Genomic DNA, 57,671 nt, shown 5'->3' on the forward strand with positions numbered 1-57,671 from the left:
CGGCCATCTCTATTATACGATTGGAGATTCTTTTGTTACATCCCTTAAAGGTTTATTTTCACACAGGCATAGCCTGTGGTTTTAAAAGCATTAATAAAAAAGCTTACATAAATGTAAGCTTTAGATATGTCCAAAGAACTTCTCAGCCTTTTCTAGATAAGGCTCTTGTTCTTCTGTTAAATCATACTCTTCTACAATAGCATCTACTGGGCAAACGTTAACGCAAGCTCCGCAGTCTATGCAAACATCGGGATCGATGTAAAATTGATCTTGTCCTTCTTGAATACAATCAACTGGGCAGACGGTGGCACATTCGCCAGCTTTTTCCGTTTCACAAGGACTCAAAATAACATATGCCATTGCAAACTCCCCCTTCTATCTCGACCTTTATCTAACAAGACTAATAATAGTCTTCTTATCTATTATGCTAGAAAAAGCTTATTTTTAAAAGTACGCACTTAAAAGTTCGCTAGTATCTATAAGATACTAAAGGCATAACAATTTGAAAAACTCCTACCTTTCTTCCAGACAAAATTGAAGCTATAATGAAACAGAAACAAATATTTGGGAGGCACACATGCATATAGACAAATTAAAATACTTTATCGATTTAGTTAATTGTAAAAATTTCACTGAAACTGCTAAGCTGAATTTTGTTTCGCAGACTACCATTAGCCAACAAATTGCTTCCTTGGAAAGCACCTATAACATGAAGTTAATTGATCGAGATAAAAAACCAATCGAGCCCACACCTGCTGGATGGTTATTTTATAACGAGGCGATAATACTTTGGAAGCAGTATAAACATTTATCAGAAAAAATGATAGATTTTCAAGCAAACCACAGTCAATTACTCTCTGTTGCTTATGCTACACTCACTGATATCCAAAGCTTATTACCTTTTATACCTTCGTTTAAACAAGCGCACCCAACAATAAAATTAGATTTTCAAAAAATATCACTTAAAGATATATCAACCTATTTACATAAAGGGATCTATGATATCGCAATAGCCGTAGATTCAGAATTTAAAGCGACGGAAGAGATTGATACCTTTACACTTTATCAAGGGAAATATAGTGCAGCTGTAAGTAAACACCATCCTTTGTTCAATCATCAAACAATAACGAAAGAGGCATTATACCAACATCCCCTAGTGATGTTAGATTCAAACGAGATCGGTAATTCTTATCAATTAATGATTGAACACGCACTAAAAGATGGCTATCAACCAAAAATAAAACAGGCTGTTACAGATGTTGAATCAGAATTAGTTCAAATTGTGACAGAGAATTTAATTGGTTTTTTTCCAGATAATTATCAATTAAATTACTCAGAGGAAGAAATTCGCTTAATTCCACTAGAGGATTCATATCATACTTTTACCATTGAAATGGGTTATGTAAAGCACAATTCAAATCCTGCTTTACAAACGTTCTTACACAATATACACGATTGGTTTTCTCAATAAGCCATTCGGTATTCCTATTAGACTTTGTTCAGCATTTCACTTATTATTAGATTATAAAATCATTCACAAGGAGTGCTAATAATCATGGGAAAATTATTATTAACTGGTGTTGATGGAAATTTAGGAAATCAAGCCGCTGCCTACTTATTACAAATCGCGGATAAAGATGAATTGATTTTTTGTGGCTATAACCCTACTGTTCTAGCTACTTATGCTGAACAAGGAATTGAGACACATGAAACAAACTTTAATACAAAAGAAGGCTTAGTAGAGGCTTTTTCAGGTGCTGATAAACTTGCTTTAATCTCCATGCCCTTTGTTGGGGAAAAGCGTCAACAAGCACACAGAAATGTTATTGATGCAGCAAAAGAAGCTGGTGTACAACAAATTATTTACACTTCTATAGTAAATGCTGGTGATGAATCAAATCCAAGCGTTGAAAAAATAGATCATATTTATACAGAAAAATATATTAAAAGTGTTGGCTTAGACTATATCTTCTTACGTAATTCGCAATATGCGGAAGCAATGATTACCAACTACTTTACTTTCGCTAAAAGTGATGGCGTGTTAAAAAATAGCCAAGGCGATGGTAAAATGGCTTATATTTCTCGTAAAGACTGTGCAAAAGCCGTTGCTTATGCACTTAAATCAACTGACTATCATCAAGCTACGTTAAATATCAACGGACAAGAACTAATGACAATTACTGATTTTGTTCGCATCGGTAATGAAGTAACAGGTAACAATGTTACTTATCAAGAAATCACCGATGAAGAAAATTACCAAATTTTCGATGCTATGGGTGTACCACGTACAACCAATGGTAAATTCAAAAAAGATTCCGAAGCACCTTACTCTTCTGATGGCATGGTAACCTTTGCTCAAGCCATTCGTTTAGGTAAAATGGATGACTTTACAGATGATTTTCAGCAACTAACTGGCCAGGAACCATTAACTGTTCGCTATATGTTTGAACATAACGATGCGTTTCAAGTAGGCGAACGACATTCAAAAGATAGCTAAATAACTAATTACATTAGGAAGCGAATTCATATTGAAATCTTAGACTATTTCACAGATGGATTCGCTTATTTATTTTTACTATCACCTCTTCTTTTAAATCGCTCCATCCATTCTAAATTTGTTTACATGTCATGACCGAATTAGAGAGTGGATAGAACCATTTGGGATTCTTGGGCGTTTAATATTTTTGGGATTATCCATTTTTCAAGTTGTCATTACGGGTATCCCAAGAAACGTTACAACTGTTGTAGGTGTCATGTTATTTGCTATTGCTTCAGGTTCTTTTTTAAATATACCGTAATATAATAATATGAGCTTAATCAAAACAAAAATAGTAGCGAATAAGTAGAACAATTCAACTTATTCGCTACTATTTTATTATTAACTTATTTTGAAGACTCGCGCATTAGCTCATACTTACGAAAAGAAGTATGGTAGGTGATATGTTCTCTCGTAAACTTAGTTGGTGAGTCTAACCCTGCAACAGCCGCCAAATCAAACAATCCTTGTCGTAAGGTTACTAAATAGTTACATGTACGATATTTTTTCTCCTCTATAACTAGTCCTTGTTGTAGTTCAGGATCAGTAGTTGCTACGCCAACTGGACACGTATTTTTATGACAAACTTGCGACATAATGCATCCTACACTTAGCATAAATCCACGAGCAATGTTAATTAAATCCGCTCCTAACGACAAAGCCATCGCGATTTTATCAGGAGTTAACAATTTACCTGAAGCGATAATTTTTGTTTCAGAACGTATTCCGTACTTTTTCAAATAATCATCGACTAAAGGAATAGCAGCAAACGCAGGTAAGCCTACGGAGTACGCAAGTTCATAATAAGAAGCACCGGTTCCTCCTTCACTACCATCAACTGTAATAAAATCGGGCACAATGTTTGTTTCAGCTATTGCTGCAATTAGTTTCTCCACTTGTGCTTCACTACCAACGACAATTTTCAAGCCCACAGGTTTTCCACCCGTCTCTCGTAAATCTTGTAAAAATTGCAATAGTGCTTGTGGTGATGCAATGCCAGGAAATCGATTCGGACTGTTAATTGCTTCACCAGCTTTCACTTTGCGAATTTCAGCAATTTCTTCGGTAACTTTGCTCCCATCCACATGACCACCACGTGTTTTTGCACCTTGTCCAAGCTTTAGTTCAAACGCCTTCACTTGGTCCATATTACTATGTTTTTTAAATTCTTCCCATGAAAAATCACCGTCTTCTGTTCTCACACCAAAAAGACCTGGACTGATCTGCATAATTAAATCAACATTTCCTTTTAAATGGTAAGGAGAAACACTACCTTCTCCAGTGTTCATCCAAGTGCCACCAGCCATTCCTAATCCCTCTGATAGTGCTGTGATAGCATGGTCACCAAGCGAACCAAAGCTCATGCCTGATTGTCCAATCAAACCTTTTAATCGAAAGGGTTGCTTCGCAGTAGATGCGCCGAGAACCACATAATCATCTTCATGTAAATAAGCTGGATCTAATTGTTGTTCGATTCGATGCTCATCACGCTTAAAAAGATTTTCTTTATCAATTGTGTATTCATATGTTTTTATTTTTGGTTCTTGTACAATCTTCATCTCTTCCTTTTTCATCGGAAACATATCATTTACAAGATACCAACCGTCTTTTTCAAAATTTCTTTCTGCACCATACCCCATCATCCTAGAATTATATTTACCAGCTTTGTAGACAAATTCAAACTCTTTTCGGTTAAATGGCTTCCCTTCTCGATCATTATTAAATAGGTATTGTCTTAACTCTGGACCCATCTTTTCTAATATATATCTAAACTTACCTAATATCGGATAATTTTGTAGTACAGCATGTTCTTTTTGGTTGCTATCATGTATATAAAGTCGAATAATCATGGCTATCGGTACCAAAACGATGATCCCCAATAAAACACTTATTACCCATTCCATCCGTTCTTCTCCTCCTATTTCTTTCATTCACTCATATGTTACAAAGACTTATCAAACTAGAAAGCTAGTGATAAGTCTTTGGTGGTGAGAATTGATTAAAACATTCTTTTTAGTACTGTTTTTAATGAAGGCATATCCCATTCAGTATCTCTCTCAATCAATTTTTTCAATAAATATTTTGAATAGCCCATCGCTTGTCCCCATTCAATTTTACCTGGTAAGGGCGCTCTATCTTCTATTTCTACATCAATAATGGTTGGTTTTTCTATTTTACTTGCGCTTTCTAGAGCTTCCGATAAAGTATCTTCATTTGTTACATGGAAACCGATACCGCCACAAGCTTCTGCAAATTTAGCAAAATCAAAGCCTTGTAATGCTGTTCCATATGAAATATTACCAATTTGTTCTTGTTCATATTTAATCATACCTAATTTGCTATTGTTTAAAATAATAACAGTAATCGGTAAGTTGTATTTTACGGCTGTTAGGAAATCTTGCATCACCATGGCAAATCCGCCATCACCACATATCGCAACAACTTGTTTTTCTGGTTGTTTTAATTTAGAAGCAATTGCCCCTGGCAATCCACAGCCCATCGTTGCAAGCCAACTAGATATAACAAGTTGCTGATTGGTCATCTTAAAGAAACGAGCAGTCCAAGTGGAGACATTACCAACATCTACAGATAAGATAGCATCATCTTCTACATAATCTTGTAATGTATGAATCACTTGAGGACCTTGCATTGGTTTATTTTCTCGTGGCTGGACAATATCATCTAAATGATTCCACCAGCTTTTCATATTTTCTTGGCAGGCTCTTAGAAAGACTCTATCTTCTTTTTCACTTATATGCTTATTGAACCATTGTAAAACTTCTACAGAAGATGCCACTAACCCAATATCAACAGGATAACGTTTTCCAATTTGAGCAGAGTCAATATCAATTTGAATTGCTTTCACATCGTCTGGTAAAAAATCGCGATAAGGAAAAGAAGTTCCAACCATAATAAGTAGATCTGTTTCCTCCATTGCTTCAAAAGCAGGTTTGGTACCAATTTGACCTAGATTACCTAAATTTAATGGATGTTCATCTGGGATAACTCCTTTTCCTCTTAAAGAAACAATAATGGGAGCTGCAATGTTCTCACCAAATTGGATCAATTCGTCTCTTGTCCCCATCGCTCCTTTTCCAGCTAAGATAAGCGGTTTGTTTGCTCTTTTTATTTCATTCGCTGCTTTTTGCAGATCTTCTTTATCAGCACGTAACGCTGGTTTTTTAAATGTAGAAGAACGTAGTTGAGGGTGTTCGACATTTTCTTTAAACACATCATCAGGAACACTTAACACTGCTACGCCATTATAAGTATAGGCGTCTTTAAATGCTTGCTCTAACAAGGGACGCATTTGTTTTCCAGAGGTTACTCTTCGATGAAACACGGATACATCATCAAACATTCTTTCTAAATTTACTTCTTGAAAATTATCGGTTCCTACTAAATCATGGCTTATTTGTCCTGTAATCACAACGAGTGGAGCTCCGTCTGCTTTTGCATCATACATACCGTTTAACAGATGAATTGCACCAGGACCACCAATGGATAAACATACACCGACTTTATTGGTTAACTTTGCTTCAGCTGAGGCTGCAAGCGAAGCTACTTCTTCATGACGAACTTGAATGAATGAGATTTCTTCCTGATGATTGCGAAATGCCTCAACTAAATTATTGACTGAATCACCAGGATACCCGTAAATATGCGATACATCCCAATCTTTCATAATCTCGATAACTGCTTCAGCTGCTTTCATCGTTCCATCTCCTTTTTAATTAAAACTCTCTATATGCAATACCCATCTAAAAAGGAGTAAAACATAAGTAAAGCTTTAATTAGAAGAGGTTTGTTAAGCAAAAATAGTGGTAAACAAAAAAAAAAGCTATTATGAGGTGATGAAATATGTTAACTACGATTGCATGGATTGCGTTAGTGATTGGGATTATCTGTTCCATTGTAATACTCATTGATGTCGTCCAACATCCACAACAAATGGCAATTATGAATGTCGTTTGGCCGGTTAACGGCTGGTTTTTTGGACCAATAGCCATATGGACATATTACAAATGGGGTAGAAAAACTGCGAAAAATTTACAAATCGATAAACAAAAAGGAGAAATGGGCCACGGTTTCGTATCTACCAGTCATTGTGCATCAGGATGTACTTTAGGTGATATCGTGGGGGTACCCATAGTTGCCATAACTGGACTGACGATTGTAGGATCAACCCTTTTTGCACACTATTTTGTTGAATTCGTCTTGGCTTACGTGTTTGGTATCCTTTTTCAATTCCTTGCAATCTATCCAATGAATAAAAAACAAGGGATTAGGAATGCAATTAAATCTGCCATTAAAGCAGACACTATTTCATTAATTGCGTTTGAAATTGGTATGTTTGGCTGGATGGCACTTGTTCACTATGTATTTTTTACTCAGCCACCAGCTCCTTCACAGATAACCTATTGGTTTATGATGCAGATTGCTATGATCTTAGGTTTTCTAACTAGCTTTCCTGCGAATAAGCTATTAGTTAGAAAAGGGATTAAACATGCAATGTAATTATTTCTAAAAAATCACCTCTCATCCACTAGAGAGGTGATTTTGTGTAAAGCATAATAATTTCAATATTTAATGAAGTATCTTACATTCCTACACTCATTTTAATATAGTTTCTTCCAGAATGTGTATGCTTATATTCTACAAAAACAGGTGTTTTTTGCTCCAAATTATGTCGTTCTAAATATTCAAATAGCTCCCAATATTTCACCTGAGATTGTTGCGTGAAATCTTCTGTTACTCTAGTCATTACCATTGGATTTATCAAGAAATAACTTTGAAAAAAGACTTGCTCCTCTGAAATTGTCTCAAATTTGTTTTCCATAATCGGTAAGAAGAGTTGAATAACCATCTCTTCTTCATTAGTCGGATCACTTAGAATAGCAAAAAAAATTGCACCTGTAGGGTGATAATTATGCTTTTCTAAAATTGCCATAAAATCTTGTATAGCGAGTTCTATATCTTCGGGATGAAAATGATAGTATTTTGACGCAACATTGCGATAGGCAATTTGATGTCCAGCCATCATGTTACATCACCTTCATTTTGAATAGGTATGTATAAATCTATGATAATATCCCGATATACCTCTAAAATTACGCAATAGAAGGTATCTTCTAGTGTGATGCTATGCTCGTTTGCATAAGTACGTAATGTTTTCTCCGCTTCATAAAAATCTAGCGTTTGATCCGCCTGACGCATGACCAATGCTTTACTTACAGTAAAATCTTGTTCAAACTGAAGGTCCGCATTGCTATCATCAATCGTTACTGCTCCATTGATCGGCATATAATAGTGGAATTCCCCAAATTTTGGTTCGTCTGATTCGGGTGAAAGCGAGAAAAATATTGGCCCATTCTGGTAAATTCCTTCTGTTAATTGAATATCTTCTAATAAAAATATTCCATCCTGCCAATTCGCTTTTGGCTGAACTGTTTGATAGACTAATAAATGATCAAACTGCATACCTCTCCGTTCTATCTTCAATTTTCCTACCTCATTTCATAATAAGTTTTCATTTAATATTTATTCCATAATAATATTTCCGTCTTCATCACGTACTGGTTTTAAGCGGCCATTTTGTTCGTAATTAAAGCTATCGAAGCGAATTTTGCAATATTGTAATACAAGCTGTTCCGGAAGTACAAAAAGCTTGGTATAAAAAAGCCCGATCATCAATATAGCCATAATGATAGTTTCTGCTGAGGCAAAATCAAATGTTCTTATTAAATATTGAATGATAAAGACAATTCCGATACCTGCTGGAATTGCAATTGGAAGAAGTGATTTTCCTTTAAATTTTCTTCGCTGGTAGTCCTTTTTTGCTCCTTTTCTATACTTTCCATTCTTTAATAAAATGTAGAATCGAATAAATGTAATAATGAAGACAATAAATCCAATGGCTAACGTAATATACGTAAATGTTATCATATCTTCTGAATTTCCATTTATATTTGCACCAATAGCAAGTAAAGCTACAATATAAAAAGAAATACCTCCTAAGTTTTGAGATTTTATAGTGTTTAAAAAATACTGGGTTTTTTGGTACCGCATATAAATAGGACGTATTGCAAAAATAATAGATATAATTGCGATCATAACCGATACAATTAGATGAACTTTAAAAATTATGTTTTTAAATGGATAAGTTGCATATTGACCTCCGTAATATTCTATAAACAAGAGAAGTGCTTAAAAAAATATAAAAAGGATAACGACAGCACCCAAAGTTTTTGGCGCTTGTCGTCCAGATTCAAATGGACTTCGCAAAGCTAAAAAATCTTGCTCAGATAACTTCTGTAACACATATTTTCTCCTTTCATTTAATGAAACCAATCTTTAACGTGATCCATTATAGATTTCTTATTTTCTCCTTTTCCACACTTTTTGGTTAAAACGTAATTTACTCCTATACCAGCAGCAGCACCTATCATTGTTCCAACTCCAGGAATTGGAATAGCTGCTGTAAAGGCTGCTGTTAATCCCCCCTGCACTGCTCCTGAGACCACAGTATCAACAGTGGTGTCAAGGGCTGCTCGTTCATGGGCTTCATATCCACTAAGTCCGTCATTGTGTGCATCTCCCAAGTTTGAACCATAGTTTATCCCAACCCCTAATACACCGAGTCCTTTTGCTGAACTTTTTAGTACTGTTGGATTCTTGAATAAAGTAGCTGGATTTACATCTGCCACACTACCTTTCACTCCATTGTAAGCACCTTTAGCAAATGATTTGCCGACATGCTTCACATCAATCTCATCTCGAAAATACTGTAACTCTGGATGGATTTCTTTAACCTTAGCTCCTACATTCGTCCACTTATTCCCATCAGCAGCTTTTAATATCGTTTGGTTATTTTGGGCTCGGATAAGGTCAGTTTCGCTCCACGCGGAATTATTCTTAGGTAATCGGTGGTTAAAATCGCTTTGTGCACGAAAATCCGGTTCCACTCCTAACGCTTCTAACGCTCCTTTATTTGCTGTAATCCGATAAAATGGTTTACCAGTTTGATAGTTTTGATGCTCTACCGTTTTTAAAATATTCCCATTGGATGTAGCTTTACCAATCTTTGCTCCTGTGTAAAAGGATCTAGTTTGGGCCAAGCCATGTAAGGTAATACCAATAGACGTAGACTGTTCGTTGATAAACTTAGTTAGCGCAAGTTCCCCTTCATTGGTATATTTACTTTTTTCCGATAATAGTGATTTGATCTTAGATAACAGATCATCCATTTGATTAATTCGGTCCGTTCCTATCGAGGTGAACTCCGTTAAATCACGATTGACCTTATCAATGTCCTTCAAAGTTGTTTCCTTGTCGTCCACGACCGGAGAGAAATTAGGTTTAGAAGCATTGCTAATATCACTAACGGAATCAATAATTTTATTGATCTTTGTCGAATGGTCAGTCAGATCTTGATAGTCTTCTTGTATGACTTCTTTTTTATCTTTGAGATAATTTTCTTTTATAATTGTCTGTTCATCACCATCTACATTGGATAAGAAATTATTTACATGCGTATCTACATTATCCAACAAATTATGCAAGAGCTCTTCAAATTGAGTTAACATCTTTAAGTGAAAATCACGAAAGGTTTCTTTAGCATTGTTTGCTGCTTTCCCTTCAAATGAATCCATCATAAGTATTTGATCAATAGCCGCTTTTACATTTTCTATTTGATCTTTCAAATGATGATAATAAGCATAATATTCATCTGAAAAATCGATTACTTCAGATAAATCGACTCGTTGGCCCATTTTGAATACCCACTCCTTGCCAATTTTATTTCAACAGCTGCGGTGCAAACGTGTTGGAATATTGATTGGACAACCTTATATCGGTTGTTTCCATCTGATCTCCTGTTTCCGATAAAGTAACGATATCAGCTTCTAAAATCACTTTATATTTTTCCAGTAATGCTATCGCATCAACTATCTGCTCTACATCTTTAGTAAATGGTCTGATGTTTGTTTTGCTAAAAGAATGAATGTTTTTCTTAGTTTGAATATTTGAAACCGATGTTTTCAGTTTATTCACATTTGATTGGAAGACATTTGTATTTATTGAAACCTGTTTAACCAATTAATTCGCCTCCTTTTTTGCATTTGCAATTTGGACATTTAAATAATACACTTTTCGGTTCAAACTACTTATTTTTGATAAATATGATTCTCGCTCAGACTCCTATTGACGAATATCCTCTTGTATATTCTCTCTCGCTTCTTCAATATCTCTTACGTATGAATCAATACTATCTTTATAATGGTCATATTTATCTTCAAACTTATTCTTATTTTCACCTCTCCATTGAGTAGTGTTTATAGATAGATTCTTAATTGACGACTTTAAATTTCTAATATCGGATAAAGTTGATGACAACTGTTGCAAAGCCTTTTTTAAGCGAGCAATTTTTTCTTCTAAATTTGATACAGAACCTCTGTACGAACTAATTTGATTGAATACGCTTTGTTTTTGGTAACGTAAAGAACTTAAAGAACTCATAAAACTCCTCCTATCTGGGAACTTTAATTTTTATGTGATCATGCTCTCTAGCAACATAAGCTTCAAATGCTTGCGGATAAGTTTCTTTTCTTATGAATGGTTGGCTAAAGATATCCTGATCACCTAATCTCATACTGATTAAGCCAACACTTGATAACTTCCGAACTGTTTTGGACACTTTTTCAAAACTAGTAGCGATGTAACTCGAATCACCACATACCACAAAATGAATGTCAAACTTTGGTCCTTCTCCAAATAATATCGAAACTTCATCTTCTAGTAAGTTACTTTTACTTACAAAGTCTTTTAAATCTTTTATTAATATCATCCATTTTGTTCCATTATGATCTCCCTTTTCCCGATGAGAAATTTCTGCAAGAATATTTTTCTTAGCTAATAGTATCTCTTCGTCACTAGCAATATAAGCATTCATACCGGAAGTAATTGCTTCAAATTGTCGATCAGCTGTATCTATCATCATTTTTTGTTAATTTTCACTTAATGAGCGCATTGGTCATTTTATCTAGTCCATCTTTACGATCACTTACTACTGTTAAAAATCCATCTCTTTTTGGATCAAAGCCTATTGGACTTACAGACTCAAAATCTAAACCTAGTGGTAGATGGTTAGCTTCAATTAACTTTTTCGTTTTGCGCTTTTGAGTGAAAACAGTAAATTCAACAACACCTTCTGGCATCATTGGAATTTCTTCTGGTACATCTCCATCCCAATGATTCTCCATATCCTTAGCAAGTTTTTGTATATTTTCAATGATTTCTAAACTATCTTCACCATCTGCGGGAAGTGTCGTTTGAAATAGTGCTGGATTTTCTAGTTTTATAATACCGCGACCAGGTAATTCTTCAATTTCCAGATCAGTTTTGCCCATAATATTACGTATTTCTACATCATCAAATACATAAAGTGCTACTTGGCTCTTTATGTTTGAAAGTAATGGCATTCTTATTGAGCTTTGTCTACCTGCACTAATAGATAAATGAATTCCGACACTTGCACCTTCTCTAGCGATTTGAGTAATTAGCTTGTTAAAGTTATCACCAAAGTCTGCATCTTTAACCGAATCATAATTATCAATCGCAATCAAGATACTTGGTATAGTCTCACCACTAGCTCGCTCATACATTGACATATCAGCTACACCATATTGACTTAATTTCTTTTTACGCTCCACAATTAAATTCGTCATTAAGCGAATCCATTTCTCTACTTTTTCTACTTCATCGATAAGAATAGTATCAGCAACATGTGGCAATTGTTTCAAAGGTAAAAGTCCATTAGTACCGAAATCTAGCAAATATAGATTTAAATTGGTAGGATTATGCTGAACTGCTAAATTGATTAACAGTGATTGTAAAAACGTAGACTTTCCATATCCAGGACTAGAGAAAACAGCAATGTGTCCATCTTTGTTTAGGTCAAGATAGAGTGGTCCCTTTTTTGTAATTCTGGTTGATCTAGCATACCAATAGTTACTTCTAACGCTTTTTTAGATTCATTCCATGATTCCTTAAAATCAACTTGATTTAAGTCGCTAGGATAGATTTTCTCTGGTAAAGGCGGAAGCCACGGTCTTGGTAGAGCTTTTACTTGATGCACTTCAGTATAGTCATGAAGATAGTCAATGACTGCATCTAATTCTGTCGGTACACTACCTATTTTTTCTTTTCTGTCTAATCCGCTTAAATCTTGAGTTAAAACATTATACTGTCCTAAATCATTTATAGCATAAATTGTCGTATCAACATATTCTGGATCCTCTTTATCTGGAACATAATCAGCTCCACTCCATGCACTTTGAAATAACTCGTAAATTTCATTATTACCAACTTGAAGATAAGCTCTTCCAGGCAAGGTTATGTCTGCCGCATCTAGTGTCTTTAATACCTCATTTGAATCACTAGCATTTTGAACCTTTAAAGCTAATTTGAATTTTGAATTAGACCAAATTTGGTCATCTACTACACCACTTGGCTTTTGCGTTGCTAATATCAAGTGAATACCTAAGGATCTTCCAATTCGAGCTGTTGAAACAAGTTCGTTCATAAAGTCCGGTTGTTCAGCTTTTAATTCAGCAAAGTCATCTGAAATCAAAAATAAATGTGGCATAGGTTCACTTGCTTTCCCCTGCTTATACAGCTTCTGATATTGATTAATGTGATTTACATCATGCTCACCAAATAACCTTTGACGCTTTTGTAATTCAGCCTTAATTGAAGCTAGCGCCCGCAACGATTGTGCTCGCTCCAGATTTGTTATGGTACCTAGTAAATGCGGGAGGTTTTTAAATAGATTTGCCATTCCTCCCCCTTTATAATCGATCAATAAAAAAGCTATTTCATGCGGATGAAAATTAACTGCTAGAGACAATATATAGGATTGAATAATCTCAGATTTTCCAGAACCTGTTGTCCCAGCAACTAAACCATGTGGGCCGTGAGCTTTTTCATGCAAATTAAGATAGACCATATCATCTATACCACGAACCCCCAAAGGAACAGCCATTGTTTTATAAGTTTCATTCATTAACCAACGTTTTGATATGTCTAATTCTTCAACTGTTTCCACGCCATACATTTCTAGAAAAGTAACACTTTCAGGAATTGAATTTTTTAAACTTTGTAAATGATTTAAAGGAGCTAAACCTCTAGACACTTTTTCTTTACTAAAATATGCAGGAAAATGATCAGGTACAAAGTATTTATTCACCAATTCTCCTTTTTCCAACATAATATTTCCTGTTTTGGAATCACGAATATCTATTACTGTAGAAATATGCTCTGGTAAAGATTGCATAACTTCTTGAACAAATATAAGTGAAACGCCTAATTCACTAGGATCTTCATTAAAGAACTCCATGATAATATGATCTAGTATTAATTGTTCATGCGTAATAAAAATTATGTAGTGCGGCATAAAGTATGTTTTTTCATTTTTATTTGATTTTTCATTAAGTAACTGTTTTCTTTCTTTTAAAACTTGATATACCGAATGAAGTACTTGATCTCTTGATCGCTCATGATATACAAAGCCACGTACATTTAAGTCTTGCAATTTTGAATGTGGTAACCAACGTAACCAATCCCATTCATTTTTTTCGTACTCCGGAAAAATGGTGATAAATTGAATATCGTGGTAACTATGAAACATAGAAAGCTGAATTGCTAATAACTGTAATTGTTCAATCAGTAAATTTCTTTGTCCAATATAACCTACCGGCCCATTGGTTAATGTCGTTACAATTGGTACATCAGAAATTCCTTCAAATTGGTCACGTAAATTTCGAGCTCCTTCAGTCAGCTCATCTTTATCTTGCGTAAACTCTTCTTCTTTGAATTCAATAAAAAAGTTAGTTTTCACATCACCTATTCCAGCTCGGAAATGAAGGAAATCATGTTGATACATTGTTTTCTCATAAATTCGTGCATTCAAATCTAAAACCATTTCTTGAATTGTGTCTACATCCGGATAGTGATACAACAATGCATGTCGTTGCTCTTCTGTTGCTTGATATAATTCTTTTGTTTTTCGATTTAAGTAAGATTGATAGATTTCTTCTCGATATTTCATATCTACTTTATATTGTTTTAAATTTTTAATGTATGAAGTAACTGCAAATGTAATAGTTGTGAAAGTCATTGCCATCATTACAATAATATAAATACCTCTAGGTTGGATTAAAGAAATGATAATAAGTGCTGCAACCATAACAAGTGGTGGTACAATGGTTCGCGCCAACCGTTCACTTGGTTTGTTTGGTTTATTAGAGGGCTTAGCAATTGTCTTTTTGTCTTTTGGCTCACGATATACAATTCGCGGAGAACGATGATAGTCTGGATAGTTGGCACTGAACTTTTCAACTTGATTAGTGATAGAGACCAACTCAGATCTTAAGTTTCGATAAGATGGAAATACCTCTATTTCTTCATTACGAATAATGATTTTCACCCCATCAAAAAAAGCTGATCTCCTTCTTTAACAAACCCGCTTTTCTTTATACTAGAAGCATTTAAAAAAACTTTGCCATTATGAACTTCTAATGAAAACCCATTTGATTCCCTTAGAAGAAAGACTACAGCGTCTATTTTTTCTATTTCAATATCATCGTAATGATAGGGACTGATAATAACAGATGACTTATTCGCTGTATCTAACACATAAGATATATCTGAATCACATAAATAAAATATTATTTCCTTTCCATCTGATAAAGAAATGTGTAATTCCTTTTTGAGTAATTCATTTTCTATATAACAGTCTGAACCATCCCAAGCTACAGAAAATGATTGTTCAAGAGTTGGAAATGTAATATGATCTTTCAAACGACTACCTATTGTAAAATTTTTTATACTCTCTGCAGGTAATTCGGTTTTGTGTAAATGTTCTCCATCAGTCACGATTATTGTTTTGTTAGTCATTAAATTCTTCCTCTCTAACCAAATCCAGTTCATTACTTTTATAGTGCTTTATCATTCTTCACTGTTATTTCGCAGTTCACCATCTTCTTCCAAATTGTACTCCTCAGTATATGTTTGTAATTCAGCTTCTAAATCAGCTACTCGATCTTGTCTCTCAGTCCCGCTTAATTCGGGGTTACTATTTGTTTGTTCAATCTGTTTTATAAGTCCGTACATAATTAATTGTGGATCATCTAAATATTTTGCTGTATCCATAGCTTCATCTAATTTATTTCTGCCATTATACATCCAATAGAGTACATATTGTTCTTCTACATCTGGACTCATCGAATCCATAATTACACTTTTGTCTTGTTCAGATAAATCTTCTTTTGCAAGATAAGCATTAGCTAAAATATACTGAGTCTCATGTGATAAATTCTCTGCTTCCTCGTCAGCCAAAGCCGTAATTACATTGTCAAAATCTGAAACTACAAACGCTTCATGAGATTCTTGTATATTTTCCAAATGTGGTAATGTTACAAATCTTGTGTAAATAAAAGGAAGTGACAGTAATACTAATAGAACACCAAATATATAGGATAAACGTTTATAAAGATTAAAATGTTTTATTGAAACTAATTTCATCGTTCGATCTGTTTTTAATTGTTCAGCATTATATAAAGTTTGTAGATAAGTAAAAAGCTCATCGATGGTTTCTAGTTTTTGTACTTGTTTTTCAAATTCTATATCTCTCGAACTTTCTAATCCTCCATTATATAGATAATCGAATGATTGTTTATCCGAAAGTAAAGCAATACTAAAACGTTGAAATAAGTTAATCTAGTAAGAATGACTAGATTCTTAACTTAATAATCGTAATACAAAGAACAAATTATTTTACGAACAAGGTCAAGCAAACTTACGCGTTAAAAATGAAAATAATGCAGTTATTGAGATTCTCATAAAAAAAACAGAACTTCTTAAATGTTGAAGTTCTGTTCTAGTAATACTTTATTTACTATATATAGAATCGATTTATAGGATTTTCTACTAAAAGTTAATTTTTCACTATTTCATTTAACTTAATAATAAATATAAACTACTACTGTTGTTGTAATATTACTGCCGGAATTGTTTTCACTCGAAGAATTTGTCCTTCTTCTAATTCAACTGAGAGTGTTTCACTTCCCCTCTCACCATCTGGATCAATAAGCTCATCATAGACTGGCAGGCTCTCTTGTTGGTCATAGATCACCACTTTGCCACTTCGCTCACCAGATGGGATCACTTCGTAATTGCCTGGTTCAATATCCGTTCCTACTACCCACATACCAGTACTTAATGTATTTGATAAGTTTCTTTCAGTTACCGGGGTAAATATGGCTGGATCAAGATCAGAAATTTCAATCGTGGCACCTTCAGTTAAATTGATTGTGACACTAGGAACTCCTAAATTTAATCCCTGATCTTCAATAATTTCAGAGACTGATCCACTATTAGAATTGTTCTCTACAAAAATGTTACCAGTTTGTTCAGCAGTGATTTCATAACGACCTGCTGACAAATCTTCTCCCACTGTATAGTTTCCGTCACTTAAGGTAATAACATTTTCTGTTACAGAATCTCCTGCATTACTACCATCACTAGCTGTATGATCATCAGCCTCAGCTTGTTTTTCTGGATTCTCTACTACTTTCTCATCTTCAGATGAATTTCTAATTGGTTCACTTTCTGATTGACACGCTACTAATACCATCACACTTAACATAGCAATAGTAGCCGACGTTAATGAGTTTATACTTATTTTACCCATTTTCTCCCTCCTGCAGTTTGTAATAACAACTTTTTAAAGTAACTGCTACATTATACCATCCATATGTAACACTGCAAAATTGCAAGGCTAGATGTTTATCGATGAAATAAACTAGACAAGTATAATCGAATAAACATTACTTATTTCTAGTATAAAACGTGATTCCCTGTGCTGTATCTTCAATGTATAAGTCATTCTTTTGAATAGATATCAGATAACAAAAATAAAAATCCCCTATACATCCCCCCGCATGCATAGCAAATAGGAAATACAAGAACGTCCCATTCACTCCGAATAAAAAAATAATAAAAAGCATGAAAGAGATGAGAACAAAAGGCATAATAATAATAGTAAAAAACTGCGATTTATTATACATAGAACCAGGGCTAGTCGCATAAGCCATTCCGCTTTTAAAACCAAATTTCACTTTCGCACTTGGCTTAAATAATTTAAAAAATAAACCGTGAATAAGCTCATGAATGACTAATGTAAATAGAAATACGATACAAAATAAACCAATGGCAATGAAATTGAATGAAAAATAAGCAATTGGAAATACAAGAGCACCAGCGATAAGTAACCCCAAGAATATAAGTAAACTGTAAACATTTAACCAGATTACTAGTTTTTGATTATTTAATAAGTCTATTTCTTTTATTAATTGATAATTCATAATTGCCTCCTTCATGGGTTTTGCCAAATTTAAGTTATACTTATTATATAGGGATGTAGCAGCTGGAACAACAAGTATTTACTGCAACAAAAAAATCACCTACAGATCACATTGTGTAGGTGATTTTTTTGGGACTGTTATTAAAGTTATTTGATTTTTAACGCAGCAACCTGCTCTTCTATCGCATCTTTACTTGAACTTCCTTGAGCTAAAGAAGCTGCGGTATAAGCGCCTTCAACAAATGCAGCATCAAATAACTTGATTCGTTTGTCACTCATCTCGATTGCCATTTCCAATGTCATTTTGGCACTTCCTAAATCATAAAAAGCAAATAATTCATCAGCTGGATTAGATGTAATCGCGTCATTTATCTTATCAAAACTCGAACCAATCTTATCGTCATCTGTACCTCCTGCATACGTAATCGGTACGTCAGACGCACTTTGTTTTAGCAATTGGTACACACCACGAGCAAGTTCAGGTACATGAGAAGCCAAAACAATTCCGATTTTAGTCATGTTCCAAAACCCCCTCTTCCATCATTGCTTCAAATAAGTAACCACTAGAAGCTGCACCAGGATCAATTGCTCCAATCGATCGATCGCCAACATATGAAGCACGTCCTTTTGTTGCTTTTAAGTCTTTCGTTGCATTTACCGCTTCATCAATAGCTTCTTTGCTCAGCGTCTGCTTATTTAAATGGTCGAGCACTGGAGCCCATAAATCAACCATCGTTTTCTCTCCAACCTCTGCTTTGCCACGCTTTTGAATGCCAGCAAGACCAGCTTCAACTAATGATTTAACTTCAATTTGATCTTCTTTAGCTTGTTTGGACATCTCTAGCAAAGCAGTACCATACAATGGACCAGATGCACCACCAATTTTACTTAATAACGCCATCGAAGCGGTTTTCAAGACTGCTTGAACGGAGGTTGGTTCGCTATCATCTAGTTTTTCTACCATAGCTTGTACACCACGAGCCATGTTATTACCGTGATCGCCATCTCCAATCGCACGATCTAGATCACTTAAATACGCTTTGTTCGTTTCAATTTTGTCTGCGAAATTCTTTAACCAGTTCACCGTATTTTCTACTGTTACCATTACATATTCACCTCCTAATTACCAGCCGACAACTTCGACTGGATGAGACCAGTACTCTAACCATTTATCATCTTTTATTTTAACTAATGTCATGGACACACCAGCCATATCAAGCGACGTCATCAGCGATCCCACTTTTTTAAATTTAATGGTAATTCCTTCTTGTTCTAATTTTTCTCGGACATCATTTATGAATAAATACTGCTCCATTAATGGTGTTGCACCAAGTCCATTTACAAGTAACCCAAAGCTTTCACCTTGTGCCCATTGATATTCTTTTTTTAACTGCGCAATTAGCTCATCGGCGATTGCCCGACTTGATTTCAACGATTCTCGACGGTAACCAGGTTCTCCATGAATACCAACACCGTATTCCATTTCATCTGAATCTAACGTGAAACCTGGCTTTCCGACTTCTGGAACAGTGGCAGGCGTAAGGGCTACACCAATCGTTTTAATTTGTTTGACTAATTCGTCACCTAATTGTTTTAACTCTGTTAAACTACTTCCTTGTTCAGCTGCTGCGCCTAACAACTTATGCATAATAATAGTACCAGCAACACCACGTCTTCCGTTCGTATGGGTGCTATCTTCTACGGCAATATCATCATCGACAATGACTTGTTTAACCGTAATATCTTCTGTTTCTGCTAACTCTGCTGCCATTTCAAAATTCATGACGTCACCTGAATAATTTTTGATAATTAACAGAACGCCTTCACCTTGATCAGCAGCCCTAATGCCTTCTAATACTTGATCGGGACTTGGAGAAGTAAAGACTTCGCCCGCAACTGCAGCTGTCAGCATGCCTTTACCAACAAATCCCGCGTGACTGGGTTCATGACCACTTCCTCCACCACTTACTAATCCTACTTTCCCTTTTTCTAACGATTTTTTCACAATCACTGTTGTATCTGGCACTCGCTTAATTAAGTCACTATTTGCATATGCAAAACCTTCTAGCATTTCATCTACTACATGTGACGGATTGTTAATGATCTTTTTCATACGTACCTCCTTGTTTGGTTAGGTATTTTTGCACATTTTTTACTTGAATTACCTAATACAAAACCACAGAAATAATAATATATTGTAAAAGTTTACTTTGTAATCGTATTCCCAATGACACGATAGATGAAACAACTTCCAAATAAAAATGTTCTCCACTTAGTAACTTGTGGGCTACCAATGTTGAAGAACAAGTTCTGAATCGTATTTAACTAATGGAATGAGTCCGCTTTTATATCTCACAGATATGATTTGGTATCTTTTTCTAATTTCTTAATCTTATTTAACATTGCCTCATGGCGTTTTTCTTCTCTAGTTTTTCCTTTATACTGTGTGATCTTAGACAATTGTTTTGACTTGATCGGTTTTTTATCTTCGTTATTTTTTTTTGTCATGCCAATACCTCTCCTCAATCATCTTCATTCTTTTAAATGGTTATCTACAAAGAAACGCAACTCCCCCATCATAGTAAGTTAGAACGAAAAAAGTATTAATTCACGAAAATAAATTCATTGCTTTTTGTCTCATGGTTTCTAAATCTTTCGCGTAGCGAGTTTTCGAAACCTTTGCAATGTGGGTAATAGGTGTTTTCTTTCGTTGTAAAATGTCAGATATGGGAGTTATCTTCTGTTGTAGTATATTCGAAATGGAAAGGTTTTGTTCGGAGTTAATGGTCGCCAAATGCTGATTTTTTAATATTCTCTTCACAAAATTCCTCCTTCTTTAAACGATTCGAAGTTTCATTTATTCACACACTCTCCATCATTTTACTCTGGAATAAGAAAAATTATTACTTGATTATTTTATGATTCTATCAATTTTGTGTTTCAAGGTAACAATATAAAAATGCAAGGTTAGTAATAAATAAAGCATCAATCTCATAAATACGTTGATAGATTTCTTCAATAAACAGGATGAAAATATAATCGTCTCCAACAAAAATAGGACATAAATGGGACATCCCTTTACCATGTTTTTCTTCACGATCTAAGGCAACAATTTCACCGCTCCATAGGTTGTCTATAACCACCTCTTCTGCATCAGAATCACCTTGAACATCTAGATTATCAAGCATACATAGCCAATCTAGTGTATGCGTTTGTTTAATTCGATGTATTGTATCTAAAAATTCATTCATTCGTTCATCTTCTGATTGATCAGCTACTGTTTCCACATTGTACAAATGAATACATAAACCAAAACCTTCTGCATAATAGTTTAAAAAGGCACCTAAACCTTCTAAGAAATCGTTGTGTTGCAATTCTATTTCAGACTTGATATATGGTGCAATTTGAATTAATTGCGAAAAGTAGTTTAATTTATCGCGTTGTTTTTCCTCTATGAAACTATTTTCTTGTATATATGTTTTTAGTGGATCATAGGCTTGGAACTCAGTCTTCCATATTTTCGTTATTGTTGGTGTAGAGAATACAAAAATATCAATAAATATCACGATTGCTACTAAAGCAAGTATAAGTCGCTAATCCGCGATTGTAAAAACTTTACATATCCATAAGCCCCCTAACAAAGATACAAACAAGAAATATAATGTTTTACGATATTGATAAAGGTTTTCATTAAAACGATTATCATCTTTATTACGGAAACTTCGAATACTTTCAATGTAAACAAATAAGATAAATAACCACAAAACACCAATTAAAATGGTAATGCCTACTGTCCCCTTGTCCATTTTTGTTCACGACCCTTCCTTTAGTCAGGATTATAGTCATCTTTTACAAAAATATCCTATTTAAGCTTATGCATAAACTCTTACATTCATACAATTTCTTCTATATTTTCTAGAATCTTTTACTAAAAAAATAACGATAGAAAGGACACGGTTAACAAAAATCAACCTCTCCCCTAGCATCGTTCGCTATAAATAATTGTTTAATTATTCCACTAACGGGGAAAAGTCTCATAAATTCTTAAAGAACTTGCTAAAATACGAGGAGGCAGAAGTAATGACAAATAATATTCAAAAGTGGCAATTAAATGATGGAAATTACATACCATCACTTGGCTTCGGAACGTATCAATTAAAAGGGAATGAAGGAGCAACTGCAATAGAAGCCGCGATTAATAGTGGCTACCGACTACTTGATTCTGCATACAACTATGAAAACGAAGGTGTGGTCGGGGAAGGAATACGCAGAAGTTCTGTGCCAAGAGAAGAATTGGTAGTTACTTCTAAATTACCTGGACGTTATCATCGCTACGAAGATGCTGTTAAAACGATTCAAGAGTCGTTATATCGTACAAACTTAAACTATTATGATATTTATCTAATTCATTGGCCAAACCCAAGTCAAGATCTTTATGTAGAGGCGTGGCAAGCGTTAATTGATGCAAAAAAATGGGGACTGATTCGCTCCATTGGGGTTTGTAACTTTTTACCTGAACATCTCAAACGATTAAAAGAGGAAACTGGGGTGGTACCAGCAATTAATCAGATTGAATTGCACCCTTTTTTTAATCAAGAAGAGCAACGAAAAGTCAATGATTCCTATAATATCATTACCCAAGCTTGGAGTCCGCTTTATCGAGCAAAAGACATTAGCGATAATCAAATCTTAAAAGGAATCGCTGATAAATATGACAAATCCGTTCCACAAGTTATCTTACGCTGGCATTATCAACTTGGTAATATCGCTATTCCAAAATCCGCAAACCCAAACCGCCAGTTAGAAAACAAAGCTATTTTTGATTTTAAGTTAGATGAATCAGATATGATGACTATCATTGGAACACATCATTTGCTCCACAACTCCTGCATCTCTACCTTTTTATTTCTTCCTTTCGTTAGTTTGAGGGCTATTTCAAGCCGTTGATATTGGTCTAATAACTCCATTAAGCCATTGACCAAAAAGTCGTTAGGGTCTTTTTTGTAAATGCAATAGTTTTAATGTCACAGTCATATTTCTTCAGCTCTCGTTGAATCAGTACCTTGACAATATCTGACCGCCATAATCGGCTTGTGTTCAGTACTACCACACAATCAATTGGGACAGACGAAAGGTGAGCCAACATCTCTTGTAAGCCCACCCTGTCAATTTCTAATGCTTCTTCATTTAGTTTAGCGCCACTAATTCCTTCATCTCTAAAAATATGTATTAACTTCAATCCATGCTCTTTACAATATGCTTTAATTTCATCTTCTTGATATTTCAAGCTATATCCATCTCTTGCTTGTCCTTTAGTTGAGACTCGTATATACTCAACAACATTCAACTTTTCGCTCTCCCATTACGAAAATTAAAATTTATGTAACGCTTTTAAACGAATAGCGAGTATTATACGACCGTCTCTTGTAAAAATACAACCCATAATTTATAAGCCAAAGAAGTAAAAGAAACACTCTTATACGTTACCCATTGTTATCGCCACGAGCTTTGTCATTGTCGTTAGTTTGTTAGCCAATCCATGTCATAACTACCCCTGCTGTGTAAAATGTCATCTCGCCTATTTCTCTTTCTTTTTCAGTCTGCCAGTATTAAAACGATACTCCTTGATGGTACAGCCATCATGAGCTTTCGATTTTCAATTAAATCATTTTCTTTTTGTCTATTTAACAGTAGTTGATTCAAATAAAGTAAAAAACCTTGAAAGGCAGTTTATAGCCAATCAAGGTCAATTAATTTTTACTTCTTCTACCAATTAAGCCTACTCCTCAATTAAATCTATATTCTTCTAATTTTTGATTATACATACAATATAAAACAATTGTCCATCCATTTTATGTTAAATGAAAAAAATGATTTTATATACCTATTTTACTTTTTATTTACAAGCTACTTTTGTTGCATAAAAAAGCTTCATTTCTATCAAGATAGGCGTGTGTAAATATGAAAAAATTACTATAATTAAATACTTTTCTTTCCAAAATTTTATTGTCAATATCCATTAATTCTATTAAACTACTAGAGAAATAATTTAAAAATGATTTTATTTTTCATGGAGGAGAAGACACATATGCTTACCTTTATCGATAACTTAACGCTGCTTCAAATCATACTTATATTTTTAGCTATCCTTGTAGTTAATTTAGGATTTATTTTTCTAGTTCGTATCCATATTGAAACACTCTATAAAAAAACAAATTCTATTGAACAAGCAATGGATCGCCTACGTGTACTAAGTCAGTATCTCTATATGGTCGTCATCGTTATCTCTAGTTTTAGTATCGCATTTCTTTTAATGATGAAACTCGTTGACGCATTAGGTGATTCTACTTTTACGTTTATTCTTAGTATTGTGTCCTCTTTCATCTTCCTTGGTGCTATGATTACTATTAATCAGCTCGTTATTGCTAAAACAGCTAAGAAAATTCGGGATACAGAGGCTACCATGAAAGAAGAAACAAGCGACACGATACGAGGACTTTTGTTTATTTTTGTTCCGATCACATTAGTATTAACGGTGATGCAACTTATTCCAGATAACTTTCTGAATGGTGCTGGTACTTTCATTTTTCCTATTATCATTATTGTGTTAATCCCACTTGCAACAGCACCGTTTACTGGAAAAATGTTAAAGGCAACCGCTATGCCAGAATCAGCTGTCAAACAAGAACTTGTACAGTTCTTAACATCATTAAATATCGAAAATGTACAACTATATGTCTGGCCTACCAAAAAGAAAAAAATGGCTAATGCACTTGTTACTGGTTTCACCAAAAAAAAACAAATCTATATAGCAGATTATATGTTGGAAAATATGACGATGGAAGAAGTAAAATCTGTTCTAGCACATGAAATCGGACATATTAAGAAAAGACACTTATGGAAAAGACTTGGTTTGCTTATTAGTATCTTTGTTCTTATTTCTGGTTTTGGCTATGGTATGGAATGGTATGAAACACATGTTGGCACCATATCGATCTGGTTAGGAGTCGCTATTATACTGGGGTTACTTCTGTTTGGTTTTGCTGTGGTTTTTCGTTATTTTTCACGTGTGCACGAAAGAGAAGCAGATGCTTACGTATTATATGTAAATATCGATTATCGTGATTATGCTGGGGCATTAATGAAGCTTGCTACATTAAATCATTCTTTGACAAAGATGAATAAGTTAGACGAATCGTTTCAAACACACCCAAGTATCGCTCGCCGCATACATTGGATTATCGAACAAGCAAATGGTTCGATTGAAGAAGTGCAAGCCTACCTTGAGTAGGGAATAATAAATGTCATAAAAGTATACTCTAAATACAAATGCATCTTATCAATTTCTATTTTAAAGGAACGAATTGGGTGTTTAAGAAGATTTCGTTCCTTTTATTTCTATACAAGAAGCGCTCCTAATTAATATTTATCTTTAGATTTAAAATGGATTGTCCGACTTGGCACTTGTTCATTATTATTAATCGCATGTTTCATAGATAGTTATAGTCTTGTTGTTCTGGATCCCATTTTTCTTGATGAACCTGCACGTGATAGACTGAAATATACTGCTATTATACCCTCCGCAGTTTAATTTACGATTGGCGTAGTGCTCTTAGACAGCTTCAGACTGATATACCCTTTTTGGAGAATTTCGTTTTTATTTCCTTGCTATCCTAATCTTTCACCGATTATCCAGATAGATTCTCCTTAAGAATTTCTTTCATTCGATTTAATTTTCGATAAATGACAGACCTGTGCACACCCAATTGGTTAGCTGCCTCTGTTGCATTATCATTACAAGCTGCTAAAACTTGTTTGATATACCTTCCTTCAGTAATAGCGGTAAAATCCTTTAAAGTTGAAAAATGACCTTGATTTTTTTTAATAAAGTAATCAAATGCAAACCAATCTGTTCCTATTTCGTCATTATATTGAACTGTATCTGTCTGTCCGGTTACTACTAGTCGCTCAATATAATTTTTTAATTCTCTAACATTTCCTGGCCAATTATGGTTGATAATTTGTTGAAAGTCTTCGGCACGCAAAACAAAGTTCTTGTTATACTTATTATTTAATTCTTCAATAAATGTTGAAATCAATCCTACTAGATCTGAACGTCTGCTTCGCAAAGGGGGAATATGAATGGGGATAACATTAATTCGATAAAATAAGTCTTCTCTAAACATCCCTTTTCTTACCATATTCCATAGATCTCTGTTTGAGGCAGCAATAATTCGACAATTTATTGGTAAACTTTTAACTCCACCAATTCTTCTTAATTCACTGCTCTCCATGACGTGTAAGAGTTTAGCTTGCATATCTAATGGAATTTCTGATATTTCATCTAAAAACAAAATACCATCGTTGGCTGCTTCAATCACCCCCATTTTGTTATCTGTGGCCCCAACAAAACTCCCTTTTTCATATCCAAACAATTCTAATTCGAATAAGGATGGAGAGATAGAAGCACAATTAATTGAAATAAAAGGACCGTCTTTTCTATTACTTTTTTTATGAATATATCTGGCAATCACCTCTTTTCCTGTACCAGATTCGCCATAAATAAATACCTTACTGTCAAATAATGCTATCTGATTACATACATTAATAATATTCTTCATCGCTAAACTTTCAGTAACAATTTCACCATTCTCTGTATCTATAACATCTTGATTGCGATCAGAGTTATGATGATTCAAATTATTTTTTGAAAATTTTTCTTTGTAATCAAAAGAGGTAGTAATCACAAGACGTACTTCACCATTTTCATACATGAGTGGAGTAGCAGTAGATAAGACGCTAAACCCTTTATTCGTATGAACGGTTCGACAGACTCTTTTTTTTGTTTTAATAGCTTCCATTGTTATAGAATCATCATAATAACCTAAACGAACCAAATCTTCCACGTTATGTGTTATTAACTCATCCAATCTCATCCCTACTGTTAGTGCAGTAAATTCATTTGATATTAAAATGTTACCTTTTGCGTCTGTAACAAATAACGCAGAAGGCATATCATGAATATTTTCTTGTATAGTTGGATTAGCAGGAGATTCAAATTTATTATCCATTATCATTCCTCCGTCTCAATTAACTTTGACTTAATCCTATCATACTAAAAACTTTTTTCCTCAAATAGTTATATTTAATTTAATTACAAATACACGAACTATAGACCATTAATGTATAACCTTTCGAAAGGAGAGATTAATTGAAGTCATTATAGTTCGTGTGTATATTGTATTCTCTATTTCCTATGCGCTAGTATAGGTTTTTATTCCTTTGTAGACAGATTCTATCTTCCATCAATAGTTTAATAAAGTAGCATATAGTTAGATTAATTCTTTTTCCACTAGCGATAAATGAGTCATCTGATCAAGGACTTCTTCTGCTTCCGTAAACATCGTCGTTATCATTTCCTCAACGGTGGTAATCTCATTACACATACCGCATATTTGCCCAGCCATTACTGAACCTTCTTCAATATTTCCATCAAATACTGCTTTCCTTAATGAACCTAATGAAAGTTTTTCTAATTCATCGCGAGATGCTTTTTGATTTTCTAATTCAAGATACGCTTGAATCATTTTATTCTTTATGCTGCGAACAGGTCCTCCAATACTACGTCCAGTAACTATTGTACTTGTGTCTGTAGCATCAACTACTGCTTGCTTAAAATTATCGTGTGTAGGACATTCTACTGTAGTCAAAAATCGTGTACCTACTTGTACCCCCTGAGCTCCAAGTGCATAAGCAGCTGCTATTCCTCTACCATTCGCAATACCGCCAGCTGCGATAACAGGAATAGAAACAGCATCTACTACTTGTGGGAGTAAAGACATAGTAGTTGTTTCACCAACATGACCTCCAGCTTCTGTTCCTTCTGCTACTACTGCTGTTGCGCCCAATGCTTCCATTTTCTTTGCAATTTTAACAGAGGGAACAACTGGAATAACCGCTATTTGATGTTTTTTTAAGGTTTCCATATACGGTGCTGGTGTACCAGCGCCAGTAGTAACTATTTTTACACCTTCTTCTATAATAACATCTACCAATTCTGAAATATTTTGCATCATTAACATTAAATTCACTGCAAAAGGCTTATCAGTGATTTCTTTAGTCTTTTGAATTTCTTCCCGTAATTGTTCTGCTGAAAATCCACCTGAAGCAATAATTCCTAATCCACCCGCATTAGAAACCGCTCCGACCAGTGGAGCTAACGCAATTTGCGCCATTGCCCCTTGAAAGATTGGGTATTTAATCCCTAACATTTTTGTGATTCTCATAAAAAGACCTCCTAAATTATTCAGAACCTTATACTGTTTGTGTTATCTCATTAGTTTTTTGTAGCTTATTTTCCATTGTTCTATAAATAAAAGTAATGAGTAATCCTACTAATGAAATGAAAAGAGCAATATAAAAAGCATTGGTAAAATTCCCATTGTTGACAGCTGCCACACTATTTGCGATTCTCGGCCCAAAGAATGCTGCGCCAGAATAGCCAATAAATACAACACCATAGTTTACTCCATAATATTTCATACCAAATTTTTCACCAACAATAGATGGAAAGATACCCATCGTTCCCCCAAAACATAATCCTATTCCAATAATAGCAACTGCAAAGCCTAGCACCGAATTGGAGAATGCAAGGACAAGCATCATTAATGCAATAACTAAGTAAATCACCATGAGGCAGTACGTTCTACCAATCCTATCCGATACCGCTCCCCAAAAAACACGGCCAATACAATTACTAAAGGAATATAAACTAACATAGAGCGCTGCTGTTGCTGCCGTTAATCCAAACATCGTTTGACCTATTACTGAAGCATTTGCAGTTACCATCATCCCTGATAATGCGCCAATTAAAAACATAGATGCAACAAGATAGAATAATGGCTTCTTAATCATCTCATGCCATGGTATATTGATAGCTTCTTTATTTTTCAAAGTAACTGGCGGGTTCCAACCATGTGGTGCATATCCAACTGGGCTTGGTTTTACTAAAATACCACAACCAAGGATAATAACTAAAAAGGCAATCCCTAATGTGACTAATGCTTGATTTACCCCAATGCTAGCAATTAATGCATTAGCGATTGGTGCAATAACAATTGTGCCACCCCCGTAACCAGCTGTTACAATTCCTGCTCCTAACCCTCTTTTATCTGGAAACAGCTTCACGGTATTTCCTATCGTAGAAGAGTAAACAATACCTTGACCAATTCCAGCAATTAGTCCATATGTGATGTATAGCATCCAAGGAGCAGTTGCTAAACCAGATAGAATAAAACCAACCCCAAACATGGATCCACCAATAAATATCGCAATTTTCGCACCGCCTCTATCAACTAATTTCCCACCCAAAATCATTGGTATTGGCGATATAGCTGCGTTTATTGTGAATGCCATCATAATTTCACCCATTGAAGCATTAAAAACATTCGTTAATGGTAAAGCAAAAATACTAAAAGCATACACAGCTCCAACACATAGATTAATAATGGTGGAAGCTATTAGAATTACCCATCGATTTATTTTCATCGTCATCCTCCTTTTGTTATTAAACTTTTTTTGTCATTCTTTTTTCTTTGCTTTTTACGATCCGTTTTAATTCTCCCCATTCTTCCATAAACATTTTCTCGTCCATTTGTTGTAAATCTGGGGAAATGACCGGATCAAAATCCATTTGATCTAATATATCTGTTTGCATATCAACACCGGGAGCGATTTCCGTTAATGTAAGCTTGCCATCTATTAACTCAAACACAGCACGCTCTGTTACGTATATAACGTGTTGATTAATTTGCGTTGCATAATTCCCACTAAAAGTAATTTGCTGGACATGTTTCAAAAATTTCTTCGCTTTTCCTTCTTGAAGAATTGTTAATTTCCCATCAGCTACTTTTACCTTTAACCCCCCGGCAGTAAAAGTTCCAGCAAAAACTAATTTCTTAGCAGCTTGAGATATATTAATAAAACCTCCACATCCAGCTACTTTGGTACCAAACTTACTAACATTAACATTACCAAATTCATCTGTTTGAGCTAATCCAAGAACAGATAAATCTATGCCTCCTCCATCATAAAAATCAAATTGAGCATCATGATCGACAATTGCCTCTGCATTATAAGCATGACCAAAATTTTTTAATCCGGCTGGAATACCACCGATAGAACCGGCTTCTGTTGTCAAAATTAGCTGATCGCTAACACCTTCTTCTGCTGCTACTGTTGATACATTAACTGGAATACCTACTCCTAAATTTAAAACAGTATCAGGCTCAAGCTCTGCTGCCGATCTTCTTGCTATTACTTTCCGTTCATCAAGTGGGAGCTTTTCTATTCCTTCTACTGGGACCTTTATGTGACCAGAAAAAGCTGGATGATAATAAGTATTTTCTGTTTGGTAATGATTTTCTGGTTTAGAAACAACTAGGTAATCCACTAAAATTCCAGGAACTTGAATATCTTTAGGTTTCAGAGATCCAGCTTTTGCAACCGATTCAACTTGTGCAATAACTATTCCACCAGAATTACGTACTGCTTGAGCAATAGGAAGAACTTCCATATGCAAGCCTTCTTTTTCAAGGGTAAGATTTCCTTTTTCATCTGCGACCGTACCTCTTATTAAACCAACTTGAATTGGAAATGATTTATAAAACAACCATTCTTCGTTTTCAATCTCAATGACTTTGACAATATCCTCTTTCGTCGACGGAGACATTTTACCGCCTTCTATACGTGGATCAACAAACGTTCCCATTCCTACCTTAGTAATTACTCCAGGACGTTTTGCTGCAATTTCTCGATATAGTTGCGTAATCACCCCTTGCGGGAGGTTATACGCTTCACATGCATCGTCTTGAATTAGTTTAGCCATACCAGGAGACGCGAGTGCAATACCTCCAATCCATCGTTTTACCAATCCTTTATGACCTAGATGACTCATTCCCTTATCTTTACGATTTCCTACAGCGCTTGCGTGCATTACTGTTAAGTTTTTGGGATGCCCTGTTTGTGTAAATCTTTCTTCGATGGAAATACCTAATTCCTCTGCCCAACAGGATAATCCAAAGCCACTAGCCGCTATCGTATCACCATCTTTAATTAATGATGCAGCTTTTTCAGCGGAAATAACTTTTGCCATATTAAACACCTCTGATTGTGATATAATTCACATTATTTTTCAAAAAATAAAGTTCACTGTTAACATGTGAAATTGTTCACTTAGACTATATCACTTATTTTTAATCCGTCAATACGCAAGATAACAGGCCATTAAATCTATATTTTATGTATCATTTTTGCGACAATAAACCCAAAAATCATCAACCTATCTTTACTAAAGATAACATCAACTATTTACGATTGTTTAAATGGCAATTACGATAGTGTATCTACAAAAAAAACGTGTTGCATCATTGCAATTCATGTAATCGATCTGTTTAATTCCTTTCTTATTTCACACCCATATACTTACATTTGATTAATAATAAAAGGATTCATTTTTATCATTTTGACTAATTTATTATTTTAGTTTTGGAAAATAAATTATAAATTTTTTTGTGCATTTACTATTCGCATTTTTAAGACACGAGGAGAGATATACGTTATAAAACCATTATTTTTTTGAGAAGCGCTATTATATTTGTTAGTATTTATTGTCCAGCAACACAATTCATGTAAACAAATAGGAATGGAAGGAGGATACTGAATAAAAAAGCGTACTGATTTATCGCATTATTACTTTTATAATTTAGCTATTGTTGTCATTAGTCTTGGACAAAATCATAATATTGTAGATCAAAATAGTACCAAAGCTTAAATAGAGAAATTAGAAAAATGGTTACGAATCGCTAAATTACTCTGATCTCTCAAGTTAGTTTTTCTAATCTGTAAGTCTCAAATATTGTTATAAACTCGTAAACGACTATCCGATTTCGCCAGATAGTCGTTTACATGAATATTCGCCCACATGAAATTTTGAAAAAGTATATAATCACAGAGAAGGATGTGCTATAACTTTTGCACTAGTATTCCCTTCTCTTCCAGCAATTCTTGATAAAATGGATCCTGTCCAATACAATACACACGATCACAATAGGTTACAATCTCTTCCATATCATGCGAAGTATAGATGACGATTTTTCCTTGTTTTTTTGCTAGATTATATAGATATGTTCCTATTTCTCTTCTTGATTTTAAGTCAATACCAACCGTTGGCTCATCTAATAAGAGAATAGCTGGATCATGTATCAGGCTAATCGCAATATTAAGTTTGCGTTTCATTCCGCCAGATAGAGATTTTGTTTTTGTTTTCCATTCATCTAACTTCATATCTTGGCACAACTGCCTTAGTTCCTGCTCAGATTTTTTCACCCAAGACAATTGTTCAAAGAAAACCATATTTTCTTTGACTGAAAAATCTTCCCATATGGCAATGTCTTGTGGAATGAATCCAATTTTCTTTCTTATCTCTCGGATATTTTTCTGATAGTTGAGATCCTGATAAGCAATACTGCCTGTTTCTGGCGCAGTTAGAGTAGCTAATAAATGCAGCAAAGTCGACTTACCTGCTCCGTTTTCACCAACGAGACCGACTACTTCTCCTTGTTCTACTTGAAAAGATACATCTTCTAATATTTGTTTCAAACCATAATGTTTAGCTAAACTATCTACCTTAAGCATGTTTTTCCCCCTTCCCCCAATACCATATAAAGAAAACAACCAATAAAATAATGCTCCAAACAGTCAAGCTATCACTTTTTACCAATTGTTGCATAGGACTAAAATAGCTAATCCACGCCCACTTATTTGGTAATCCATCAATTGGAATAATAGCCCCACCAATAACGGCCATGATTAATGTAAGTGGCAATACCGATACATAGTAGTAGAAGCTCGTTTGAAAGCACTGTGCAATTAAAAAAGCGCCTAAACAAATTGTGAATCTGAACACGATAATTGCTAATACCTGATTCCTGTCGATTGTTTGTCCTGTATACAAGGACAATAGACTCATATTTATCAAATCAGATAAAAGTAATAAGCCACCATATAACAAACCGTTACGAACTAGATACCCTTTAAAAGAAATTGGTAGCAAGGATAACCTCACTTTAATAGCAGACTGTTTCTCTTTTATTACCCAATCAAATAGAAAGAAAGTCGTTAAAAATGCAAATACTGACCAAATACCCCATACATTCCAAAGCGATAAAGCCTTGTTTTCTTGATGCTGTTTTGCTTGTTGATTAAACGAAAAATCAGTGTCCAACAATGCTTCTTCTTGTTTAATTTGATTACTTGTTGCTACAATTTCATTCCATGTCCAAGTTGGCTTTGTATTATAATGGGTTGCCATAGCATCAAGGGTATACGCGGCCCGGGAAGCACCAGCATCTTGCTGTACATAAGACGCAATAGCTTCTTTTACTGGCGTATATGCAATCGACATATCCGAAACATAAGCAGTAATTACTTTCTTTCGGTCATTTGTTTTAATCTTGTCCATATATCCTTGCTCAATCACAAACACACTGTCTAGTTCATGCTGTTCGAGTTCCGTTAAAGCTTGTTCTCTTTCCATTTGATGTACACGAATAAGTTCTGTATCATAAATGGCTTGTACCAGATCATTAGCCATTGTGGTATCGTCTTCCACAACTAGCCCAATTGGAATAACTGTTTCCTCTTGCCATTGGTTTGCGATCGTAACAACCATCAAAGTAGCGATAATCGGTAGCAATAACCAAATAATGAGACTTAACCATTGCTTTCGCCAATGCAACCATCTTGTGCTAAAAATCTGTTTCATCCCTTTGCACGCTCCTTCCACAAGGAACAACCAGTGAAAATGCCTAGACCAGCAAGCATTAGTAATAGTAGCGGCATGACATCAATAAATAACCTTCCCTTTAGGACAAGTTCTGTTAACCAATGAAAGGCTTCAGTGGAAAACACAATCGGAAGCATTGCCTTTATCTGTTCCGGAAAGTAAAGCGTGGGAATAAGCGCACCACTTAACAATAGCACAATACTTGTAACACTAATTTGGACTAGTAACGATACTTTTTTTGAAGTGAAAATAAGTTCAATCACTGCTAAAACAAGTAACAACAGTAGGCTATATAAACTGATTACTATTCCAGCCCGCAGATAATCACTAAAGTAAAATTCAATCTTTAATAGATTTATAAATGCAAATAAACTAATCAACCCAAGGACCAAACCATAAATGAAAACAAGTAGCATGCGCGATACCATTTGTTGAAATCTAGTAACGCCATATAACCGCATACGATTTTGGATGGCTACCCCATCTTCTTTTCCAATTAAAATATAAATAGACAGCATCCAAATCGTAATCAAAATAAACCAACCCGCAATTGAATAATACTGCACCGGTGAAGTGGTTGTCAGATTACTTATTTGCTCTTCTTGAATGATATTATCTTTAGAAAGGGTAAACAGCATAAACTGATTAAATTGGTTTAAAAGAATTTCCTGCCGTTCCGCTTCTTCCATTGGCAAAGATTTCGCGTATTGATTAATGGTTAAGATATTTGCTTGAGCTGAAGCTATGTAGCGCGTCATACTATTGAGTAGTTCCTTAATAATGTAACTTTTTACAGGTTGTTTTTGATTGCCCATAATCGGGATCTTTACGGGATCCCCTTGGTACAAATCAGTGGTGAAATTTTCAGGAAAGGTAACATAAGCACTTAATGTGCCCATATCCAATGCAGATTGTGCTTCTTCTGCTGTGTATTTTTTTATATGTATGTACGATCCTAGTAAAGATGCTTCATCAATCAGATCAACGAGCATCGTCGTTTCTTCTGATTCATCTAAGTCGACTAATCCAACTTCAATCGATTGTTGTTCATCCGGTAGAAGTAAAGATACGAGTATAAAAAAAATTAATCCAATAATAAGGATTGGAAATACCAAAAGAAGAGGAAGAGACTTCCACTTCTTTTGGATTTGTTTTTGATATTGTTTTAGAAAAAATACAATTCGGCTTAAATTAGCCATGTGAACCACTTCCAATCATTAAAAGCCGCCCATGTAAAATTTCATCATCCATTGCTGGAATTGTGGTGTAGCCTCTTGCATGAAATAGTTTTGCAGTTCTGTTTCACTCATAGATCCTAAATTAAGTATTTCTTTTGAACCTGCATCAAAATCGACGCTTTTAACTAATTTTGCTTCATTATTTAATTGCAATTCGAACATATCTTTGGTTATTCCTTCTGCTGAAACAGAGAAGTTATGCTGCGCATTCATTTGCTCTTTTTCATAAGTAGAATCACCAGTCCAGTTTAATCGAAAATTCTGCATACCGTCATTCATGCCAAACTGACGATCGAATTCTCTTGTACCATCATTCATTTGCTCTGTACCTGTATAGGAAAGTTCCATATCCCCAGCTGAGACAGTAATTTTGTCATCTGCTTGCTGATCTTTCCAAGAAAGGTCACCTTTAATCGCTAAGCTTTTCGCTTCTACACCATCATCAAAACCAAGTTGATAATTGAATGTTTGATTTTTATCTTCTAATTGTTGTGTACCAGTAACAGTGAAAGCCACTAGTTCTTCATCGGCCGGTGCCATTTCAATTGACATATCACGTTTAACAATTAAGTTATCTTTTGTCCATAACGTTGAAGTCAACCCGTTAGGAATTTGGAAATCACTCAAACCATCTTTCATTTCAGTAAGTGCTGTATCAAAATCTGTAAGCAATTGATCAACCTCAGAAGCATTATATGCGAACTGTTCTAAAGATGCTTGCTCTTCGATATATTCTTTTAACACGTCATCGTTTTGTGCTGTCGTGATGACTTTTTCAATAATTCCTTTTAATTGTTTTTCAGATAAATGCATCGTTAACTTTGTTGCTTTAACTGATGCACCATTCACTTCAACGGTTTCCTCTTCAGAAGTAAACGCACTTTTTGGTAATTCATCATAAATCATCTGTAGATAAGCTTCTCTAAAATGTTCGATATCCTCATCACTCATCACATTTTGATTAAAAAATTGATCAAATTCAATATCTTCTAATCCAGTTGTAGCGCTTGGGTCTAATGTAGTTAGAAGATTTCCTAATTCATCTTCCTTCACTTGCAATACTTTTTCAAGGAATGGTAATGACAACATCATCTCATCTTCAGATAAGTAAAACTTGATATCTTCTAATGATATACCTGCTGCACTCGCTTTCGCATCAACCATCATTTTTTTATTTTCTGGATCATAACTATTTACTAAAGTAACAGAAGCATTATTAATGATCTGTTGGAAGCCTGTCGAATCAAAACCAGATGGATCATTGTAATTTGCTGATAGTTCTACTGTTGTTTCACTTGGTTTTTCTTTTGTTTGCTCCATCCAATCAAGTTCGTCACCGTAACGTTCCTCAACTTCATCTTTCATAAAATTTAATGAGTTCATTTCAGCACTAAAATATGCTTGTTTGTCATTTTTTGTTAATAACATTGCCGCTGATACTCCAGCAGCAATTACAATTACTGCCACAGCCGCAATAATCCAGATAACCTTTTTTGAGATTTTTTTCTTTTCATTCTCCATTTTAAATCTTTTCCCCCTTTTTTTGATTCAACCTTACCTTTTATTGCTTATTCATTTTTTCTATAAATTAACTCACAATTCGTTAATTCGACATAAAAGGTGAATCTTAGACCTTTTATTTATACTATTGATTATATTTTGCGTCAAATGGATTTCGAGATAATATGGGATTTTTAGTATCTTTATTGTCAGAAACTAGGATTATTGTTCTAAGGAAAATGTTGGACTACTAATTTTTAGTTATTACGGGTAACGGATCTTTTCGTTTAAACATAAGCTGTTTCTTTATTTTGTGTTATTTTTTGGATTTTAATTACTGCCCTATAGTTCCATATTCTTATTTTTATAAATTTTTTTAAAACATGGACTACTATCCAAAAAAAAACGATTGACTTCTGGACAGCGGATGGGTATGATACGGTTATATCGACAATTTCATATTCCTAAAGGGGAGTAGCTTTAACAGTAAAGTCGTCATTGCAGAGTTATCATACTCTCGGCTTTTCTGGCGATAACACATTGTTAGCAAGACCTTTATCGATTAATTGGTAAAGGGAGAACTGCCTAATAAATTCAAAACCTTTGCCATTACGGTAAAGGTTTTTTTATGTTTTAAAATGATCTTTCTTACTCTATTCTATGAGATTACCTCGTTTAGATCTCGATTAAAGGAGGAAAACTACTTAATACGGTTTAATTATAATTTTTTTTAATAAAATTACTTATTTTGTTGATGACAACGAGTATTGGAGGAATTTTAATGACCTATATTTTATTAATTATTGGATTCGTTTTACTTATTAAAGGTGCCGACTTTTTTGTTGATGGAGCTTCTAAAATTGCAACTTCATTACGCGTATCACCGCTTTTAATAGGACTAACAATTGTGGCTTTCGGGACCAGTGCCCCAGAAGCAACAGTCAGTATTGTTGCTGCGTTGGAAGGAAGTGCTGGTGTAACTATTGGAAATATTGTCGGGAGTAACATATTCAACATTACATTAGTGGTTGGAATTGGTGCACTCATCTTACCGTTGAAAGTAGAAAGTGAGACCATTCGAAAAGAAATTCCTTTCACGCTATTAGCAGGGGTTGCCATGCTTATCCTGTTGAGTGATATAACCTTACAGGGATCAGCTAGTAACGTCATTACTCGAAGCGACGGGATTATTTTATTATTATTTTTTGCTATCTTTTTATATTATATATTCGAAGTTGCCCGGAATAGTCGTAATCAGTTAGAAACTGTACCACAAGACAAATCCTCTTGGGGGAAAAATATATTTTATACCATTGTCGGACTGGCTGCCATTGTCTTTGGTGGCGAACTAGTGGTTAGTAATGCTTCTAAAATAGCTATCTCATTTGGTATGAGTGAAACGTTGGTTGGTTTAACCATTGTTGCGGTCGGTACATCATTACCTGAACTGATTACTTCTATTACAGCTGCAATAAAAAAAGAAACAGATATTGCCTTAGGAAACATTGTAGGAAGTAATATTTTTAATTTATTTTTTGTGTTAGGGTTAACCTCGGTTATTTCCCCGCTGGCAGTTGAAAATAAAATATTTGTTGATGTCATCGTAATGAATATTTTAACGATTATATTACTAGTATTTTCGAGAACCAACTTTAAAATTGGACGATTAGAAGGAACTTTACTGACTGTGTCATACATTTTTTATATGGTGTTTATTATTTTGAGGAATTAACAAAAATCCTAATCCACGCTGCTAAAGTATTGGCTCGGATTAGGATTTTTCTATAGTAATAGACGTTTGCTAGCTTTGATTGTATAATATAGTAAATTCGAATATGAAAGGAGACATTAATGAAAACAAGAAATAAAACAAAGGAATTAATTATCTACGACTATCTAGTAAATCGTAAGCCATTATCTTCTGAAGAGACAACGAAATACGAAAGCTTAACAAAAGGGTACACTGGTGAAATAGCATTTGACAAACAAATAGAGCAACTAAAACAAAATCATCTTATCCTACGTGATCTGTGGTTATTCCATAACAAAAAAGCGTTTCAAATGGATACCGCCATTATCATGGATCATATATTTCATGTTTATGAAGTTAAGAATTATGTTGGTGAATACTATTATGAAAATGACAAGCTATACACACTTTCTGGAAAACAAATTGACGACCCATTATTACAATTAAAACGAACTGAATCATTGCTTCTCAATTACTTCGCCAATTAGGTTATCACATCCCCGTCTGTACACATCTCGTTTTTATCAATCCTGAATGCACCATTTTTCAAGCACCGAGAAACAAAGGGATTATCTTACCCACACAACTCAATCAATACTTTCATTCCTTTCAATCTACTAAATCATTAGATTCCACCCAATATCATTTAGCGGAAAAATTGAAGTCTATTCGTTTACAACAATCACCCTATGCGCAAACACCTGAATATCAGTACGATAAATTAAAGAAAGGAACCCCTTGCCCACAATGCGGAAATTTTTACACAAACGTGAAAGGAAAAATGTGCATCTGTGATACATGTGGTACACGCGAATCCGTAACCATAGCTATTTTACACAATGTAAAAGAATTTATGATCCTTTTTCCAAATCAGCGAATCACAACCGCTAAAATAATAGAATGGTGCTGTCTTCCTGTTGCTAAACATCGCTTTAAATACTGCCTACAAAAATACCTTTATACTAATGGAAAAAATAAAGGAGCTTACTACCTATCATTCAAAGATAATTACAATAATTAGAACAGATGACTTGTTTAATGCAGAAATCTCTTATGTGGTTACTTGAGATTTCTGCATTATATTTTTTTATTAAGAAAAGCTCAGATGACACTGCCTACGTTTTATGCTATATACCTTTTTATGGAACAAATCTCTTAGCTCGCTGCCTACGGTTTGTACTATATATCCTTTTATGGCATAAATCTCTTAGCTCGCTGTCTACGGTTTGTACTATATACCCTTTTATGGCATAAATCTCTTAGCTCGCTGTCTACGGTTTGCGCTATAAACCCTTTTATAGCATAAATCTCTTAGCTCGCTGTCTACGGTTTTTGCTATATATCCTTTTATAGCATAAATCTCTTAGGTTGCTGCATACGGTTTGTGCTATATATCCTTTTATGGCATAAATCTCTTAGCTCACTGTCTACGGTTTGTGCTATATATCCTTTTATGACATAAATCTCTTATCACGTTGCCTACGGTTTGTGCTATATATCCTTTTATGGCACAAATCTGTTAGCTCGCTGTTTACGGTTTTTGCTATATATCCTTTTATGACATAAATCTCTTAGCTCGCTGTCTACGGTTTTTGCTATATACCTTTTTATGGAACAAATCTGTTAGCTCGCTGCAAGCGGTTTGTGCTATATACCTTTTTATGGAACAAAACTGTTAGCTCGCTGCTAGCGGTTTGTGCTATATACCTTTTTATGGAACAAATCTGTTAGCTCGCTGCTAGCGGTTTTTGCTATATACCTTTTTATGGAACAAAACTGTTAGCTCGCTGCTAGCGGTTTGTGCTATATACCTTTTTATGGAACAAATCTGTTAGCTCGCTGCTAGCGGTTTTTGCTATATATCCTTTTATGACATAAATCTCTTATCACGTTGCCTACGGTTTGTGCTATATACCTTTTATGGCAAAAAACTATAGTAAATTTTAGAACTCATCAAGAAGAAAAGCTCCAATGATAAAAAATGATAGGAAGAAAAGCAATATTAAAGCTACACCAAAATATTTCAATAGACTCGTTTCTCGTTTGATTAATGCTATTATCATTGTGATGAAGGAAAGTAGAATGAGTATGCCACTGCTTTGTATTAATACGTTATAACTTGCGTTTGAATTAGTATTTTCTATCAAAATCATATACAGTGAAAAAAGAAGAAGTGCACAAAAGCTAATGATAAAAGTAATTTTAGAAAATATATTTTTCATGAAATCGTCCTTTCCATTTTATAGCAATATTAAATCATTAAATGTTTGATTTCAATAACAAAATGGAACAGCGTAATTCTATAATTATTCAAGTTTTAATCATCAAAAGTTACGAACCTATTAAAAATCCGAACAATTCAATAATTGTTCGGATTCCAGAAGATATTTTGTCGTTTAAATCACTCGCTGCGCCCAAAGAAATCGATTGTAGCTCCATGATCCCCAAATAGATAAGATTACTACGTCTTTCTTGGAATTTAAGTTTGAGATCCAATATCCATCTCCAATGTAGATGCCAACATGTGACACCTTGCCGTTATCACCAAAGAACATGAGATCACCTTTTTTCAATGCTACATTTCCATTTTTATCGTAAAAAGGAACGGGTGTACCAACCCACGAAGCTTGTTGCCAACTGACTCTTGGTAGCCAAATACCAAATTTTTCATAAATGTGTTTTGTCCAACTGGAACAATCTGCTACACGAGGACTTCTGGAATAATCTGCTCCTAATTGATAGGTTGTTACTTCCTCTAAACTAACAGCATAATCAATAATATCTTGTGCTAAATGATTACTCGTCCTAACATTGATTCGTTGACCGACATCAATCTTACTTGGATTAGCAATTTGTGGGTTTAGGCTTATTAAATCCCGATAATTCATTTGATGTTTTTGCGCTATTTTCCACATGGAGTCACCTGGCTTCACGTAGTATTCCGCTCCTACCATTTGCGGACTTAGCAATAACATAAAAACCGCTAGAATCATACAAACAATTTTTTTCATGATTTATTTTACCTCACTTTTATTATTCTTCACTAGCATTATTTAGATTAGTATTAGATATATAAGATTAAATATGTACCTTTGCTGATATACATAATGAAACTTTTCACATTTTTAATTCGTATAAAAAAACAGAGGAGCGTGAACTATAATGAAAAAAATCACCCTACTATTTGCTTTCATTTTTTCTATGTTTATTTTACCGATACAAGTTCTTGCTGTTGATTTTTCAATTGATAAAACAACAATTCATAGTTATTTACAAGAAAATGGAGATGTAAAGGTAACGGAACAATATACATATACATTCGACGGAGACTTTAATGGTATTACCCGGACGTTAATCCCAAAAGAAAACACTCAAATTACCAACTTTCAAGCTTTTGAAAGTAATCAAGCACTAAACGTAGAACAAGATGACAATCTTTATAAAATACATCGCAAGGGTTCAGACCAGAAAATTACGATTGATTTATCGTATACGATTAAAAACGGTGTTGAGGTGTATACCGATATGGCAGAGTTTTACTGGCCATTTTTTGATAGTAGTAATGAGGCAACTTATCATAGCATGGATATTTACATTCACCCACCTAAGCCAACTGAGCAAGTGCTAACCTTAGGTTACGATCAAGCGTATAAAACAAATACATCAGATCCAGATAGTGTCGTCCATTTTGCTATGGGTGAAGTCGAAAGTGGTACAAATGGAGATATTCGAGTGGCTTATGATGCAGTTTTATTCCCAAGTGTAACTGAAATAAATAATACAACCATACGTGATGATATTTTAGCTGATCAAACAAAACTAGAGGAACAGGCTCACGCCTATGAAAATAGACGAGCATTATTAAAAACCATAGCACCTTATGTGATTGCTGTATTTTTTATTTTCCTATCCGTGTTATTATTCAAAGCGTGGAGCAAAAGAAAACAAACGCAATGGGAAGCGCAACGCAGGTCGGCACTATCGCAAAGCTTAGCAAGTAATGAAATGAGTCTACCAGCAAATATCTATTACATGCATCCATCATCTCCAGGTGGAGAACTGATTTCCGCCTCCTTGCTAGATCTTGTGAGAAAAGGATATGTAGAACAAGCCGGGGAAAATGAATTCATTGTTGTAAATAAATCGACAGAACATCAGCATGAGCAATTACTAATCAATTGGTTATTTTATGAAATCGGTGAAAATGGTCACTTTACGTTGAAAGATATTGAAAGCTATATAGGGAATAAAGAGAACCATAGCGTATATCGTGAAGATTTTGATACTTGGTTTAAGGCTGTTCGAGCTGAAGTAAACAAAAAGCATTTAAGCGAAACGAAAAAAGGATTGCGTTGGACGGTAGGGGTAAGCAGTATCTTACTTATACCCTTCACAATCTCACTTGGAGTCCATTCCCTTTTCATGTGGATGTCTACTTCTATCATTCTAAACTTAGCACTACTTCTATTCGCTATTCTTTATCAACCCAAAACGGTTCAAGGGTTAAGAATAAAACAACAATGGCAAACATTTAGTAGTTCATACGACACAATCAGCTGGAAAGAGTGGAACAACTGGCTGAACGATGAACAAATGCAAGCCTTTATCTACTCGGTTGGTACCGGTAATAAACAATTGAAAAACAAAAGTGAAAGTCTTTTCAAAGGGCTATCCAGTTCAATGATGAATTATTCGGGTATACAGACGAATGAGGTACTGGTATTTATCTTGCTTTCGAATATGATGACAGAGGAATTTAACGAAGCAAACACAACTGTCTACGCGCATTCTACCGGTGGTGTTTCTGGCGGTGGATCAGGAGTTGGCGGTGGTGGTGGCGGTTCTGGGGCATTTTAATTACTAACTATCAAAAAGGTTTCGATCACAACTTGCTGATCGAAACCTTTTTGTAGTATTAAGTATGTTATTTTCATTAAGCCTCAACATCATAGCCTTGATCTTCTACAGCCTCTTTCATTGCTTCAAATGATACTCTTGCATCATCATAAGCAACATCTACTGTACCTGCATCTAAATTAACGTCGGCTGAAGTTACGCCCTCAAGATTGTTCAATGCGCCTTCTACAGCCGTTTTGCAATGACCACAAGACATACCTTGTACATTTAGTGTTTTTTCCATGATTTTTTCACCCCCTTTAAATAGTTGTGTTTATAATTTAGTGCGTTTTAAACGCAGTGAGTTAGAAACAACGCTCACAGAGCTTAATGCCATGGCTGCACCTGCGACCCATGGTGCCAGCAACCCTAAAGCTGCAACTGGAATTCCTGCCGTATTGTATCCAAAAGCCCAGAAAAGATTTTGACGAATATTTCTAATGGTTGCATGACTAATCGCAATTGCTTTTGGTAACAGTAATAATTCCCCGCCAAGAATCGTAACGTCTGCTGTTTCGATTGCAACATCTGTTCCAGTGCCAATGGCAATCCCAATGTCTGCGATAGCTAATGCTGGAGCATCATTGACTCCATCGCCGACCATTGCTACTTTCTTACCTTGCAGTTGAATCTCTTTGACCCGATCTGCTTTTTCTTCTGGTAACACTTGCGCAATCACTTGATCTATGCCAACTTGCTTGGCAATTGCTTGGGCAGTACGATCGTTGTCACCAGTTAGCATAATTACTGCTAAGCCTTGTGCTTGTAATTGCTGAATAGCTTGTGGAGCTGTCTCTTTAATCGTATCAGCCACAGCAACAATCCCTCGAAATACGCCATCAATAGCGATCAACATTGCTGTTTTACCTTCGATTTCATACGCCGCCAGTTGGTGTTCTGCTTCACCAACTTCGATATTACGCTCATTCATTAACTTTCGATTTCCTACAAAAATTTCCTTGCCATTAATCGTGGTCTCAATACCATGGCCAGGAATCGCATCAAATGCTTCTACTTCAAGAAAATTAACACCCTGCTCTGTTGCGTATGCTACAATTGCCTCTGCTAGTGGGTGCTCCGAACCTTTTTCGGCACTGGCAAGTAATTGTAACGCTTCTTGATCACCAGTAAAGTCGGTTACTTCCGGTTTCCCTTTGGTAATCGTACCTGTTTTATCAAGTACAATCGCTTCAAGTTGGTGCGTTTTTTCTAAATGCTCGCCACCTTTAAACAAGATGCCATTGGCTGCAGCTTTCCCGGTTCCAACCATAATGGAAGTTGGTGTGGCAAGCCCCAACGCACAAGGACAGGCAATTACTAAAACGGCGATCGATGCTACTAAAGCCGTTTCAAACTGGCCAGGTTGAACAAGCGTAATCCAAGTGATAAACGTTAAAACCGCGATCCCTACCACGATTGGCACAAAGTAACCTGAAATCACATCAGCCAACCGTTGGATCGGCGCTTTAGAGCCTTGCGCATCTTCTACAATTTTCACGATTGATGCTAAGGCAGTATCTTTCCCTACTTTGGTTGCTTCCATTTCAATGGAACCATTCTTATTAATGGTAGAACCGATTAACGTTGCATCTACTTCTTTTTCAACCGGAATCGATTCACCGGTAATCATTGATTCGTCTACCGACGTTCTTCCTTTCATCACTTTACCGTCTACCGGTATTTTTTCACCTGGTTTCACAATGAGGTGATCGCCAACGACAACATCTTCAACAGGGATCATGCTTTCGTCACCATTTCGGATAACACGTGCTTCTTTTGCTTGTAAATTTAATAAGGATGAAAGTGCATTCGTTGTTTGATTTTTCGCGCGTGCTTCTAAATATTTACCAAATAATATTAACGTAATTAAGACTGCACTCGTTTCAAAATATAAATGCGGGTCATATGAAGGATTACCTATTGTTTTGACAGCTTCATATAAACTGTAAAAATAAGCAGCACTTGTTCCTAAAGCCACGAGTACATCCATATTTGCACCACCATTACGGAGGTTTTTATACGCTCCTACATAAAATTGCCAACCAATGATAAATTGAACGGGTGTTGCCAATGCAAATTGGAACCATGGATTCATCAAAATAACTGGCATCGGTAATTGAAATAAATGGACAAACATCGTTAATAATAATGGTGCTGCTAATACAGCAGAAACAAGCAATTTCATTTTTTTGTTTCGCATTTCTTTCGCTTTATGCGTTTGTTTTTCTGTTGGTTCGACTTTTAATTTAGCATCATAGCCAATATCTTGAATCTTATCAATTAATCCTTTGGTATCAATGAGTTCTGGATTATATTCGACCGAGGCTGCTTCTGTTGTTAAATTAACGTTAGCTATTTTCACTCCAGCCTGTTTATTTAATACTTTTTCAATACGTGTGGAACAAGCAGCACAGGTCATGCCGAAGACATCTAACTCAGTTTTCTCCGTTAAAACGCCGTAACCAATGTTGACAATTTTTTTGGTAATACTCTCCACGGAAGCTTGGCTAGCATCATAATCAATCGTCGCTTTTTCAGTGGTTAAATTGACATGCGCTTCGACACCATCCATTTTATTTAATACCTTCTCTATCCGGCTCGAGCAGGCAGCACAAGTCATTCCTATAATACTAAGGGTCATATGGTTTCTCTCCGTCATGATCGTTCCTCCTTACTTAGAAAATTGTTTCAGTACGTTCATTAACTCTTCAATGGTTTCTTGGCCTTCACCTTTTTGAATGGCATCACTCACACAGTGTTTCATATGACGTTCTGTGACCGAGAAGCCAACATTTTTAAGCGCGGCCTGAATTGCACTGATTTGAACCAATATATCCATGCAGTAACGATCATCTTCAACCATTTTTTGAATGCCTCGCACTTGACCCTCTATCCTTTTTAAACGATTAATCACTTTATCTTTTTCTTCTTGTGTTCTAGGAGTACTTGGGTGATCATGTAAAAATTCATCCATGTCTATCACTTCCTTTTCTTTATAATTTTACTATACCCCCGTATAGTATATATGTCAATGAAATACCCTTGAATTAAAGTCAGTTTTATTTTTAGTCTGGATTATTACAAAAATGACATACACGACAAAGATAGTGGAAAAACAGCCATCAAAAAAACTAGATACCCTATCTTTCAAAGTATCCAGCTTTTATTAATTATATTCTATTATTGGTTTAAATAGCTCCACGCATACTGTGCATACAATTCAGCACCTGTCGAAAGCGCATCTTCGTCAATATTAAAACGACCATGATGATGTGGCCATCTTGTGTCTTTGTCCGGATTACCACTGCCAACTACTGCAAAACTACCTGGCACTTCACTAAGATAAAAACTAAAGTCTTCGGCTCCCATCGTTGGTTTTTCTTCATACAATACATCTTCCCCAAATGCTTGGGCAGCGACCTGTTGTACCAGTTTCGCAGTTTTTTCTTCGTTAATAACCGCTTTCGTACCATGAATGTAATCTACTGTTGCAGTTGCTCCGTACAATGCAGCGGTTTGTTCTGCATAATGTTTCAACTGTTGTTCAATAAAATCACGTGTCTCTGGATCAAAACAACGAACAGTTCCTTCCAGAACAGCATTTTCAGCAATAACATTAAAGCGTGTACCAACAGTCATTTTCCCAATGGTCAACACACCGGCAAGTTGTGGGTCGATCATTCTGGAAATCACAGGTTGGACGTTCATGACAAATGCAGAAGCTACAACGGAAGCATCAATGGAGGTATGTGGCATTGCTCCATGACCACCTTTTCCTTTAAACGTAACAGTAAATAGATCTGCTGCTGCAAATGTAGGTCCAGGTAAACAACTAACCTTTCCTGTTTCCATTTGTGACCAGATATGAATGCCAAATATATTATCTACACCTTGAACTGCTCCTTGTTGAACAAATGCTTTTGCGCCTTGTGCCACTTCTTCAGCCGGTTGAAATAGCAAGCGAACAGTGCCAGTCAAATCATCTTTTACTTTATTTAATGCTTTTGCTGCTATCATTAGCATCGATGTGTGTGCATCATGACCGCAAGCATGCATTTTTCCATCTTCTTGTGAAACATACGACAAACCTTTGTTTAACTCTTCTACAGAAAGAGCATCCATATCTCCACGAAGGGCAACGGTTTTTCCGGGTTTTCCTCCCTTAATTTCTGCGATCACACCAGTCGGTTCTGTTCGCCGATACGTAATGCCCAGTTGATCAAGATAGTTACAAACAAATTCGGTTGTATGCACTTCCTCCCAAGATAGCTCAGGTTCAGCATGAAGCTTTCGACGTAAGGTAATGAGTTCTTCGTTCGATGCCTGGATAACTTCCTTTATTTTTTGATTGAGCATGGATTATTTCGCCTCCGTTAATTGTTTAGCTGTTTCATAAAAAATTTCTACTGCATTTGCAATATGTGCTACATCTGACCACTCTTCTGGGCAATGACTTAAACCTGCCTTACTCGGGATAAATAACATACCTACATCGGTAACATCTGAAAAAACCATCGCATCATGACCTGCCCCACTATTAATCGAGCAAAATGTGATACCACAATTCTCACTTTGCTTTTTTAACTGGTTTCGAATTGTTTCACTAAGGGCTTTTGGCTGAATATATAATTTCTCTTCCACATCGATTTCTATTCCATTCCCTTGATGAGAATCTACGCATTGTAGCATTTGATTAATCACATGTCGCACATTTTCTTCTTCTCCCGAGCGAATATCTACGGTGAAAATGACTTTATCTGGAATAACATTTGAACCGTTTGGAAAAACATTTAACTGACCAGTTGTTAAAACAGTTCCATTTCCTTCTTTGATGGCAAAGTCAGGTAAGGTACTAACAATTTTAGCAGCGGTAATTAAAGCATCTGATCGTTTATCCATTGGCGTTGTTCCTGCATGACCAGCTTGACCTTTCACCGTTATTTCATATTGCGTAAGACCAACAATCGATTCGACGACACCAATTGGAATATTCTTTTCTTCCAAAATTGGTCCTTGCTCAATATGCAACTCTAAAAAAGCCTTCATTGTTTTGGGATCTCTCATTTTAGGAAGTGAGGGATCCAATCCGATGTCTTGCATTGCTTCTTTGGGGGAAATACCATCTTTATCTTGTAGCTGATAAAAGTCTCCCTCCCTTAATAATCCAGTGATTCCTCGCGATCCCATTAAACCACCCCCAAATCGGGAACCTTCTTCTTCTACTAATGCAACGATTTCCAATGGATAGGTTGGCTTGATGTTATGTTGCTGAAACAAATTGGCAACCTCAAGCGCAGCAACTACCCCTGCCGGCCCATCATAAGCACCACCATTTGGTACCGAATCAAAGTGTGATCCAATCAGGACACTAGGTGCATCTGGATTACTACCCTCCAATTTACCAAAAATATTACCAAAACCATCTTCTTTGACAGTAAGTCCCGCTGCTTGCATTTGTTCTTTTAGATAATTTCTTGTTTGTAAATCTTCTTTACTATAGGTGAGACGAGTTGTCCCGTTACCAGGTGTAGCAGTATAGGTTGCTATCATTTCAATATGTTGTTCAATTCTATTTTTAAGTTGGCTCATTCTTTATTCTCCTTTTTATAAGAACCCGACAAAGATGCCTGCTAAAATAACCGACACAATGGTAACGGTGATAAAACCGCCTACTAACATTGGCGGCAACATATGACTAGTTAAAACCGCTTTTTCCTCTTCATCATCAGTTAGTGACTTGATTACTTCATTTGTAATAATATAATCTGCCGGGAATCCGTATAACGCAGTTAAAGAAACAGCGAACGCTAAATGTTTACTAACTTTCAGGACTTTTCCTGCAATAAAAGAAAAGATATACATACCAATAATAGCAAGCACAATGCTACCCACCAACGGGAATAATAATTCCAGTAACATCGATGGTGTTGCTCGATTTAAGCCATCAAGTACAAATAGCATTAACGCTAAAATCGCAAGACCAAAGCCGTTTGCTTTTTGCAATACTTGCTTCTCAAGAAAACCAATACTAGTAGCAATGACACCAAATAATAGACAAAGTACAAATGGACTTATTTCTACAAGCGGTGCCAGTACTGTGGATACAAGATAGGCTAGATATGCCACAAAAGCGAGTTTAAAGAATTTAAAGAAATCCGTATTATATTTTTCAGGTAGCTTCCATTTCGACTGATTGGTTTTTGCTTCAGTCTTTTCAACTGTGCTATTCGCTTGCTTTGCTTGTAATTCTCCTTTTTGATAAAGTTTCAATAATCGTTGCCCTTCTTTTTTCAAAACAATTGAGGTAATCGGATAGCCAGCAAATCCTTGGATTACATAAATGACGATTCCCAATACAGCTAGTGATGATAATCCTGCTGCATTAGCAGCATCAGACATAAGTAAAGAAGACACAAGTCCTCCCACCAATGGTGGTGTAGCAACTACCATGGTTTTAAAACCAAATAAAAGTACACCAATTGACATTAATACCGTTACAACACCAACAATACCTGATAATGCTATAACGATGGTTTTCCACTGCGCTTTTAATTCTTTAAGTGATAGCAATGTACCCATGTTGGTAATCAACAAGTACATTAGCATCGTAGCAGTAGCAGATGGAATTCCCGCTAACGCCACAATATCCTGTGGAAAGAACGTCCAATATCCTAATAAAAATAAAACTGCACAAACAAAAATGGATGGTATCCATGCTTTGGTTCGAACAGCAACTGCATCTCCAATAAATAAAATAAGTGTAAGTAGTGCTAAAGCTAACATTTGCGACATATGCATCCCTCTTCTTTCTTTTGTTGTCTGTTGTTAAAATAAAAGAATATTTCAAATATAAAACATGTAAGCATAATAATACACATGTCGAATCAAGTCAATTGTTTTGTCTGAAAATTATGTTTGTTCTGTATTTTTTGTTCAATGTAAAATGACCTATATATCATAAATAATACTAATAGGTAATAGATAGGCTTGTTTACTTGATTTTTAACTAAAAAAAGAACCTGTGGAGTATTTCCGCAGGTTTCTTTAATAAGATTAGAATATCGCTCTTTTCAATTGTTTCATATAAAAATAACGAACAACCAAAAAGTAGATGATTTGAATGCAGGCAAAACTTCCTAAAACGTAGAAAGATTCTTTCAAAAGATTGTGGTTAAATAAATGAGACAAAGCTGTGAGTGCTACACCCCCATGGATGATGGCCACGACAATTGGCGCAAAAAATAATAAACTAATTTGACGATTAACTACTTTTTTTAATTCAAATTCTTTCAATCCAATTTTAGCAATGGAACGAAACTTCTGTTTTTCACCATTCATATCAGTAAACAATCGAAAATACAAAAAGCTACCTGCTGCAACAAAAAAGACAATTCCAATAAATAAACCAATGAATAAAATCGGACCATAAAACTTGTTAATCTCATACAGTTGATAATCTGGAACAAAAACTTTAGTAGGCACTTCTGTGTTTAACTTTTCTCCGACTGTTATTAATTGATTTTCCTGTCCCGCTTTAGCTTGCCATACTACATTTATATATGTGTTTTCTGGTTTGCCTAGCTGATCATAGCTATCATCATTTACTACATAATAACCATTTAATTCAGATATAGCCTCTGATTCAATTACTTTCTTTGGAGTAATCATGTCTCCATTGGTCAACTTAATGGTTGCTTCCATTAATTTTTCACCAGCATTTGTTTCTTGTCCTAATACTGCTGCATTTGCCTCAACTACAATAGCTTCATTTTCTGCAGGTGAAACTGTATTCTCGCCAATTAATCGCGCGATGTTATTGAACTCTGAAGCTCTTACAATTAAAACTTTTTCTTCCTCTTTTACCGGTTGAAAGTAGCTTAATCGAATGGATTCCATTTCGGTAGTTACATTTTCTTTAACTAAAGTGGCATTGATCCGCCTCATATCATCTTCTATTATTTCTTGACTGTCCTCTTTATTAGGAACATATTCAATTGAATACGGGTTAGCATCTGTTATATCTTTCATGAGTATTGATTGGAAACCATACAATGACCCAATTGCACTGAAAGCAACCGTTGAAATCATGGCCACCATAAAAAAAGTTCGTGCATTATCCTTTAGTCGAAAAGATAAATCAGATAATAGTAGCATATTGGTTTTTTTCCAAAAAATTGCTTTATTTCTTTTTACGCTTCTTATAAGAAACACACTAAGTTGCGTGAATAGCAAATACGTTCCAATTGTAACAACGATAATGACAGGAATCATAGCACTAACAACGACAATTCCTTTTACAATGAGTGCCGCTACATAACCACTAATCAGCAAAAGTGCCGCAACTATTGATAATAGAACAGAAGCTTTTGGCTCGTTCTTAGGCTGTTGATCTCCTTTTATCAAATCAACCAATTTATTTGTCCGCAGGAAAAATGAGACAAAGAACGAAATAAATAAAAACAAAAGAAGAAAACTAATTAGTGTAATCACGATTGCCTTTATTGGAAAATAAAAATCAAGCGATTCATCAATAATTAAAATGTTTTCTGCAATAAGTAGGATTGCTTTCGAGAATAACAATCCGAGTAAAATTCCACCTACTGTCGCAAAAAAACCAATTAAGATATTTTCTAAAAATACTATCAAGCGAACTTGCTTAGTTGAAGCACCAAGTGTCATTAATAAACCGAATTCTTTTTTTCGCGATTGTAAAAAAGCACTCATCGAATATAAAATAAAAAAGAACGAAAATACATAGATAATGCCGCCTGCTACTGTCATACCTAATAGCACGTTTTGATTAAGTGAGCCCTCTCCAAACGTCGGATGAAAAGCAAAATTACCGAAAGTAAAAAACACCATTACGGTAAACATACTGCTTAAAAAATAAGCAATATAGGTCCTTTTGTTACGCCACACATTTTTAAATGCGAACTGACGAAAAGTCATCACCTTCGCCTCCCATCAATGAGAGCATATCAATGATCTTTTGGAAAAAGGCTTGTCTACTCTCTCCACAATGGATTTCTGAATGTAACTTGCCATCTTGGATAAAAATAACCCGATCAGAATAGCTTGCTGCTTGTGGATCATGTGTTACCATTAGAAGACTCGTGTGCTCCTGCTTATTGATAGTAGATAGCAAGTTCATCACATCTTTGGAAGCCTTTGAATCCAAATTACCTGTAGGTTCATCTGCTAATAATAGCTTTGGTTGATGAATCATCGCTCTAGCAATGGCTACCCGCTGCATTTGCCCACCAGATATTTCGTATGTTCGTTTTTCCATAATAGCTTCGATACCAAGGACTTTAGCTATCTCATCCGCTTTCTGTTTCATATCCTTAACTTTCGTACCTTCCAATGTCAAAGGAAGGACAATGTTCTCTTCCACCGTTAAAGTATGCAACAAATTAAAGTCTTGAAAAACAAACCCCAATTTGTTTCGACGAAATTTAGCTAACGCATTTTTCTTCAAGTTATGTGGATTTTCCCCTTCAACTTCTACTTGCCCAGTAGTTGGCGCATCATTCGTCGAAATAATATTTAGTAGTGTTGTTTTTCCACTTCCTGACGGCCCCATAATGGCAACAAATTCACCTCTATCAATTTCTAGATTAATATCCGTAAGGGCACGATAAGCAATTTTCCCTTCGTATATCTTGCTTACCTTTGATAATCTAAGCATAACCATGCTCCTCTCAACTTTTATAGTAAAAGTATAGTCATAATCATTAAGTTCTACGATCGATTATGCTTTCATGAACCTTACAATGATGTAAGGTTTTGCGTTTCTGAGAAAATAATACGCATGGTTGTTCCTTTTCCAACTGTTGATTCCATTTCTAAGCGATGTTCAAGTCTTTGCGCCACTTCACTTACTAAATATAAACCCATCCCTGTTGATTCACGATATTTTCTGCCATTATCCCCTGTATAAAATTTCGTAAATATCCGCTTCTGATCACTAACAGGTATACCCGCACCAAAATCTTGCACTTCCAATACCGCTTCCTGTCCTCGCTGATAGATTGCAATGCTTAGTTGTTTGGTTTGCCCGGTGGAATATTTCACCGCATTGTGGACGAGTTGGGTTAAAATAAAAAACAACCACTTTTCATCTGTTTCTACTTTAACTTCTGATTTCACTTGTAATTGCGGATATACTTCATTACGGATATAAAAACGCTTATTATCATGGTTTACATCATGAACCAACTTAGAAAGTATCACTGGCTTTATCTGAAAGTCTTCGGTGATTGTGCGTAGTCTTGCCATATAAAGGACTGTATTCAAACCATTTTTTAATCGATCGGTTTCCTCACGAATACTTGATGATTCTGGTTCATCTAAGGTTTGCGCTGTTAATTCAATTACAGAGAGCGGTGTTTTCATCTGATGGACCCAACGATCCATAAATAACAAATGCTCCTCTTGCTGCTCTTCTGCTTGTTGGAGTTTTTCTTGGTAGAGACGATATTGTGAGCGCAGTAATTCTGACAGTGCTTCTGTTATTGGCACCTGATCAGTCGATTCAAGTGATTGCTCCAAGTTTTTCATTGGAGATTGCAATCGTTGATAATAGCTTCGTCTACTAAAATAGTGATAGATAAGATAGCCAGTAGTGCATACAATTCCCAAAAAAACAACATAAACCATAACGCTCATGGATCGATACCCATCAAGCCAAAATAGCACTGGGAATAAGAGACACTGAAAAAGCTGAAGAATGATAAATAGTAAATGTTCCCGCAGAAACAATCTCATGCGTTATCACCACTCCAAGTAATACGCAATCGATAACCTGCTCCTCTAACTGTTTCCACCGCCTCTTCGATTCCAATAGATTGAAATTTACTTCTCACACGCGTGATATTTACATTCAAGGTATTTTCATCGACATAGACTTGGTCATCCCATAGTTTTTCAAGTAGATCTTGCCTTCCTGCAACACGCGGATATCGCTCGAATAAGCTCTCGATGATGAATGTTTCATTTTTTGTTAAGGAAGTAGTTTGCGATTTGAACTGCAACTCTAACCGTTCGGGATATAGTTTTAATCCCTCTTGTATTAATACACGTTCTTCAAATTTTGTAGCATATTCGCCATATGCTCTACGAAACTGGCTTCTGATCTTAGCCATAACCACATCTGGATGAAACGGTTTTGTAATAAAATCATCTGCACCATTATCTAGCGCCATTACCTGATCCATTTCCCCTGTACGTGCTGAAATAAAAATCACTGGACAAATGGATTCCTTTCTAATTTGGCGACACCAATAATACCCGTCATAGCTTGGCAGATTTATATCAAGCAAGACGAGTGCTGGATTAGATTGACGAAAAGTGCACATTATTTGATCAAAGTCAGTAGCAATAACAACTTCATAATGGTACTTTTTTATGTATGAGCTTAAGTAATTAGCAATTTTAACATCGTCTTCCACAATCAATATTTTTTCCAATTTCGATTCTCCTAACTAGCGATTCATTACTGTTAGTTTATCATTACGTTGGCAATTTTTCCTATACGTATCAATTAAAAAGTAGGAGTTTCCTTCGCATTAAGGTTAACTCCTACTTCTTAAAAGACATTGAGTTTAGTAATTACGTAAACACACGCTCTCTCAGTTCGATAGACTCAAATGTATTTTCAGCAGCTACTTCATACATCAATTCAATCAGTCTTGCATGATGCGTGAAAAATATAACTTGGGTATAGTTCGATAAATCTAGTAATAGCTTCAAAGTTTCTTTCGAACGTTCATCATCAAAATGCACAAGGATATCATCGACAATAAATGGAATCGGCTCGTTCTCTGACACATATTTTTTAATACTTGCGATGCGAAGTGCCAAATACAACTGGTCAGTGGTCCCGTCACTCATTCCCGATATTCTTATCTTTTCATCGTTACGAATTCCCATCATTATCGGTTGATCTTTTTCATCAAAATCGACATCAATACCGTCAAAGGAATGCAAAGTCAATTGTCTAAAAAGTTCACTTGCTTGTTTCATAATTGGACTTTGATTTTGTTCACGATAATACTCTATCCCTTTTTGTAATATTAAGGAAGCTAGCTTATGATTGACATATTGATCGGTTAACTTGGCGATGTTAGCTAACACACTTTCCTTTTCTTCAGCAGCTTGCACCGCAGCATAGTTAGTTCCTTCAATCTTATCTTTATATTCTTGTTTCACTACACCATGTTTTTGTTCAAGCTCAGATCTTGTTTTATCTAACTCTTGTTTTTTTCTACTTATTTCAGCTAACTGGTGATCAATTTCATCATGATTAGCATTGTTTGCTTCTGCTAGGAGTTGCTCTAATGTTAAGCCATCTCCTATTTGTACAATTTCTTCTTCTTTTTGTGCCAGATCGACTTTTAGTGTTTGCTTTTGTTTCGATGCCGCTTCTACTTCAACTAATTCCGCTAATGTGTTACATCCAGCTTGTTCCATTAACTGGTTTAATGTTTCGTTTGCATTTTTCATGACATTGTCAGCTTCTTGTTTTTCTTGTTCCAGCTCTTCTTTTCGGGTAGTTAGATTCACACGTTTTTCTTTATCCAATTGTGCATTTTTTAACTTCTCATACATTTGTGTCACAAACATATCTGTAGTCATATCTGGAAAAGAGGAGGATAGACTTCCCTTCAAATTTTCAACTTTTTGCTCAAAACTATTGATCTGGTCTTTGACTGTTTTTATGACTGCTTCGTTTTGTTGCAATTCTTCATAGTGTTGCACAGCTGATTCAAATGTTTCTAACAGATCAGTTGCAATCGTTGGCATCGTATCTGCTGCTAGGGGTAATCCTTCTAGGGACTTTATCCATTGTTTATTCCACTGCTCCATTTGCGTATCAATATCAGCTTGTCTTTCTTTTGCATCAGTTAATTTATCTGCTAACTCTTTTGTTCGCGCTTGTAAGTTGATTCGATCGTTTGCTAGTTTCATAATATGCTTTCTAATATTTTCTGCTTTATCAAGCAATTCAACCAATGTCAGTCCTGATGGCAGTGTAGCGAAAACATGTAGGGAGCTGCGCAATAGATCGATACATTTATCCCGTCGCTCTATTAATCTAGCAATTTCCTGTGCTAGTTTCTGCTGATTTACTATTAAACCATAGATATGGTCATACTGTTCTTTCCATTCAATCATTTCACTTGGTGTCAGTGGATCAATAGTTGCTGGGCGCCATTCTTTTTGCCAATTGGCTTGCCATGTTGCTTGTTCTTCCTCTACTTTAGCGTCTTCTGTTTGTAATGCTGCTAGATTTTTTCTATTAACCTCTAGGTCAGCCATCAGTTTATTCTTTTCGCCAAGCTTTTCTGCTTCTCTTCGCATCAAGTCAGCAGTATCATCTGTTTTATTCATGCTTTTTTCAAAAGCTAAATCAAGGGGCAGTCCTTGTGTGAATGCTTGTAGTTCTTGATCATCGACAGGGTGATCATTTAATTTATTTCGAATGACCAACCAGCCTGCATCACGCTGGTGACGTAATTGTTGTAACAGCGATTCGGTCGGGATATCAGCTAATGATTCTAGTTCTCGCATTCGCTTTTCGTTTGCTTCTATTGCTTTATTTTCTTCTGCAATCTTTTGTTTAAGCAGTTGCCGTTCTTGCTTAAGCTCTTGCTCTTTTTGCTCATACTTCTTAATCGTATTTTTTAAATTCGGCACCGGTAATTGTACCAGTTGATTACTTGTACCGTCCCAAAGTGAAAGTCGATGGATTAAGTCAGCTATTTCTTGTTCTAATTGGGTCAATTCTAGCTGTTTATCATGAAGCTGCGTTTCTAATTTCCCTTCTTCTTTCACTTGATTAATCGCATTTTCCAATGTCGAAACATCAACTGTTTCATCAAGTTTGTCCAATTGTTCGTTATGCTTTGCTAACTCTTGCTCGAGGTCAGCAACTTCCTTTGTTACCCTTTTTCTTTCTTGTTCTAATAATGGATATTGTTTACTTAGCTCTCGGATCTCTCTCTTATTCGCTGCAGCAATGCGGTACTTCTCAATATCTGCTAGATTTGTATTCGTTGCATCGATATCTTTTAAAGTAGCTAGCACTTGTTGCTCAAGCTGACGTTGCTTTCCTTCTAAACTAGGTAATTGCTCACGGTTATTTCGATAACCATCAAGTGCACGATTCAGTTCTTCAATACGCGCTTCTTGCTCAAGTATCGCGGTTGGAACAGACAGATTCTCGATCTGTTGTTCAATTTGCTGTAGTTTCTCGACTAATTCTCGCCCTTTCTGTTCAGCGGTTTCTTTGCGTTGTAGGGCTTCGTTTTTGTACTGTTCCACTTGCTCAGGCATATCTGGCGTGTCACTTAACCTGCTCAACTTTTCGATCAATTGATAGCGAAGAGCAATCTTAGGTAATGTTTGTTTTAAGCGGCGAAATTTTGTTTCTTCGATGCCTAATGCTTTTACTTCTTCTTTTAAGTCTTCGATTTGTTTTTTGC

The 57,671-nt window shown here is 35.4% G+C and carries 48 protein-coding genes and 2 pseudogenes (1 of these 50 running past the window's edge); 8 read left to right on the forward strand and 42 right to left on the reverse strand.

Annotated features, from left to right (window positions below):
- Nucleotides 1–120: 120 nt before the first annotated feature.
- Nucleotides 121–360: a ferredoxin family protein gene (locus DES48_RS10480; protein ID WP_079709024.1), complete on the reverse strand. Its 240-nt coding sequence runs from the start codon at nt 358–360 to the stop codon at nt 121–123.
- Between the two features lie 217 nt (nt 361–577).
- On the opposite strand from DES48_RS10480, the gene DES48_RS10485 reads away from it, so the two are divergent.
- Together DES48_RS10485 and DES48_RS10490 are read left to right on the forward strand one after the other, a co-directional pair.
- Complete coding sequence (locus tag DES48_RS10485) at nt 578–1,471, forward strand: LysR family transcriptional regulator (protein ID WP_113869031.1); 894 nt, start codon at nt 578–580, stop codon at nt 1,469–1,471.
- Between the two features lie 84 nt (nt 1,472–1,555).
- Nucleotides 1,556–2,497 (forward strand): NmrA family NAD(P)-binding protein, encoded by a 942-nt coding sequence (locus tag DES48_RS10490; RefSeq protein WP_113869033.1) that lies wholly within the window; start codon nt 1,556–1,558, stop codon nt 2,495–2,497.
- A 386-nt stretch (nt 2,498–2,883) separates the two neighbouring features.
- Here the strand turns inward: DES48_RS10490 and DES48_RS10495 are convergent, their stop codons facing one another.
- Nucleotides 2,884–4,440 (reverse strand): FMN-binding glutamate synthase family protein, encoded by a 1,557-nt coding sequence (locus DES48_RS10495; protein ID WP_113869035.1) that lies wholly within the window; start codon nt 4,438–4,440, stop codon nt 2,884–2,886.
- A gap of 95 nt (nt 4,441–4,535) precedes the next feature.
- Entirely contained in the window at nt 4,536–6,251 is a 1,716-nt protein-coding gene (locus tag DES48_RS10500; RefSeq protein WP_113869037.1) for a pyruvate oxidase, read from the reverse strand.
- 146 nt (nt 6,252–6,397) lie between these two features.
- On the opposite strand from DES48_RS10500, the gene DES48_RS10505 reads away from it, so the two are divergent.
- A complete protein-coding gene (locus DES48_RS10505; RefSeq protein WP_113869039.1) occupies nt 6,398–7,054 on the forward strand; it encodes a DUF4396 domain-containing protein in 657 nt (218 codons plus the stop codon).
- Nucleotides 7,055–7,136: 82 nt separating this feature from the next.
- Here the strand turns inward: DES48_RS10505 and DES48_RS10510 are convergent, their stop codons facing one another.
- The 18 genes and pseudogenes from DES48_RS10510 to DES48_RS16195 form a co-directional block, all read right to left on the reverse strand.
- On the reverse strand, nt 7,137–7,580 hold the full coding sequence (locus tag DES48_RS10510) for a DUF5085 family protein (protein ID WP_245911380.1): 444 nt from the start codon (nt 7,578–7,580) through the stop codon (nt 7,137–7,139).
- Nucleotides 7,577–8,038 (reverse strand): hypothetical protein, encoded by a 462-nt coding sequence (locus tag DES48_RS10515; protein WP_113869041.1) that lies wholly within the window; start codon nt 8,036–8,038, stop codon nt 7,577–7,579. Before DES48_RS10515 ends, DES48_RS10510 begins: the two co-directional genes overlap by 4 nt.
- A gap of 39 nt (nt 8,039–8,077) precedes the next feature.
- On the reverse strand, nt 8,078–8,482 hold the full coding sequence (locus DES48_RS16190) for a hypothetical protein (protein WP_245911382.1): 405 nt from the start codon (nt 8,480–8,482) through the stop codon (nt 8,078–8,080).
- Nucleotides 8,483–8,874: 392 nt separating this feature from the next.
- Complete coding sequence (locus DES48_RS10525) at nt 8,875–10,308, reverse strand: T7SS effector LXG polymorphic toxin (RefSeq protein WP_113869043.1); 1,434 nt, start codon at nt 10,306–10,308, stop codon at nt 8,875–8,877.
- 25 nt (nt 10,309–10,333) lie between these two features.
- Entirely contained in the window at nt 10,334–10,633 is a 300-nt protein-coding gene (locus tag DES48_RS10530; protein WP_113869045.1) for a TIGR04197 family type VII secretion effector, read from the reverse strand.
- A 102-nt stretch (nt 10,634–10,735) separates the two neighbouring features.
- Nucleotides 10,736–11,053: a YwqH-like family protein gene (locus DES48_RS10535; protein WP_113869047.1), complete on the reverse strand. Its 318-nt coding sequence runs from the start codon at nt 11,051–11,053 to the stop codon at nt 10,736–10,738.
- Nucleotides 11,054–11,063: 10 nt separating this feature from the next.
- Nucleotides 11,064–11,534, reverse strand: a complete 471-nt coding sequence (locus DES48_RS10540) for a hypothetical protein (protein WP_113869049.1) — start codon at nt 11,532–11,534, stop codon at nt 11,064–11,066.
- Between the two features lie 16 nt (nt 11,535–11,550).
- Nucleotides 11,551–15,490, reverse strand: a pseudogene (essC, locus tag DES48_RS10545) (type VII secretion protein EssC); the annotation flags it as partial.
- A gap of 51 nt (nt 15,491–15,541) precedes the next feature.
- Nucleotides 15,542–16,312, reverse strand: coding sequence for a type VII secretion protein EssB/YukC (locus DES48_RS10555; RefSeq protein ID WP_113869053.1), 771 nt, complete (start codon nt 16,310–16,312; stop codon nt 15,542–15,544).
- A 262-nt stretch (nt 16,313–16,574) separates the two neighbouring features.
- Nucleotides 16,575–17,285 carry a hypothetical protein gene (locus DES48_RS10560; RefSeq protein ID WP_113869055.1) on the reverse strand — a complete coding sequence of 237 codons (711 nt, stop codon included), beginning with the start codon at nt 17,283–17,285 and terminating at the stop codon, nt 16,575–16,577.
- Between the two features lie 136 nt (nt 17,286–17,421).
- The gene (locus tag DES48_RS10565; protein ID WP_113869057.1) at nt 17,422–17,958 is read right to left on the reverse strand and encodes a DUF3267 domain-containing protein; all 537 of its coding nucleotides are present in this window, start codon (nt 17,956–17,958) and stop codon (nt 17,422–17,424) included.
- 146 nt (nt 17,959–18,104) lie between these two features.
- Entirely contained in the window at nt 18,105–18,476 is a 372-nt protein-coding gene (gene dhaM, locus DES48_RS10570) for a dihydroxyacetone kinase phosphoryl donor subunit DhaM (protein WP_113869059.1), read from the reverse strand.
- Complete coding sequence (gene dhaL, locus DES48_RS10575; RefSeq protein ID WP_113869061.1) at nt 18,469–19,062, reverse strand: dihydroxyacetone kinase subunit DhaL; 594 nt, start codon at nt 19,060–19,062, stop codon at nt 18,469–18,471. Before dhaL ends, dhaM begins: the two co-directional genes overlap by 8 nt.
- 18 nt (nt 19,063–19,080) lie before the next feature.
- Nucleotides 19,081–20,070: a dihydroxyacetone kinase subunit DhaK gene (gene dhaK, locus DES48_RS10580; RefSeq protein WP_113869063.1), complete on the reverse strand. Its 990-nt coding sequence runs from the start codon at nt 20,068–20,070 to the stop codon at nt 19,081–19,083.
- Between the two features lie 239 nt (nt 20,071–20,309).
- The gene (locus DES48_RS15920; RefSeq protein WP_170126202.1) at nt 20,310–20,465 is read right to left on the reverse strand and encodes a hypothetical protein; all 156 of its coding nucleotides are present in this window, start codon (nt 20,463–20,465) and stop codon (nt 20,310–20,312) included.
- A gap of 100 nt (nt 20,466–20,565) precedes the next feature.
- Nucleotides 20,566–20,778, reverse strand: a complete 213-nt coding sequence (locus DES48_RS10585) for a hypothetical protein (RefSeq protein ID WP_113869065.1) — start codon at nt 20,776–20,778, stop codon at nt 20,566–20,568.
- Between the two features lie 106 nt (nt 20,779–20,884).
- Nucleotides 20,885–21,544, reverse strand: coding sequence for a type II toxin-antitoxin system SpoIISA family toxin (locus tag DES48_RS10590; RefSeq protein WP_281269243.1), 660 nt, complete (start codon nt 21,542–21,544; stop codon nt 20,885–20,887).
- A gap of 6 nt (nt 21,545–21,550) precedes the next feature.
- Nucleotides 21,551–21,763, reverse strand: a complete 213-nt coding sequence (locus DES48_RS16195; RefSeq protein ID WP_245911385.1) for a hypothetical protein — start codon at nt 21,761–21,763, stop codon at nt 21,551–21,553.
- 274 nt (nt 21,764–22,037) lie between these two features.
- Here DES48_RS16195 and DES48_RS10595 point away from each other — a divergent pair, with 274 nt between their 5' ends.
- Entirely contained in the window at nt 22,038–22,904 is an 867-nt protein-coding gene (locus tag DES48_RS10595; RefSeq protein WP_113869067.1) for an aldo/keto reductase, read from the forward strand.
- Here the strand turns inward: DES48_RS10595 and DES48_RS10600 are convergent.
- Nucleotides 22,850–23,304 (reverse strand): annotated as a pseudogene (locus tag DES48_RS10600) (recombinase family protein); the annotation flags it as partial. The gene DES48_RS10595 and the pseudogene DES48_RS10600 sit on opposite strands and share 55 nt — an antisense overlap.
- Before the next feature lie 741 nt (nt 23,305–24,045).
- Here DES48_RS10600 and DES48_RS10605 point away from each other — a divergent pair.
- On the forward strand, nt 24,046–25,248 hold the full coding sequence (locus DES48_RS10605; protein ID WP_170126203.1) for a M48 family metallopeptidase: 1,203 nt from the start codon (nt 24,046–24,048) through the stop codon (nt 25,246–25,248).
- A 397-nt stretch (nt 25,249–25,645) separates the two neighbouring features.
- Here the strand turns inward: DES48_RS10605 and DES48_RS10610 are convergent, their stop codons facing one another.
- The 8 genes from DES48_RS10610 to DES48_RS10645 all read right to left on the reverse strand — a co-directional run bounded on the left by DES48_RS10610 (nt 25,646) and on the right by DES48_RS10645 (nt 36,560).
- The gene (locus DES48_RS10610; RefSeq protein WP_245911387.1) at nt 25,646–27,028 is read right to left on the reverse strand and encodes a sigma-54 interaction domain-containing protein; all 1,383 of its coding nucleotides are present in this window, start codon (nt 27,026–27,028) and stop codon (nt 25,646–25,648) included.
- 261 nt (nt 27,029–27,289) lie between these two features.
- Complete coding sequence (locus DES48_RS10615; RefSeq protein ID WP_113869072.1) at nt 27,290–28,243, reverse strand: nitronate monooxygenase; 954 nt, start codon at nt 28,241–28,243, stop codon at nt 27,290–27,292.
- Between the two features lie 28 nt (nt 28,244–28,271).
- Nucleotides 28,272–29,510, reverse strand: coding sequence for an L-lactate MFS transporter (locus DES48_RS10620; protein ID WP_113869074.1), 1,239 nt, complete (start codon nt 29,508–29,510; stop codon nt 28,272–28,274).
- A 13-nt stretch (nt 29,511–29,523) separates the two neighbouring features.
- On the reverse strand, nt 29,524–31,110 hold the full coding sequence (locus tag DES48_RS10625; protein ID WP_113869076.1) for an acyl CoA:acetate/3-ketoacid CoA transferase: 1,587 nt from the start codon (nt 31,108–31,110) through the stop codon (nt 29,524–29,526).
- 869 nt (nt 31,111–31,979) lie between these two features.
- Nucleotides 31,980–32,651, reverse strand: a complete 672-nt coding sequence (locus DES48_RS10630) for an ABC transporter ATP-binding protein (RefSeq protein ID WP_113869078.1) — start codon at nt 32,649–32,651, stop codon at nt 31,980–31,982.
- Nucleotides 32,644–33,780 carry an ABC transporter permease gene (locus DES48_RS10635; RefSeq protein ID WP_113869080.1) on the reverse strand — a complete coding sequence of 379 codons (1,137 nt, stop codon included), beginning with the start codon at nt 33,778–33,780 and terminating at the stop codon, nt 32,644–32,646. Before DES48_RS10635 ends, DES48_RS10630 begins: the two co-directional genes overlap by 8 nt.
- Entirely contained in the window at nt 33,777–35,000 is a 1,224-nt protein-coding gene (locus DES48_RS10640) for an ABC transporter permease (RefSeq protein ID WP_113869082.1), read from the reverse strand. The genes DES48_RS10635 and DES48_RS10640 overlap by 4 nt, the downstream gene beginning before the upstream one ends.
- Before the next feature lie 18 nt (nt 35,001–35,018).
- Nucleotides 35,019–36,560 carry a DUF6583 family protein gene (locus DES48_RS10645; protein WP_113869084.1) on the reverse strand — a complete coding sequence of 514 codons (1,542 nt, stop codon included), beginning with the start codon at nt 36,558–36,560 and terminating at the stop codon, nt 35,019–35,021.
- A gap of 760 nt (nt 36,561–37,320) precedes the next feature.
- On the opposite strand from DES48_RS10645, the gene DES48_RS10650 reads away from it, so the two are divergent.
- Together DES48_RS10650 and DES48_RS10655 are read left to right on the forward strand one after the other, a co-directional pair.
- Complete coding sequence (locus DES48_RS10650) at nt 37,321–38,271, forward strand: calcium/sodium antiporter (RefSeq protein WP_113869086.1); 951 nt, start codon at nt 37,321–37,323, stop codon at nt 38,269–38,271.
- Between the two features lie 119 nt (nt 38,272–38,390).
- Nucleotides 38,391–38,777: a nuclease-related domain-containing protein gene (locus DES48_RS10655; RefSeq protein WP_113869088.1), complete on the forward strand. Its 387-nt coding sequence runs from the start codon at nt 38,391–38,393 to the stop codon at nt 38,775–38,777.
- A gap of 1,908 nt (nt 38,778–40,685) precedes the next feature.
- Here the strand turns inward: DES48_RS10655 and DES48_RS10665 are convergent.
- The gene (locus tag DES48_RS10665; protein WP_113869092.1) at nt 40,686–41,300 is read right to left on the reverse strand and encodes an NlpC/P60 family protein; all 615 of its coding nucleotides are present in this window, start codon (nt 41,298–41,300) and stop codon (nt 40,686–40,688) included.
- A gap of 151 nt (nt 41,301–41,451) precedes the next feature.
- Between DES48_RS10665 and DES48_RS10670 the strand changes: the two genes are divergently transcribed.
- The gene (locus tag DES48_RS10670) at nt 41,452–43,146 is read left to right on the forward strand and encodes a DUF2207 domain-containing protein (protein WP_113869094.1); all 1,695 of its coding nucleotides are present in this window, start codon (nt 41,452–41,454) and stop codon (nt 43,144–43,146) included.
- A 76-nt stretch (nt 43,147–43,222) separates the two neighbouring features.
- Here DES48_RS10670 and copZ read toward each other — a convergent pair whose 3' ends face one another.
- The 11 genes from copZ to DES48_RS10725 form a co-directional block, all read right to left on the reverse strand.
- Nucleotides 43,223–43,432, reverse strand: coding sequence for a copper chaperone CopZ (copZ, locus tag DES48_RS10675; RefSeq protein ID WP_245911408.1), 210 nt, complete (start codon nt 43,430–43,432; stop codon nt 43,223–43,225).
- Nucleotides 43,433–43,459: 27 nt separating this feature from the next.
- Entirely contained in the window at nt 43,460–45,844 is a 2,385-nt protein-coding gene (locus DES48_RS10680; protein WP_113869098.1) for a heavy metal translocating P-type ATPase, read from the reverse strand.
- Between the two features lie 12 nt (nt 45,845–45,856).
- The gene (locus DES48_RS10685; RefSeq protein ID WP_079708978.1) at nt 45,857–46,159 is read right to left on the reverse strand and encodes a metal-sensing transcriptional repressor; all 303 of its coding nucleotides are present in this window, start codon (nt 46,157–46,159) and stop codon (nt 45,857–45,859) included.
- Nucleotides 46,160–46,365: 206 nt separating this feature from the next.
- Entirely contained in the window at nt 46,366–47,541 is a 1,176-nt protein-coding gene (locus DES48_RS10690; RefSeq protein ID WP_079708977.1) for a M20 family metallopeptidase, read from the reverse strand.
- A 3-nt stretch (nt 47,542–47,544) separates the two neighbouring features.
- Nucleotides 47,545–48,774, reverse strand: coding sequence for a Zn-dependent hydrolase (locus DES48_RS10695; protein ID WP_113869100.1), 1,230 nt, complete (start codon nt 48,772–48,774; stop codon nt 47,545–47,547).
- A 15-nt stretch (nt 48,775–48,789) separates the two neighbouring features.
- Entirely contained in the window at nt 48,790–49,977 is a 1,188-nt protein-coding gene (locus DES48_RS10700) for a hypothetical protein (protein WP_079708975.1), read from the reverse strand.
- A gap of 261 nt (nt 49,978–50,238) precedes the next feature.
- Entirely contained in the window at nt 50,239–52,134 is a 1,896-nt protein-coding gene (locus DES48_RS10705; RefSeq protein WP_113869102.1) for an ABC transporter permease, read from the reverse strand.
- Nucleotides 52,109–52,873, reverse strand: coding sequence for an ABC transporter ATP-binding protein (locus DES48_RS10710; protein WP_079708973.1), 765 nt, complete (start codon nt 52,871–52,873; stop codon nt 52,109–52,111). Before DES48_RS10710 ends, DES48_RS10705 begins: the two co-directional genes overlap by 26 nt.
- A gap of 80 nt (nt 52,874–52,953) precedes the next feature.
- Nucleotides 52,954–53,952 (reverse strand): ATP-binding protein, encoded by a 999-nt coding sequence (locus tag DES48_RS10715; RefSeq protein WP_079708972.1) that lies wholly within the window; start codon nt 53,950–53,952, stop codon nt 52,954–52,956.
- Nucleotides 53,949–54,653: a response regulator transcription factor gene (locus DES48_RS10720; protein WP_079708971.1), complete on the reverse strand. Its 705-nt coding sequence runs from the start codon at nt 54,651–54,653 to the stop codon at nt 53,949–53,951. The genes DES48_RS10715 and DES48_RS10720 overlap by 4 nt, the downstream gene beginning before the upstream one ends.
- A 142-nt stretch (nt 54,654–54,795) precedes the next feature.
- Nucleotides 54,796–57,671: the 3' portion of a YhaN family protein gene (locus tag DES48_RS10725; RefSeq protein WP_113869104.1), read on the reverse strand. It continues 643 nt past the right edge of the window; 2,876 of the gene's 3,519 nt are visible here — the last part of the coding sequence; its start codon lies beyond the right edge, outside the window; the stop codon is at nt 54,796–54,798.

This window comes from Paraliobacillus ryukyuensis (assembly GCF_003315295.1).
Lineage (GTDB): Bacteria > Bacillota > Bacilli > Bacillales > Amphibacillaceae > Paraliobacillus > Paraliobacillus ryukyuensis.

What these genes read in the sequence shown, in the direction of transcription:
- DES48_RS10480 (WP_079709024.1), bottom strand. Translation starts at nt 360, where the DNA reads ATGGCATATGTTATTTTGAGTCCTTGTGAAACGGAAAAAGCTGGCGAA.
- DES48_RS10485 (WP_113869031.1), top strand. Translation starts at nt 578, where the DNA reads ATGCATATAGACAAATTAAAATACTTTATCGATTTAGTTAATTGTAAA.
- DES48_RS10490 (WP_113869033.1), top strand. Translation starts at nt 1,556, where the DNA reads ATGGGAAAATTATTATTAACTGGTGTTGATGGAAATTTAGGAAATCAA.
- DES48_RS10495 (WP_113869035.1), bottom strand. Translation starts at nt 4,440, where the DNA reads ATGGAATGGGTAATAAGTGTTTTATTGGGGATCATCGTTTTGGTACCG.
- DES48_RS10500 (WP_113869037.1), bottom strand. Translation starts at nt 6,251, where the DNA reads ATGAAAGCAGCTGAAGCAGTTATCGAGATTATGAAAGATTGGGATGTA.
- DES48_RS10505 (WP_113869039.1), top strand. Translation starts at nt 6,398, where the DNA reads ATGTTAACTACGATTGCATGGATTGCGTTAGTGATTGGGATTATCTGT.
- DES48_RS10510 (WP_245911380.1), bottom strand. Translation starts at nt 7,580, where the DNA reads ATGATGGCTGGACATCAAATTGCCTATCGCAATGTTGCGTCAAAATAC.
- DES48_RS16190 (WP_245911382.1), bottom strand. Translation starts at nt 8,482, where the DNA reads ATGATAACATTTACGTATATTACGTTAGCCATTGGATTTATTGTCTTC.
- DES48_RS10525 (WP_113869043.1), bottom strand. Translation starts at nt 10,308, where the DNA reads ATGGGCCAACGAGTCGATTTATCTGAAGTAATCGATTTTTCAGATGAA.
- DES48_RS10535 (WP_113869047.1), bottom strand. Translation starts at nt 11,053, where the DNA reads ATGAGTTCTTTAAGTTCTTTACGTTACCAAAAACAAAGCGTATTCAAT.
- DES48_RS10540 (WP_113869049.1), bottom strand. Translation starts at nt 11,534, where the DNA reads ATGATGATAGATACAGCTGATCGACAATTTGAAGCAATTACTTCCGGT.
- DES48_RS10560 (WP_113869055.1), bottom strand. Translation starts at nt 17,285, where the DNA reads ATGGGTAAAATAAGTATAAACTCATTAACGTCGGCTACTATTGCTATG.
- DES48_RS10565 (WP_113869057.1), bottom strand. Translation starts at nt 17,958, where the DNA reads ATGAATTATCAATTAATAAAAGAAATAGACTTATTAAATAATCAAAAA.
- dhaM (WP_113869059.1), bottom strand. Translation starts at nt 18,476, where the DNA reads ATGACTAAAATCGGAATTGTTTTGGCTTCTCATGTACCTGAACTTGCT.
- dhaL (WP_113869061.1), bottom strand. Translation starts at nt 19,062, where the DNA reads ATGGTAACAGTAGAAAATACGGTGAACTGGTTAAAGAATTTCGCAGAC.
- dhaK (WP_113869063.1), bottom strand. Translation starts at nt 20,070, where the DNA reads ATGAAAAAGATCATTAACAATCCGTCACATGTAGTAGATGAAATGCTA.
- DES48_RS15920 (WP_170126202.1), bottom strand. Translation starts at nt 20,465, where the DNA reads ATGACAAAAAAAAATAACGAAGATAAAAAACCGATCAAGTCAAAACAA.
- DES48_RS16195 (WP_245911385.1), bottom strand. Translation starts at nt 21,763, where the DNA reads ATGGACAAGGGGACAGTAGGCATTACCATTTTAATTGGTGTTTTGTGG.
- DES48_RS10595 (WP_113869067.1), top strand. Translation starts at nt 22,038, where the DNA reads ATGACAAATAATATTCAAAAGTGGCAATTAAATGATGGAAATTACATA.
- DES48_RS10605 (WP_170126203.1), top strand. Translation starts at nt 24,046, where the DNA reads ATGCTTACCTTTATCGATAACTTAACGCTGCTTCAAATCATACTTATA.
- DES48_RS10610 (WP_245911387.1), bottom strand. Translation starts at nt 27,028, where the DNA reads ATGGATAATAAATTTGAATCTCCTGCTAATCCAACTATACAAGAAAAT.
- DES48_RS10615 (WP_113869072.1), bottom strand. Translation starts at nt 28,243, where the DNA reads ATGAGAATCACAAAAATGTTAGGGATTAAATACCCAATCTTTCAAGGG.
- DES48_RS10620 (WP_113869074.1), bottom strand. Translation starts at nt 29,510, where the DNA reads ATGACGATGAAAATAAATCGATGGGTAATTCTAATAGCTTCCACCATT.
- DES48_RS10625 (WP_113869076.1), bottom strand. Translation starts at nt 31,110, where the DNA reads ATGGCAAAAGTTATTTCCGCTGAAAAAGCTGCATCATTAATTAAAGAT.
- DES48_RS10630 (WP_113869078.1), bottom strand. Translation starts at nt 32,651, where the DNA reads ATGCTTAAGGTAGATAGTTTAGCTAAACATTATGGTTTGAAACAAATA.
- DES48_RS10635 (WP_113869080.1), bottom strand. Translation starts at nt 33,780, where the DNA reads ATGAAACAGATTTTTAGCACAAGATGGTTGCATTGGCGAAAGCAATGG.
- DES48_RS10640 (WP_113869082.1), bottom strand. Translation starts at nt 35,000, where the DNA reads ATGGCTAATTTAAGCCGAATTGTATTTTTTCTAAAACAATATCAAAAA.
- DES48_RS10645 (WP_113869084.1), bottom strand. Translation starts at nt 36,560, where the DNA reads ATGGAGAATGAAAAGAAAAAAATCTCAAAAAAGGTTATCTGGATTATT.
- DES48_RS10650 (WP_113869086.1), top strand. Translation starts at nt 37,321, where the DNA reads ATGACCTATATTTTATTAATTATTGGATTCGTTTTACTTATTAAAGGT.
- DES48_RS10655 (WP_113869088.1), top strand. Translation starts at nt 38,391, where the DNA reads ATGAAAACAAGAAATAAAACAAAGGAATTAATTATCTACGACTATCTA.
- DES48_RS10665 (WP_113869092.1), bottom strand. Translation starts at nt 41,300, where the DNA reads ATGAAAAAAATTGTTTGTATGATTCTAGCGGTTTTTATGTTATTGCTA.
- DES48_RS10670 (WP_113869094.1), top strand. Translation starts at nt 41,452, where the DNA reads ATGAAAAAAATCACCCTACTATTTGCTTTCATTTTTTCTATGTTTATT.
- DES48_RS10680 (WP_113869098.1), bottom strand. Translation starts at nt 45,844, where the DNA reads ATGACGGAGAGAAACCATATGACCCTTAGTATTATAGGAATGACTTGT.
- DES48_RS10685 (WP_079708978.1), bottom strand. Translation starts at nt 46,159, where the DNA reads ATGGATGAATTTTTACATGATCACCCAAGTACTCCTAGAACACAAGAA.
- DES48_RS10690 (WP_079708977.1), bottom strand. Translation starts at nt 47,541, where the DNA reads ATGCTCAATCAAAAAATAAAGGAAGTTATCCAGGCATCGAACGAAGAA.
- DES48_RS10695 (WP_113869100.1), bottom strand. Translation starts at nt 48,774, where the DNA reads ATGAGCCAACTTAAAAATAGAATTGAACAACATATTGAAATGATAGCA.
- DES48_RS10700 (WP_079708975.1), bottom strand. Translation starts at nt 49,977, where the DNA reads ATGTCGCAAATGTTAGCTTTAGCACTACTTACACTTATTTTATTTATT.
- DES48_RS10705 (WP_113869102.1), bottom strand. Translation starts at nt 52,134, where the DNA reads ATGACTTTTCGTCAGTTCGCATTTAAAAATGTGTGGCGTAACAAAAGG.
- DES48_RS10710 (WP_079708973.1), bottom strand. Translation starts at nt 52,873, where the DNA reads ATGCTTAGATTATCAAAGGTAAGCAAGATATACGAAGGGAAAATTGCT.
- DES48_RS10715 (WP_079708972.1), bottom strand. Translation starts at nt 53,952, where the DNA reads ATGAGATTGTTTCTGCGGGAACATTTACTATTTATCATTCTTCAGCTT.